At 74.1% G+C, this 56,760-nt stretch carries 51 protein-coding genes; 18 read left to right on the plus strand and 33 right to left on the minus strand.

Going from position 1 to position 56,760, the window contains the following annotated elements:
* Positions 1–512: 512 nt before the first annotated feature.
* The 11 genes from tyrS to argC all read right to left on the minus strand — a co-directional run bounded on the left by tyrS (position 513) and on the right by argC (position 12,192).
* On the minus strand, positions 513–1,784 hold the full coding sequence (gene tyrS / locus ACFQH9_RS24130) for a tyrosine--tRNA ligase (protein ID WP_379569233.1): 1,272 nt from the start codon (positions 1,782–1,784) through the stop codon (positions 513–515).
* Between the two features lie 82 nt (positions 1,785–1,866).
* Entirely contained in the window at positions 1,867–2,895 is a 1,029-nt protein-coding gene (locus tag ACFQH9_RS24135; RefSeq protein ID WP_379569235.1) for an iron-siderophore ABC transporter substrate-binding protein, read from the minus strand.
* Between the two features lie 10 nt (positions 2,896–2,905).
* Positions 2,906–3,577: a DNA-3-methyladenine glycosylase gene (locus ACFQH9_RS24140; protein WP_379569237.1), complete on the minus strand. Its 672-nt coding sequence runs from the start codon at positions 3,575–3,577 to the stop codon at positions 2,906–2,908.
* Complete coding sequence (argH, locus tag ACFQH9_RS24145) at positions 3,578–4,996, minus strand: argininosuccinate lyase (protein ID WP_379569239.1); 1,419 nt, start codon at positions 4,994–4,996, stop codon at positions 3,578–3,580.
* Positions 4,996–6,429, minus strand: a complete 1,434-nt coding sequence (gene argG / locus ACFQH9_RS24150; RefSeq protein WP_379569241.1) for an argininosuccinate synthase — start codon at positions 6,427–6,429, stop codon at positions 4,996–4,998. Before argG ends, argH begins: the two co-directional genes overlap by 1 nt.
* A gap of 19 nt (positions 6,430–6,448) precedes the next feature.
* The gene (locus ACFQH9_RS24155; RefSeq protein ID WP_379569243.1) at positions 6,449–6,943 is read right to left on the minus strand and encodes an arginine repressor; all 495 of its coding nucleotides are present in this window, start codon (positions 6,941–6,943) and stop codon (positions 6,449–6,451) included.
* A gap of 25 nt (positions 6,944–6,968) precedes the next feature.
* Positions 6,969–7,955 carry an ornithine carbamoyltransferase gene (gene argF / locus ACFQH9_RS24160; protein WP_379569245.1) on the minus strand — a complete coding sequence of 329 codons (987 nt, stop codon included), beginning with the start codon at positions 7,953–7,955 and terminating at the stop codon, positions 6,969–6,971.
* Positions 7,955–9,133 (minus strand): acetylornithine transaminase, encoded by a 1,179-nt coding sequence (locus ACFQH9_RS24165; RefSeq protein WP_379569247.1) that lies wholly within the window; start codon positions 9,131–9,133, stop codon positions 7,955–7,957. The genes argF and ACFQH9_RS24165 overlap by 1 nt, the downstream gene beginning before the upstream one ends.
* A complete protein-coding gene (gene argB, locus ACFQH9_RS24170; protein WP_379569249.1) occupies positions 9,130–10,017 on the minus strand; it encodes an acetylglutamate kinase in 888 nt (295 codons plus the stop codon). Before argB ends, ACFQH9_RS24165 begins: the two co-directional genes overlap by 4 nt.
* Complete coding sequence (gene argJ / locus ACFQH9_RS24175; protein WP_379569251.1) at positions 10,001–11,176, minus strand: bifunctional glutamate N-acetyltransferase/amino-acid acetyltransferase ArgJ; 1,176 nt, start codon at positions 11,174–11,176, stop codon at positions 10,001–10,003. Before argJ ends, argB begins: the two co-directional genes overlap by 17 nt.
* Positions 11,173–12,192, minus strand: coding sequence for an N-acetyl-gamma-glutamyl-phosphate reductase (gene argC, locus ACFQH9_RS24180; RefSeq protein ID WP_379569254.1), 1,020 nt, complete (start codon positions 12,190–12,192; stop codon positions 11,173–11,175). Before argC ends, argJ begins: the two co-directional genes overlap by 4 nt.
* A 91-nt stretch (positions 12,193–12,283) precedes the next feature.
* Here argC and ACFQH9_RS24185 point away from each other — a divergent pair, with 91 nt between their 5' ends.
* Complete coding sequence (locus tag ACFQH9_RS24185) at positions 12,284–12,961, plus strand: DNA alkylation repair protein (RefSeq protein WP_379569256.1); 678 nt, start codon at positions 12,284–12,286, stop codon at positions 12,959–12,961.
* A 94-nt stretch (positions 12,962–13,055) separates the two neighbouring features.
* Here ACFQH9_RS24185 and ACFQH9_RS24190 read toward each other — a convergent pair whose 3' ends face one another.
* Positions 13,056–14,102: an MBL fold metallo-hydrolase gene (locus ACFQH9_RS24190; RefSeq protein ID WP_379569258.1), complete on the minus strand. Its 1,047-nt coding sequence runs from the start codon at positions 14,100–14,102 to the stop codon at positions 13,056–13,058.
* A gap of 85 nt (positions 14,103–14,187) precedes the next feature.
* On the opposite strand from ACFQH9_RS24190, the gene ACFQH9_RS24195 reads away from it, so the two are divergent.
* The 3 genes from ACFQH9_RS24195 to ACFQH9_RS24205 all read left to right on the plus strand — a co-directional run bounded on the left by ACFQH9_RS24195 (position 14,188) and on the right by ACFQH9_RS24205 (position 18,567).
* The gene (locus ACFQH9_RS24195) at positions 14,188–16,305 is read left to right on the plus strand and encodes a bifunctional lysylphosphatidylglycerol flippase/synthetase MprF (protein ID WP_379569260.1); all 2,118 of its coding nucleotides are present in this window, start codon (positions 14,188–14,190) and stop codon (positions 16,303–16,305) included.
* Between the two features lie 275 nt (positions 16,306–16,580).
* Positions 16,581–17,876: a PucR family transcriptional regulator gene (locus ACFQH9_RS24200; protein WP_379569262.1), complete on the plus strand. Its 1,296-nt coding sequence runs from the start codon at positions 16,581–16,583 to the stop codon at positions 17,874–17,876.
* Positions 17,877–17,916: 40 nt separating this feature from the next.
* Complete coding sequence (locus ACFQH9_RS24205; RefSeq protein ID WP_379569264.1) at positions 17,917–18,567, plus strand: TMEM175 family protein; 651 nt, start codon at positions 17,917–17,919, stop codon at positions 18,565–18,567.
* 24 nt (positions 18,568–18,591) lie between these two features.
* Here the strand turns inward: ACFQH9_RS24205 and pheT are convergent, their stop codons facing one another.
* The 7 genes from pheT to ACFQH9_RS24240 form a co-directional block, all read right to left on the minus strand.
* Complete coding sequence (gene pheT / locus ACFQH9_RS24210) at positions 18,592–21,084, minus strand: phenylalanine--tRNA ligase subunit beta (RefSeq protein ID WP_379569266.1); 2,493 nt, start codon at positions 21,082–21,084, stop codon at positions 18,592–18,594.
* A gap of 10 nt (positions 21,085–21,094) precedes the next feature.
* Positions 21,095–22,123 carry a phenylalanine--tRNA ligase subunit alpha gene (gene pheS / locus ACFQH9_RS24215; RefSeq protein ID WP_379569268.1) on the minus strand — a complete coding sequence of 343 codons (1,029 nt, stop codon included), beginning with the start codon at positions 22,121–22,123 and terminating at the stop codon, positions 21,095–21,097.
* Positions 22,124–22,132: 9 nt separating this feature from the next.
* Entirely contained in the window at positions 22,133–22,951 is an 819-nt protein-coding gene (locus ACFQH9_RS24220; protein WP_379569270.1) for a TrmH family RNA methyltransferase, read from the minus strand.
* A gap of 8 nt (positions 22,952–22,959) precedes the next feature.
* Positions 22,960–23,346 (minus strand): 50S ribosomal protein L20, encoded by a 387-nt coding sequence (gene rplT / locus ACFQH9_RS24225; RefSeq protein WP_379569272.1) that lies wholly within the window; start codon positions 23,344–23,346, stop codon positions 22,960–22,962.
* 73 nt (positions 23,347–23,419) lie between these two features.
* Positions 23,420–23,614 (minus strand): 50S ribosomal protein L35, encoded by a 195-nt coding sequence (gene rpmI, locus ACFQH9_RS24230; RefSeq protein ID WP_232872832.1) that lies wholly within the window; start codon positions 23,612–23,614, stop codon positions 23,420–23,422.
* Positions 23,615–23,706: 92 nt separating this feature from the next.
* Positions 23,707–24,297 carry a translation initiation factor IF-3 gene (infC, locus tag ACFQH9_RS24235; RefSeq protein WP_379569275.1) on the minus strand — a complete coding sequence of 197 codons (591 nt, stop codon included), beginning with the start codon at positions 24,295–24,297 and terminating at the stop codon, positions 23,707–23,709.
* A 276-nt stretch (positions 24,298–24,573) separates the two neighbouring features.
* Positions 24,574–24,912, minus strand: a complete 339-nt coding sequence (locus ACFQH9_RS24240) for a DUF3817 domain-containing protein (protein ID WP_379569277.1) — start codon at positions 24,910–24,912, stop codon at positions 24,574–24,576.
* 155 nt (positions 24,913–25,067) lie between these two features.
* On the opposite strand from ACFQH9_RS24240, the gene ACFQH9_RS24245 reads away from it, so the two are divergent.
* Together ACFQH9_RS24245 and ACFQH9_RS24250 are read left to right on the plus strand one after the other, a co-directional pair.
* Positions 25,068–25,667 carry a TIGR03086 family metal-binding protein gene (locus ACFQH9_RS24245; protein ID WP_379569279.1) on the plus strand — a complete coding sequence of 200 codons (600 nt, stop codon included), beginning with the start codon at positions 25,068–25,070 and terminating at the stop codon, positions 25,665–25,667.
* Positions 25,668–25,695: 28 nt separating this feature from the next.
* Positions 25,696–26,889 carry a trans-sulfuration enzyme family protein gene (locus tag ACFQH9_RS24250; RefSeq protein ID WP_379569281.1) on the plus strand — a complete coding sequence of 398 codons (1,194 nt, stop codon included), beginning with the start codon at positions 25,696–25,698 and terminating at the stop codon, positions 26,887–26,889.
* Between the two features lie 117 nt (positions 26,890–27,006).
* On the opposite strand, the gene ACFQH9_RS24255 is transcribed toward ACFQH9_RS24250, so the two are convergent.
* Positions 27,007–29,175: a transglycosylase domain-containing protein gene (locus tag ACFQH9_RS24255; protein WP_379569283.1), complete on the minus strand. Its 2,169-nt coding sequence runs from the start codon at positions 29,173–29,175 to the stop codon at positions 27,007–27,009.
* A 193-nt stretch (positions 29,176–29,368) separates the two neighbouring features.
* Here ACFQH9_RS24255 and tatA point away from each other — a divergent pair, with 193 nt between their 5' ends.
* From tatA to ACFQH9_RS24270, 3 genes are all read left to right on the plus strand, one after another.
* Positions 29,369–29,626 carry a Sec-independent protein translocase subunit TatA gene (gene tatA, locus ACFQH9_RS24260; RefSeq protein WP_379569285.1) on the plus strand — a complete coding sequence of 86 codons (258 nt, stop codon included), beginning with the start codon at positions 29,369–29,371 and terminating at the stop codon, positions 29,624–29,626.
* A gap of 61 nt (positions 29,627–29,687) precedes the next feature.
* Positions 29,688–30,596 (plus strand): TIGR03854 family LLM class F420-dependent oxidoreductase, encoded by a 909-nt coding sequence (locus ACFQH9_RS24265; protein WP_379569287.1) that lies wholly within the window; start codon positions 29,688–29,690, stop codon positions 30,594–30,596.
* A 31-nt stretch (positions 30,597–30,627) separates the two neighbouring features.
* The gene (locus ACFQH9_RS24270) at positions 30,628–31,119 is read left to right on the plus strand and encodes a DUF309 domain-containing protein (RefSeq protein WP_379569289.1); all 492 of its coding nucleotides are present in this window, start codon (positions 30,628–30,630) and stop codon (positions 31,117–31,119) included.
* Here ACFQH9_RS24270 and ACFQH9_RS24275 read toward each other — a convergent pair whose 3' ends face one another.
* Entirely contained in the window at positions 31,120–32,232 is a 1,113-nt protein-coding gene (locus ACFQH9_RS24275) for a dipeptidase (protein ID WP_379569291.1), read from the minus strand.
* Between the two features lie 47 nt (positions 32,233–32,279).
* Between ACFQH9_RS24275 and ACFQH9_RS24280 the strand changes: the two genes are divergently transcribed.
* A complete protein-coding gene (locus ACFQH9_RS24280; RefSeq protein WP_379569293.1) occupies positions 32,280–33,206 on the plus strand; it encodes an NAD(+)/NADH kinase in 927 nt (308 codons plus the stop codon).
* Between the two features lie 4 nt (positions 33,207–33,210).
* On the opposite strand, the gene ACFQH9_RS24285 is transcribed toward ACFQH9_RS24280, so the two are convergent.
* Both ACFQH9_RS24285 and ACFQH9_RS24290 read right to left on the minus strand, forming a co-directional pair.
* On the minus strand, positions 33,211–34,326 hold the full coding sequence (locus ACFQH9_RS24285; protein ID WP_379569295.1) for an NDMA-dependent alcohol dehydrogenase: 1,116 nt from the start codon (positions 34,324–34,326) through the stop codon (positions 33,211–33,213).
* Between the two features lie 191 nt (positions 34,327–34,517).
* Positions 34,518–35,258, minus strand: a complete 741-nt coding sequence (locus ACFQH9_RS24290; RefSeq protein WP_379569297.1) for an SDR family NAD(P)-dependent oxidoreductase — start codon at positions 35,256–35,258, stop codon at positions 34,518–34,520.
* Between the two features lie 144 nt (positions 35,259–35,402).
* On the opposite strand from ACFQH9_RS24290, the gene ACFQH9_RS24295 reads away from it, so the two are divergent.
* Complete coding sequence (locus ACFQH9_RS24295) at positions 35,403–36,254, plus strand: shikimate dehydrogenase (RefSeq protein ID WP_379569299.1); 852 nt, start codon at positions 35,403–35,405, stop codon at positions 36,252–36,254.
* Positions 36,255–36,268: 14 nt separating this feature from the next.
* Here ACFQH9_RS24295 and ACFQH9_RS24300 read toward each other — a convergent pair whose 3' ends face one another.
* Positions 36,269–37,549 (minus strand): MFS transporter, encoded by a 1,281-nt coding sequence (locus tag ACFQH9_RS24300; protein WP_379569301.1) that lies wholly within the window; start codon positions 37,547–37,549, stop codon positions 36,269–36,271.
* Complete coding sequence (locus tag ACFQH9_RS24305) at positions 37,546–38,976, minus strand: MBL fold metallo-hydrolase (protein WP_379569305.1); 1,431 nt, start codon at positions 38,974–38,976, stop codon at positions 37,546–37,548. The genes ACFQH9_RS24300 and ACFQH9_RS24305 overlap by 4 nt, the downstream gene beginning before the upstream one ends.
* 118 nt (positions 38,977–39,094) lie before the next feature.
* On the opposite strand from ACFQH9_RS24305, the gene ACFQH9_RS24310 reads away from it, so the two are divergent.
* From ACFQH9_RS24310 to ACFQH9_RS24325, 4 genes are all read left to right on the plus strand, one after another.
* Positions 39,095–39,769, plus strand: a complete 675-nt coding sequence (locus ACFQH9_RS24310; RefSeq protein WP_379569307.1) for an ArsR/SmtB family transcription factor — start codon at positions 39,095–39,097, stop codon at positions 39,767–39,769.
* A complete protein-coding gene (locus tag ACFQH9_RS24315) occupies positions 39,766–41,100 on the plus strand; it encodes an MFS transporter (protein WP_379569309.1) in 1,335 nt (444 codons plus the stop codon). Before ACFQH9_RS24310 ends, ACFQH9_RS24315 begins: the two co-directional genes overlap by 4 nt.
* A gap of 158 nt (positions 41,101–41,258) precedes the next feature.
* The gene (locus ACFQH9_RS24320; protein ID WP_379569311.1) at positions 41,259–41,501 is read left to right on the plus strand and encodes a DUF3253 domain-containing protein; all 243 of its coding nucleotides are present in this window, start codon (positions 41,259–41,261) and stop codon (positions 41,499–41,501) included.
* On the plus strand, positions 41,502–42,299 hold the full coding sequence (locus tag ACFQH9_RS24325; RefSeq protein WP_379569313.1) for a methyltransferase domain-containing protein: 798 nt from the start codon (positions 41,502–41,504) through the stop codon (positions 42,297–42,299).
* A 1-nt stretch (position 42,300) separates the two neighbouring features.
* On the opposite strand, the gene ACFQH9_RS24330 is transcribed toward ACFQH9_RS24325, so the two are convergent.
* The 7 genes from ACFQH9_RS24330 to ACFQH9_RS24360 form a co-directional block, all read right to left on the minus strand.
* Positions 42,301–44,097 (minus strand): helix-turn-helix domain-containing protein, encoded by a 1,797-nt coding sequence (locus tag ACFQH9_RS24330; RefSeq protein WP_379569315.1) that lies wholly within the window; start codon positions 44,095–44,097, stop codon positions 42,301–42,303.
* A gap of 117 nt (positions 44,098–44,214) precedes the next feature.
* Positions 44,215–45,246: an ABC transporter ATP-binding protein gene (locus tag ACFQH9_RS24335; protein WP_379569317.1), complete on the minus strand. Its 1,032-nt coding sequence runs from the start codon at positions 45,244–45,246 to the stop codon at positions 44,215–44,217.
* Positions 45,246–47,111, minus strand: coding sequence for a dipeptide/oligopeptide/nickel ABC transporter permease/ATP-binding protein (locus tag ACFQH9_RS24340; protein ID WP_379569319.1), 1,866 nt, complete (start codon positions 47,109–47,111; stop codon positions 45,246–45,248). The genes ACFQH9_RS24335 and ACFQH9_RS24340 overlap by 1 nt, the downstream gene beginning before the upstream one ends.
* Before the next feature lie 116 nt (positions 47,112–47,227).
* Positions 47,228–48,175, minus strand: a complete 948-nt coding sequence (locus tag ACFQH9_RS24345; RefSeq protein WP_379569321.1) for an ABC transporter permease — start codon at positions 48,173–48,175, stop codon at positions 47,228–47,230.
* A gap of 14 nt (positions 48,176–48,189) precedes the next feature.
* Positions 48,190–49,725 (minus strand): ABC transporter substrate-binding protein, encoded by a 1,536-nt coding sequence (locus tag ACFQH9_RS24350; RefSeq protein ID WP_379569323.1) that lies wholly within the window; start codon positions 49,723–49,725, stop codon positions 48,190–48,192.
* A gap of 3 nt (positions 49,726–49,728) precedes the next feature.
* Positions 49,729–50,958, minus strand: a complete 1,230-nt coding sequence (locus tag ACFQH9_RS24355; RefSeq protein ID WP_379569325.1) for a CaiB/BaiF CoA transferase family protein — start codon at positions 50,956–50,958, stop codon at positions 49,729–49,731.
* Between the two features lie 6 nt (positions 50,959–50,964).
* The gene (locus ACFQH9_RS24360) at positions 50,965–52,272 is read right to left on the minus strand and encodes a CaiB/BaiF CoA transferase family protein (RefSeq protein ID WP_379569327.1); all 1,308 of its coding nucleotides are present in this window, start codon (positions 52,270–52,272) and stop codon (positions 50,965–50,967) included.
* Positions 52,273–52,577: 305 nt separating this feature from the next.
* On the opposite strand from ACFQH9_RS24360, the gene ACFQH9_RS24365 reads away from it, so the two are divergent.
* The 3 genes from ACFQH9_RS24365 (at position 52,578) to ACFQH9_RS24375 (ending at position 55,835) form a co-directional block, all read left to right on the plus strand.
* Positions 52,578–53,768 (plus strand): thiolase family protein, encoded by a 1,191-nt coding sequence (locus ACFQH9_RS24365; protein WP_379569329.1) that lies wholly within the window; start codon positions 52,578–52,580, stop codon positions 53,766–53,768.
* Between the two features lie 14 nt (positions 53,769–53,782).
* Complete coding sequence (locus tag ACFQH9_RS24370) at positions 53,783–54,181, plus strand: Zn-ribbon domain-containing OB-fold protein (RefSeq protein ID WP_379569331.1); 399 nt, start codon at positions 53,783–53,785, stop codon at positions 54,179–54,181.
* A gap of 67 nt (positions 54,182–54,248) precedes the next feature.
* Complete coding sequence (locus ACFQH9_RS24375) at positions 54,249–55,835, plus strand: NAD(P)-binding domain-containing protein (RefSeq protein WP_379569333.1); 1,587 nt, start codon at positions 54,249–54,251, stop codon at positions 55,833–55,835.
* Here ACFQH9_RS24375 and ACFQH9_RS24380 read toward each other — a convergent pair.
* Positions 55,802–56,377 (minus strand): class I SAM-dependent methyltransferase, encoded by a 576-nt coding sequence (locus ACFQH9_RS24380; RefSeq protein WP_379569335.1) that lies wholly within the window; start codon positions 56,375–56,377, stop codon positions 55,802–55,804. The two genes, ACFQH9_RS24375 and ACFQH9_RS24380, sit on opposite strands and share 34 nt — an antisense overlap.
* Positions 56,378–56,760: the final 383 nt, after the last annotated feature.

The raw sequence follows: 56,760 nt of genomic DNA on the forward strand, positions 1-56,760 counted from the left end.
ACACCCGCACACCATCACGCGACCGCATTCGCGATCTCGATCCGGGGCTTCCATCTCGGATTGTCACCCTACCAGAGCGATCCGCTCGGAGGCAACTCCCCTATCTTACGCATGCCCCCCGGCCAGGTCAAGCACCGGAGTCCCGCGCCGGTCCGTCCGTGCCCCGAGAGGCTCGGTCGAACCGATTGTCGTCGCCCGCCTGCGGTCTGACTCTGGGCCGGAGAACCCGTCCCGGTCTGTCGTGCTGACCGCCGTGGCGACGAGAGAGAAAGTTACACACCCGCTCCGGGGCTCCGAAAACCGGGGGGGCACTTTCGCCGTTCGCGCAGGTCAGGGGCGGCAGCGCAGTGATCGTCCCGCGACAGCCCCTCGACCCCGCCCGCGCGACCGCCCCCGCGGTCGACCCGTCCCGGTCCCGGGCACCCGGAGGCGAACGGGCCCGGCACGCCCCTCGTGGGGGTGCGTACCGGGCCCGAATCCCGTGCGCGTGATCTCGGCGACCTCGCGCGGAGTCAGCGCGCCACGCGCACGCCGGCGAGGTTCCGCTTGCCGCGCCGGAGCACCAGCCAGCCGCCCGCGAGCAGGTCGTCCGACGACGGGGTCCACTCCTCGTCGTCGATCTTCGCGTTGTTCACGTACGCCCCGCCCTCCTTCACGGCGCGGCGCGCGGCCCCCTTGCTCTCGACCAGCCCGGTCGCCACCAGGAGGTCGACGATCGTGCTGCCGGCCCCGAGCGACGTGTCCGTGGTCGGCACCTCCGCCATCGCCGCGCTCAGCGTTCCGGCCTCCAGCTCGCCGAGCTCGCCCCGCCCGAAGAGCGCCGACGAGGCGGCGATCACCTGCGCGGTCGCCTGCGGCCCGTGCACCAGGGTGGTCAGCTCCTCGGCGAGCCGGCGTTGGGCGAGCCGCAGGTGCGGGCGCTCGGCCGTCTCCTTCTCCAGCTGCTCGATCTCCTCCCGCGGCAGGAAGGTGAACAGACGCAGGTACCGGCCGGCGTCGGCGTCGGCGACGTTGACGAAGTACTGGTACCAGGCGTACGGCGAGGTCAGGTCCGGATCGAGCCAGATGCTGCCGCCACCGGTGGACTTGCCGAACTTGCGTCCCTCGGAGTCGGTCACCAGCGGGGTGGTCAACGCGTGTGCGGTCCCGCCGTCCACCCGCCGGATGAAGTCCGCGCCGCCGACGATGTTGCCCCACTGGTCCGACCCGCCGATCTGCAACCGGCAGCCGTAGCGCCGGTACAGCTCGAGGTAGTCCTGGGACTGCAGCAGCAGGTAGCTGAACTCGGTGTAGGACAGCCCGTCCCCGGCGAGGCGGCGCTTGACCGTCTCGCGCGCCAGCATCACGTTGACCGAGAAGTGCTTGCCGACGTCCCGCAGGAAGGTCAGCACGCTCTGGTTCCCGGTCCAGTCCAGGTTGTTCGCGACGAGCGCTCCGGTGGCCGAGTCGTCGAAGGTCACGAACCGCTCGAGCTGCCCGCGGATCCGCGTGGCCCACTCGGTGACCGTCTCGACGCTGTGCAGCGACCGCTCGCCGACGTCACGCGGATCGCCGATCTGCCCGGTCGCCCCGCCGGCCAGCACGATCGGCCGGGCCCCGGCCTCCTGGAAGCGGCGCAGGGTGAGCAGCGGGATCAGGTGCCCGGCGTGCAGGCTGGCGGCCGTCGGGTCGAACCCGCAATAGAGGGTGAGCGGCTCGGGTCCCTCGAGGTCCTTGCGCAGGGCGTCGAGATCGGTGCTCTGCGCGATCAGGCCGCGCCACTCCAGCTCGTCGAGGATGCTCACGAACCCAATCCTCCCCGATACGCGGACGGCCCGTCCCCCGGGTCGCGGGGACGGACCGGTGGTCGGGCGGCTCAGCGGGGCGTCATGCGAGCTCGGCGTTCATGTCCGCCGGCAGGCTGTCGAGCAGCGCCGGCAGGCTGAGCACGCTGGAGAACGACAGCGCCGCGGACTGCTCCGGCGTCGGGGTGAAGGCGTGGCCCTCCCGCACCGGCGTCAGGCTCGAGTATCCGGGCAGGTTCTGGAACGCCTGCGTCTCGGCGTCGCTCGCCGTGATGAGCACGAGCGAGTCGACCGAGTTCAGCTTCGAGATCTCCTCGGTCGAGATCGTGGCGTAGAAGTTCGACCCGGCCAGCTGGTCGAAGTCCTGTGGGACGGTCATGCCCAGCGCCTCGAAGAACCGCGCCCGCAGGTCCTGCGAACCCCACACGAAGAACGACGCGTTGTCCGCCGTGCTCGGCCGCACACCGGCCACCGTCCTGCCCTGCAGCGCCGGGCTCGCGGCCTTGACCTGGGCGAACCGGGCCTCCAGGTCCGAGATCAGCTTCTCGGCCTCGGCGCTCCTGCCGAGCGCCTGGCCGGTGAGACGGGTGGCGTCCTGCCACGGGGTGCCGTAGTCGACGAACCCGGCCGGCTGTGCGATCGTCGGCGCGATCTCGGAGTAGGTGTCGTACTGCTCCTGGGTGAGGCCCGCGGAGATGCCGACGATCAGGTCGGGGCGCAGGGCGGCGAGCGCCTCGGTGCTCACCTCGCCGACCGGCAGGACCTGCGGCCGCCGGCCCTGCAGCTCGTCCTGCGCCCACTCCCACGTGGCGGAGGGCTTGTTGCCGGTGAACTCGCGGATCGCGACCGGGACCACGCCGAGCGCCAGGATCGCGTCCTGGTCGGTGTAGCCCAGCGACACGACGCGCTGCGGGGCGGCCGGCACCGTCGTGGTCCCGTACTTGTGCGTGACGGTCGCCGGGAAGACATCCGAGGTGCCGGAGGGAGCGGTGCTCCCCGGTCCGGACCGGTCACCACCGCCCGAACCACCGCAGCCCGCGAGGACGAGGGCGCCCGCGAGCAGCAGGCCGACGAGCGTGAGGAGTCGGCCCGGCCGACGATCGACGATCATGGCAGGAAGGTTAGGCTCGCCTTTCCTGCCTGTCCATCTCGGTGCGGTCTCGTGACGTCACGGAACGGACGCGGCCCGGCCGGTACGGGCTCACCTCGGGCGCCCCGTCGACCCAGAAGCGCCAGGGCGTGTCGTGCGCGGCGGCGACGCCCACCCGCGGACCGGTGCGGATCCGCTCGGCCGGCACGGGCTCCCCCGCCACGACCCGCACCGGCGAGTCCGGCGAGGTGACGTCGACGCCGTTGTGCTCCCGGCCGAGCCCGAGCAGCGAGGCCAGGCGCGCGGGCCCGCGAGCCAGGTCGGCGTCGCGCCGGGCCGTCGGCCGCCGGACCCGGGCGATCCCCGGGTCCGACACCACCCGGCCGGCCCGCAGCAGCACCGCGCCGGCCTCGCCCTCCTGCAGACAGGTCACGTTGGCGCAGAAGTGCATGCCGTAGACGAAGTAGACGTACAGGTGCCCCGCGGGGCCGAACATCACGGCGTTGCGCGGGGTCCGGCCCCGGTAGCTGTGCGACGCCGGGTCGTCCGCCCCGCGGTAGGCCTCCACCTCGACGAGCTCGACGGCGACCAGGCCCTCGGGCGTGTCCGCCTCGACGGTGCAGCCCAGGAGCCGGGCCGCCGCGGGGAGCACGTCCGTGGCGAGCTCCTCGCGGGCGATCAACGGCCGGGTCGGCGCCGCCACTCAGCCGCTCACCCGGGCCCGCGCCGCGGCGGAGGCGAGGCGCAGGCCGTCGAGCTGCTCCTCCACCCGCGGACCGGCGGTGCCGCCGCGGGCGTCCCGGGAGGCGATGGAGCCCTCGACCGTGAGCACCTCCCGCACCGCCGGGGTAAGGGCGGGGTGCACGCCGGCCAACTCGGCATCGGTGAGGTCCTCGAGCCCGACGCCGCGTGCCTCGGCCGCGCGGACGCACCCGCCGGCGGCCTCGTGCGCCACCCGGAACGGCACGCCCTGCCGCACGAGCCACTCCGCGACGTCCGTGGCCAGGGTGAAGCCCGCGGGCGCGAGCTCGGCGAGCCGGTCGGTGTGGAAGACCAGCGTCTCGACCATGCCCGCCACGGCCGGGAGCAGCAGCTCGAGCTGCTCGACGGAGTCGAACAGCGGCTCCTTGTCCTCCTGCAGGTCCCGGTTGTACGCCAGCGGCAGGCCCTTGAGCGTGACCAGCAGGCCGGCCAGGTTGCCGATCAGCCGCCCCGCCTTGCCGCGCGCCAGCTCGGCGACGTCGGGGTTCTTCTTCTGGGGCATGATCGAGCTGCCGGTGGAGAAGGCGTCGTCGAGCGTGACGTAGGAGAACTCCGCCGTGGCCCAGAGGATGACCTCCTCGGACAGCCGCGACAGGTCGACCGCGACCATGGCCAGCACGAACGCGGCCTCCGCCGCGAAGTCCCGCGCGGCGGTGCCGTCGATCGAGTTCTCCGCCGACGAGTCGAAGCCCAGCTCGGCGGCCACGGCCTCGGGATCCAGCCCGAGCGAGGAGCCGGCGAGCGCTCCCGAGCCGTACGGCGAGACCGCGGCCCGCCGGTCCCAGTCCCGCAGCCGGTCGACGTCCCGGACCAGGGCCTGGGCGTGCGCGGCGAGCTGGTGCGACAGCAGCACCGGCTGGGCGTGCTGCAGGTGGGTGCGGCCGGGCATCGGCGCGTCCGGGTAGGCGGTGGCCTGCGTGACGAGCGCGTCGACCACGTCGAGCACACCCGACGCGATCCGGCGCGCGGCGTCCCGCAGCCACATCCGGAACAGGGTGGCGACCTGGTCGTTGCGGGACCGCCCGGCCCGGAGCTTGCCGCCCAGGTCCGCCCCGGCCCGCTCGATCAGGCCGCGCTCCAGCGCGGAGTGCACGTCCTCGTCGCCGGGGGCGGGGACGAACGCCCCCGACTCGACCTCCGACTCCAGCTTGGCCAGCGCGTCGAGCATCCCGGCCAGCTCGTCGTCGGACAGCAGGCCGGCCCGGTGCAGCACCCGGGCGTGCGCCTTGGACCCGCGGATGTCGTACGGCGCGAGCCGCCAGTCGAAGTGCGTGGACTTGCTCAGCGCGGCCAGCGCGTCCGCCGGACCGCCGCTGAACCGGCCACCCCACAGCGCCGAACCCGATCCGGAGCCCGCCATCAGTCGTTGCCCGCTTCCAGGGCGGCGGCGTCGAGGGACTTCTCCGACTCGCGCTCCTCGGCCCGGTCGGCCGCCGCGATCCGGTCGAAGCCGCCCGACGGCAGCTCGCCGAACAGCGTGCCGTGCTCGACGAGCACGGTGCCCTGCTCGGCCGGCTGCCCGGCGTAGGCCTCCAGCTTGGCGCGGGAGTCGGCGATGTCGAGGTTGCGCATGGTGAGCTGGCCGATCCGGTCCGTGGGCCCGAAGGCGGCGTTCTCGACGCGCTCCATGGAGAGCCGGTCCGGGTGGTAGGAGAAGCCGACCCCCTCGGTGTTCAGGATCGTGTAGTCGTCCCCGCGGCGCAGGCGGAGCGTGACGGTGCCGGTGACCAGCGACGCGATCCAGCGCTGGATCGACTCGCGGATCATCAGCGCCTGCGGGTCCAGCCAGCGGCCCTCGTAGAGCAGCCGCCCGAGCTTGCGGCCCTCCGAGTGGTAGTTGGCCAGGGTGTCCTCGTTGTGGATCGCGTTGAGCAGCCGCTCGTACGCGGCGAAGAGCAGCGCCATCCCGGGCGCCTCGTAGATGCCGCGCGACTTGGCCTCGATGATCCGGTTCTCGATCTGGTCGGACATGCCCAGGCCGTGGCGCCCGCCGATCGCGTTGGCCTCCAGGACCAGCGCGACCTGGTCCGCGAACCGCCTGCCGTTGATCGCCACCGGGTACCCGCCCTCGAAGGTGACCGCGACGTCCTCGGTCTCGATCGCGACCGAGGGGTCCCAGAACTTCACCCCCATGATCGGCTCGATGGTCTCCAGGGACACGTCGAGGTGCTCCAGCGTCTTGGCCTCGTGGGTCGCGCCCCAGATGTTGGCGTCCGTGGAGTAGGCCTTCTCGGCCGCGTCCCGGTAGGGCAGCCCGTGGGCGGTGAGCCACCGGCTCATCTCGTCCCGCCCGCCCAGCTCCTGGACGAAGTCGGCGTCGAGCCACGGCTTGTAGATGCGCAGCTCGGGATTGGCCATCAGGCCGTAGCGGTAGAACCGCTCGATGTCGTTGCCCTTGAAGGTCGAGCCGTCGCCCCAGATGTTCACGCCGTCGGCCTGCATCGCGCGCACCAGCAGCGTCCCGGTGACCGCGCGGCCCAGCGGCGTGGTGTTGAAGTACGTCCGGCCGCCGGACCGGATGTGGAAGGCGCCGCACGCCAGCGCCGCCAGGCCCTCCTCCACCAGCTGCGGCTTGATGTCGACCGCGCGGGCGATCTCGGCGCCGTACTGCTTCGCCCGGGCGGGGACGCCGGAGATGTCGGCCTCGTCGTACTGCCCGAGGTCGGCGGTGTAGGTGCACGGGATCCCGCCCTTGTCGCGCATCCAGGCGACCGCCACGGAGGTGTCGAGGCCACCGGAGAAGGCGATGCCGATGCGCTCGCCCTTGGGGAGGGAGGTCAGGACCTTGCTCACTTCGATGGTGCTCCTTGGTCTACAGGTCGAGCAGTCGCGCGACGACCTCGGCCCCGGTGAGCGGCTCGCGGGCCACCACCAGGACGGTGTCGTCGCCCGCGATCGTGCCGACGACGTCGTTCAGGGCGGCGCGGTCGAGCGCGCTCGCCAGATAGTGGGCCGCACCGGGCGGGGTGCGCAGGACGGCGAGGTTGCCGCTCGCGTCCGCGGACACCAGCAGCTCCCCCAGCAACCGGGACACCCGGCCGGTGCCGCCCTCGATCCCGCGCACCGGGCTGCCGTCCTCCGGGATCACGTACACCGGCGGCCCGCCGTCCGCGCCGCGCAGCTTGACCGCGCCGAGGTCGTCGAGGTCCCGGGACAGCGTGGCCTGGGTGGTCTCGATGCCCTCGGCCTCGAGCAGGCCGAGCAGCTCGCCCTGGCTGCGCACCGCGCGCCGGGTGATGAGCTCGACGATCCGGGCCTGGCGGGCGACCCGGCTCGCGGCCTGGTTGCGGGGGCGGGCCGAGGTCACGGGCGGGCCCCTCCGGTGCGCGGGCTCATCGCGGGTCGCTCCCGGACCGGACCGGGTCCATCAGCCAGGCGAGCAGGGCCTTCTGGGCGTGCAGCCGGTTCTCGGCCTCGTCCCACACCGCGCTGGCGGGCCCGTCGAGCACCTCGTCGGTGATCTCGTCGCCGCGGTGCGCGGGCAGACAGTGCAGGACGATCGCCCGCTCGCCCGCGTGCGCGAGCAGCTCGGCGTTGAGCTGGTACGGCCGGAACGGCGCCGCGCGGTCGCGCCCGTCGGCCTCCTGCCCCATGGACACCCAGGTGTCGGTGACGACGACGTCCGCCCCCTCCACGGCCGCCCGCGCGTCGGACAGGACCTCGGCCGATCCGCCGGTGGCCGAACCGTGGGCCTTGGCGTCCCGCAACACGTCCGGGTCCGGGGTGAAGCCCGCCGGCGCCCCGATCCGCACGTGCATCCCCGCCAGCGTGCCGCCCAGCAGCAGCGACTGCGCCATGTTGTTGGCGCCGTCGCCGAGGTAGGTCAGCGTGAGCCCGGCGGTGCGGCCGAACCGCTCCCGGACGGTCAGCAGGTCGGCGAGCACCTGGCAGGGGTGGAACTCGTCCGTGAGCGCGTTGACCACCGGCACGGACGACGCCCCCGCCATCGCCTCGAGCCGCGTCTGCCCGGCGGTCCGCCACACCACGGCGTCGACGAACCGGGAGAGCACCCGCGAGGTGTCCTCGATCGTCTCGCCCCGGCCGAGCTGGCTGCTGGCCGCGTCGAGGATCACCGGCTGCCCGCCGAGCTGGGTGATGCCCACCTCGAACGACACCCGGGTCCGGGTCGACGACTTGTCGAACAGCACCGCCACCGGACGCGGCCCCACCAGCGGCAGGTGCGCGAACCGGTCCGCCTTCATCTCCGCGGCCAGGGCCAGCACCTCGGCCTGCTCCTCGGGCGACAGGTCGTCGTCCCGCAGGAAGTGCCGCGGCCTGCCCTTCCCGACGCCGCGCGCCGGCCCCCCGACGACGCTCATCAGACCGTCCCGCCGGACTCGTCGAGGATGCCGGGCAGGTCCTCGAGGAAGCCCTGCGCCTGCGCCTCGGTGAGGATCAGCGGCGGCGCGAGGCGCACCCGGGTCGGCACCGCGTTGTTGACCAGGTACCCCCGCTCGCGGGCCTTCGCCGCCACGCCGGCGGACACGGGCTGGTTCAGGCCGATGCCGATGTGCAGGCCGGCGCCGGAGACGTCCGAGACCACCGGGTGCGCGAGCCCCTCGAGCCCGGCCACGATCTCCTTGCCGAGCCGGTCGACGTGCTCGAGCAGCCCGTCGTTGTCGATCGTGCTGAGCACGGCCAGCGCCGCGGCGCAGCTCACCGGGTTGCCGCCGAAGGTGGTGCCGTGCTGGCCGGGTTCGAGCAGGCCCGCGGCGGCGCCGATGCCGATGCAGGCGCCGATCGGCAGGCCGCCGCCGAGGCCCTTGGCCAGGGTGACGACGTCCGGCACCACGCCGGTGGCCTGGTGGGCGAACCAGGCGCCGGTGCGCCCGATGCCGGTCTGGATCTCGTCGAGCACCAGGAGGGCGCCCTTGCGCGAGGTGATCTCCCGCGCCGCCGCGAGGTAGCCCTCGGGTGGCACGATCACGCCGGCCTCGCCCAGGATCGGCTCGAGGAACACGGCCGCGGTCTGCTCGGTGACCGCCGCCTCGAGCGCCTCCACGTCGCCGTACGGGATGTGCTCGACGCCCGGGGGCATCGGCTCGAAGGGATCGCGCTTGGCCGGCTGCCCGGTGAGGGCGAGCGCCCCCATCGTCCGGCCGTGGAACGCGTCCTGGCACGCCACGATCTTCGGCCGGCCGGTGCGCCGCGCGATCTTGAACGCCGCCTCGTTGGCCTCGGCGCCCGAGTTGCAGAACAGCACCCGCGCGCTCTCCTGTCCGAGCAGCTCCAGGAGCTTCTCGGCGAGCTGCAGCGGCGGCTCGGTGATGTAGAGGTTCGAGGTGTGGCCCAGCGTGGCGATCTGCCGGGTCACCGCCTCGACGACGGCGGGGTGCGCGTGGCCGAGGGAGTTCACCGCGATCCCGCCGAGCAGGTCGAGGTAGCGGTTGCCCTCGGCGTCCCACACCACCGCGCCCTCGCCGCGCACCAGGGTGAGCGGCGGCGTGCCGTAGTTGTTCATGAGCGCGTGCTGCCAGCGCTCGGCGTAGCCGGTCATCCGGGCACCACCATGGTTCCGACTCCCTCGCTGGTGAAGACCTCGAGCAGGACCGAGTGCGGCACCCGCCCGTCGATCACGTGAGCCTGGGGGACCCCGCCCCGCACCGCCCGCAGGCAGGCCTCCATCTTCGGCGCCATCCCGCTCTCCAGCTCCGGGAGCATCGGCTCCAGCTCGGCGGCGGTGAGCGCGGAGATGATCGAGTCGGGGTCCGGGTAGTTCGCGTACAGGCCCTCGACGTCCGTGAGCACCACGAGCTTCGCGGCGTCGAGGGCGGGCGGGGNGCTGTCGGCGTTGATGTTGTAGACCTGTCCCTCCGGCCCGGGGGCCACGCCCGCGACGACGGGGATCCGGCCGGCCTTCACGATGTCCAGCACCGCGTCCGGGTTGACCTCCACCACGTCGCCCACCAGGCCGATGTCCACGGACTCGCCCCCGACGAGCGCCGTGCGCTTCTCGGCGGTGAACAGCCCGGCGTCCTCCCCGGAGAGCCCGACGGCATACGGCCCGTGCTGGTTGACCAGCCCGACGAGCTCGCGGCCCACCTGGCCGACCAGCACCATCCGCACGACGTCGATCGTCTCGGGCGTGGTCACCCGCAGCCCGCCGCGGAACTCGCCCGGCAGCCCCAGCCGCTTCAGCATCGCGCTGATCTGCGGACCGCCGCCGTGCACGACGACCGGGTGGATGCCGGCGAGCCGCAGGAACACCATGTCCTGCGCGAAGGCCTGCTTGAGCTCCTCGTCGATCATGGCGTTGCCGCCGTACTTGACCACGACCACCTGCCCGTGGAACCGCTGCAGCCACGGCAGGGCCTCGGCCAGCACGCCGGCCTTCTCCCCGGCCCGCTTCAGCCGGGCGGGTGTCTCAGGAGGAGTAGGCACTGTTCTCCTCCACGTAGGCGTGCGACAGGTCGGTGGTGAGGATCTCCGCCTCGCCCGACCCGAGGCCCAGCTCCACCTCGACGAGGACGTCCTCGCCGGAGAGGTCGGCCAGCGACCGGTCCTCCGCGGCGACGCCGCCCCGGCAGAGGGTGACGCCGTTGATCGTGACGTCGAGCCGCTCGGGGTCCAGGTCGGCGTCGGCGTACCCCGCCGCCGCGGCGACCCGCCCCCAGTTCGGGTCCGACCCGAACAGCGCGGTCTTGACCAGCGAGTCCCGGGCGACGGTCCGGGCGACCACCACGGCGTCGTCCTCGCTCGCGGCGCCGGTCACCCGCACGGTGACGCGCTTGGTGACGCCCTCCGCGTCCGCCTGCATCTGCCGGGCGAGGTCCTTGGCGACCTCGGTCAGCGCCGCGGCGAGCTCCTCCTCGCCGGGGGTGATCCCGGAGGCGCCGGAGGCCAGCACGACCACCGTGTCGTTGGTCGACATCGAGCCGTCGACGTCCAGCCGGTCGAAGCTCACCCGGACCGCGGCGTGCAGCGCCCGGTCCAGGACCTCCGGCTCGACGGCCGCGTCCGTGGTCAGCACCGACAGCATGGTGGCCATCGAGGGCGCGATCATGCCGGCGCCCTTGGTGAGCCCGCCGACGCTCCAGCCCTCGCGGGCGGCGACGGCCTGCTTGGCCACGGTGTCGGTGGTCATGATCGCGGTCGCCGCGGCGAGCCCGGCCGCCGGCGTGGCGTCCAGCGCCGCGGCGGCCTTCTCGACGCCGGCCAGCACCGTCTCCCGCGGGAGCTGCGCCCCGATCAGGCCGGTCGAGCAGACCGCGACCTCGATCGCGCCGCACTGCAGCACCTCGGCCGCCTTCTCCGCGGTGGCGTGCGCCGTCCGGAAGCCCTCCGGGCCCGTGCAGGCGTTGGCCCCGCCGGAGTTGAGCACGACGGCCTTCAGCCTCCCGGTGGTCAGGACCTGCTGGGACCAGAGCACCGGGGCGGCCTTGACCTTGTTGCGGGTGAAGACGGCCGCGGCCGTCTGCCCGGGCCCGTCGTTGACGACGAGCGCCAGGTCCGGTCTGCCGCTCGCCTTGATGCCGGCGATGACCCCGGCGGCCCGGAAGCCCCGGGGGGCGGTGACGCCCTGGCCGGACGGTGCGCTCACGGCGCCACCCCCGTGGTCGGCAGGCCGGTGGTCTCGGGCAGGCCCAGGGCGATGTTCATGCACTGGATCGCCCCGCCCGCGGTGCCCTTGGCCAGGTTGTCGATCGCCGCGACCACCACGAGCCGCGCGGCGTCGACGTCGACCGCCACCTGCAGGTGCACGGTGTTCGACCCGAGCGTCGCCTTGGTCGTGGGCCACTGCCCCTCGGGCAGCAGGTGCACGAAGGGCTCGGCCGCATAGGCCTTGTCGTAGACCTCGCGCGCCTCGGCGCCCGCGCCGGTCAGCGGCGCGGTACAGGTCGCGAGGATGCCCCTGGGGAGGGGCGCGAGGACGGGGGTGAAGCTCACGGAGACGGGCCTACCGGACACCCCCGACAGGTTCTGCGCGATCTCCGGGGTGTGCCGGTGCGCGCCCCCCACCCCGTAGGCGGACAGCGACCCCATCACCTCCGCGCCGAGCAGGTGCGGCTTGAGCGACTTCCCCGCGCCGGACGTCCCGGTGACGGCGGTGATCACGACCTCCGGGCCCACGAGCCCGGCCGCGAGGGCGGGCGCGAGGGCGAGCGAGGAGACCGTCGGGAAGCAGCCCGGCACGGCGACCCGGGTGGTGCTGCGCAGCGCCTCCCGGCCGCCGGGCAGCTCGGGCAGCCCGTACGGCCAGTGGCCGGCGTGCTCGCCGCCGTACCACCGGTCCCACGCGTCGGCGTCCCGCAGCCGGTGGTCCGCGCCGCAGTCGATCACCAGCGTCGACCCGCCGAGCTGCGCCGCGATCTCCGCGGACCTGCCGTGCGGCAGCGCGAGGAAGACCACGTCGTGCCCGCCGAGCACCTCCGCCGTACTCTCCTCGAGCACGCGGTCGGCCAGCAGCGGCAGGTGCGGCTGGAACTCGCCCAGTCGTCGTCCCGCGTTGCCGCCCGCCGTCAGCGCACCGATCTCGACCTCGGGGTGCTGCAGGAGGAGACGCAACAGCTCTCCCCCGGCGTACCCGCTGGCTCCCGCCACCGCGATCCGTACCACGCGCAAGATTATGCATGGTCGTGAAATCTCATGCAAAGGCGTTCCCGCTCACCCTCCCCGAAGGGGTGGCGTCCGGGCTTAGGCTGACCTCATGAGCACCCTGGCCGACGCGCTGCGCGCCGGGCTCGCCGCGGCCGCCGACCCGGAGGCCGCCCCCGTCATGCAGGCGTACATGAAGTCGGACATGCCGTTCCGCGGGGTCCCGCAGCCGGTCCGTGCGCGGATCCTGCGGGAGTGCGTCCAGGCCGCCCCGCCGCCGACGCCCGGGGCCCTCGCGGCGGTCGCCGACGCGCTGTGGGACGGCGCGGAGTTCCGCGAGGAGCGCTACCTGGCCACCGCCCTGGCCGGCTACCGCGCGTACGCTGCCTGGCCCGACGCGGACTGGCTCCCCCGCTACCGGCACTGGGTGGTCACCGGTGCCTGGTGGGACCACGTGGACGAGATCGCCTCCCGCCTGGTCGGGCCGCTGCTGCGCCGCGACCCCGTGCGCGTCACGCCGGTGATGCGGCGCTGGGCCACCGACCCCGACCCGTGGCTGCGCCGCACGGCGATCGTCTGCCAGCTGCAGTCCAAGGGCGACACGGACGTCGACCTGCTCGCCGAGGCCATCGAGGCCAGCCTCAAGGACGAGGGTTTCTTCCTGCGCAAGGGGATCGGGTGGGCGCTGCGCCAGCACGCGCGCACCGACCCGCTGTGGGTGCGGGAGTTCGTCGACAGCCATCCCGACCTCTCGCCGCTGTCCCGCAAGGAGGCCCTCAAGCACCTCTAGCCCCCACGAGTCGGCACTTCCCCGGCACCGAACCCCACATCCCGGGACCTCCCGGGATCGCACCTCCGGTCGCAGGAGACTGCCGACTCGCGGATCAGAGGACGTAGGTGCTGCCCGCGCTCGGGGCGATCCAGGCCTCGGGCAGCGCGGCGGCCAGGGCGTGCTGGGCACGCCAGCCCGTGCAGTGCCCCGGGACCAGGGCCGCGGGCGCCAGCTCGCGCAGGGCGGCGACCGTCGGCGGGATGACCGGCTCGAAGTACGGGCCGTTGAGGTGCAGGCCCCCGAGCAGCGCGTACAGCTCGGGCACCCCGGTCAGCCGCCGCGCGTGCCGGACGATGTTGACCGCCCCGGCGTGCCCGCAGCCGGTCAGCACCACCAGGCCCTTGTCCTTCACGTGCACGACGAGCGCCTGGTCGTCGACCACGGCGGCGTCGTGCTCCCAGGCCGACCCGGTCCACGCCTGGTGCGCGGGCGGCATGCCCCGCTCGAACTCGGTGGTCCGGTCCACCTCACCGGTGATCAGCACCGCGCCGTCGAGGAGCACGGACGGGACCCGGCGCTCGACGAGCTCGAACCCCTCCCCCGCGAGTGCCCGCGGGCTCAACGTCGGCAGCTCGCGCGCCTCGCCCCCGGGCGGCGCGAGCCGGCGCCGGGTCCACGCGGCCGGGTGCAGCACCATCGGCAGCGCCCGGGTGCCCTTGCGGCCGGCCAGCCCGGCCAGGCCGCCGGCGTGGTCCGGGTGTCCGTGGCTGAGCACGATCCCCTGGATCCCGGTGAGGTCCGCGCCGACCCGCCCGGCGTTGACCACCAGCGCGTCGGGCGAGAGGCCGGCGTCGAACAGCACCGACGTGGTCGCAGTGCCGCGCCGCACGGTGACGAGGGCGGCGAACCCGTGCTCGGCCCGCAGCCCCACGTCCGCGGCGCCCCCCAGGAACTGCGCCGCGGTGGCCCGGCCCGCCCCGAGCCCGACCCGTGAGACCCGCTCGTCGCCGACGAGCAGGGCGTCGAAGACGTTCTCCACCAGTGTGGTGATCCGGATCTCGTCGACCGGCTCGAGCCGGATCGGGTCGACCGCGGGGCCCTCGGCGGGGCGCGGGAGGCCCTGCGCGACCTCGGCCGGGCTCGCGTGTCCCTCGCACATGGGCGCACCGTAACGCCGCCCCCGATCCGCCGAACAGCCACGAGACGACCGGCGGTCGCGGCACGCCCGCCACGGGGAGGCGACGATGTCCGACAGCACGACGGCCCGCCCGGCCCGGGCCCTCCCGGCCCTCGCCCCGCTGCGCTCCCGCGTGCTGACGCTGGTCCGCCGCACCCCGTTCACCAGCGCCGTCGTGCTCGCGATGATCGTCGCGGGGTTCGCCACCGGCGCGTTCTGGCGGGCCGCCGCGGACCAGCCGTGGTACCCGTGGATCGCCTACGGCGTGCCGTCGCTGGAGGGCGGCCGCTGGTGGACGCTGTTCTCCGGGCCGTTCCTCGCCGTCGTCCCGCCCTTCTACCTGGTCATGACCGGCAGCTTCGCGCTCTTCGTCGGCTGGGCCGAGTGGCGGCTGGGCACCGGTCTCGCCGCGCTCACCGCGGTCGTCGGGCAACTGGTGGGCATCCTCTCGGCGCTCGGCTTCCTGCTCCTCGTGCGCGGCATCGGCTGGCCCTGGGCCGACACGACGAGCCGGCTGCTCGACGTCGGGTTCTCGGCCGGCGCCCTCGCCGCGCTCGCCGTGACCAGCGCGACCCTGCGCCCGCCGTGGCGGCTTCGGCTACGGCTCGCGCTGGCCCTCTACGTGCTCGCCTCCGCGGTCTACCTCGGCTCGCTCGCCGACCTGGAGCACCTCGTCGCGGTGCTGATCGCGCTGGTCGCGGGACCGCGGCTGGTGCGGGGCCGGGCGGTGCCGGCGACCCGCCCGAGCCGCCGGGAGTGGCGGCTGCTCGCGGTGTTCCTGCTCGTGCTGATGGCCGCGGGCTCGGTGCTGAGCTTCCTGCTGCCGGGCGACGGCCCCCTCGGCCCGACCGGCGACCCGGAGACGAGCTGGATCGACCTCGCGGTCACGCTCGTCGTGGTCGTGCTGCTGGTCAACGGCCTGCGCAAGGGCCGACGCGTCGCGTGGCGGTGGGCCGTCGGGCTGGCCGCGCTCAACGTGTTCCTGGGCCTGCTGGTCGCGGCGGTGTTCGTCGTGGCGGCGCTGGTGGAGGGCGGCGTGGCCGTCCTCGACCAGCCGGGCATCTTCGTGGCCGACCGGCTCGCGTGGGCGGTGCTGCTGGTCCTGCTCCTGGTCGGGCGGCGGGCCTGGCGGGTCCCGTCCCGCCGGGCCCGGCGGGCGGTCGGCGGGGTCACGGACCGGGAGACGGCGGTCGGGCTGCTCGAGCGGCACGGCGGCGGCACCGTCTCGTGGATGGCCACCTGGCCGGACAACGAGTGGTTCGTGACCGCCGACGGCGAGGCGTGCGTGGCCTTCCAACGGCACGCCGGGGTGGCCCTGGGCCTGGGCGACCCGATCGGGCCGGAGCCCCTGGCCGCCCTGGAGGAGTTCGCGGTGCGCAGCGAGACGGCCGGGCTCATCCCCTGCCTGTTCTCCGCGTCCGACCCCGTCGCCCGCGCGGCCCGGGAGGCCGGCTGGTTCAGCGCGCAGGTCGCCGAGGACACGCTCGTCGACCTGCCGCGGCTGGAGTTCCGCGGCAAGGCCTGGCAGGACGTGCGGTCCGCGCTGAACAAGGCGGGCAAGCAGGGGATCACGCACCGGCTGGTCCGGCTGGCCGACGAGCGCCACGGCGTCGTCGACCAGGTCCGGGAGCTCTCGGAGCAGTGGGTCGGCGGCAAGGGGCTGCCGGAGATGGGGTTCACCCTGGGCGGGGTCGACGAGGCGCTCGACCCGCACGTCCGGGTGGGGTTGGCGGTCGACGCCGACGGCCTGGTGCACGGCGTGACCTCGTGGCTCCCGGTGTACGCGCCCGGGGGCACGGTCCGGGGCTGGACGCTGGACGTCATGCGGCGGCGGGAGGGCGGGTTCCGGCCCGTCGTCGAGTTCCTCATCGCCTCCGCCTGCCTGGCGTTCCGCGAGGAGGGGGCGGAGGTCGTGTCGCTGTCGGGGGCGCCGCTGGCCCGGACCGACGCCTCCGGGGACACCGCGGTGCTCGACCGGCTGCTCGACACCCTCGGGGCGCGGCTGGAGCCGCTGTACGGCTTCCGCTCGCTGCACGCCTTCAAGGCCAAGTTCCAGCCCCGCTACGAGCCCATGCACCTGGTGTTCCGCGACGAGGCGGACCTCCCGCGGCTCGGTGTGGCGCTGACCCGCGCCTACCTGCCCGACACCTCGACCCGCGAGCTCCTCCGGCTCGCCCGCGCGTAGGCGACGGCGCGGCGCGGGAACGCCGCGAGCCCCGCGGGACCGTGCCCTGTCCCGCGGGGCCACCGGCGAAGGGCCCCCCTTCCCCCCGGCCGCGACGACGGCCCCCGGTCGACCCCGGAACCGTCGTGACCATCCGACACCACCGAGGTGCGGTTATTCTTCGCCTCGCACGCCAACGTCCCGCGACCCTCTTGTCGCCCCGGCGCAACGCCGACCCGGAGGTGGGCCCGATCCCCGCTGACCCCGCCGCGCGCCCGCTCGCCGGGCGGACGTGGATGGACGCGCTCGAACCCGGCGGGGCCGTGGTCGAGGTGCGCTGCGCCCCGGAGAGCTTCGAGCAGACCGTCGCCACCGTGGGCCTGCAGGCCGCGCGGTGGGGCCTGGAGGCCGCCCAGCGCGGGGCCGAGTCGGCGATCGGGGGCGGCCCGCGCACCGCCGAGACCGTCCGCCAGCTGCTCAGCGCCTGCCAGGGCTGCTTCCTCGCCGTGCTGCGCGGGCTGCGCGACGAGGTCCCGGCCGCGGACCTCCCCGTCCCGGAGGAGCTCCTGGCGTCGGTCCGGGGCGCGGTCCGCGGCGGGGTGCCCCTGCCGCGGCTGCTGCGGATGATGTGGACCGCGCACTTCACCGCGCTCGACGCCCTCGTGGCCGCCACCGAGCGTGTCGCGCCGCCCGCGGAGGCCGCCGCCGAGGCCCGCGGGCTCACCACCGAGTCGTTCGCCTACGTCGAGGCGTTCAGCGACGCCGTCGAGCGCCGCTACGCCGTGGAGCTCGCCGACTGGACGGGATCGGCGGCGGCCGAGCGGATGCGGGTCGTCGAGGAGATCCTGGCGGACGGGTCGGTCGACCGGGGCGCGGCGGAGGCGGCGCTCGGGTACGCGCTGGGCGGCTGGCACGTCGCCGTCCTGCTCACCGCGGACCGGACGGCGGTCCGGCTCGACGCCGAGGTCGGCCGGCTCGCCGACGTCCTCGACGCCGACGCCACCGTGAGTCTGCACCGCTCCCCGACGCTGCTCTGGGGCTGGCTGCACCGGCCCGGCCGGCCCGACGCGGAGCCCGCCGAGCGGATCCGCTCCGCCGGGCCGCTCGCCGTCGGGGTACGGGTGGCGGTGGGGCCCGCCGCCGACGGCCCCGCCGGGTTCCGCTGGAGCCACGTCGCCGCGCAGGAGGCCGCCCGGCTGGCCGGGCTGGGGCACGGGGGCGTCGTCGGGCACGCCGACGTCGCCGTGGCGGGCCTGCTCACCGCGAACGCGGAGCACGCCGGCCGGTTCGCGCTGGACACGCTGGGTCCCCGGCTGTGCACGGCGTCGCCGAAGGCGCGGCGGTTGCGCGAGACGCTCGCCGCCTACCTGGAGGCGGGCCGCAGCCGGGCCGCGGCCGCGGACCGGTTGCACGTCTCGCCGGGGACCGTCGCCTACCGCGTCAAGCAGGCCGAGGACCTGCTCGGCGAGAGCGTCGAGGGCTCGGGGCGGACGCTCATGGTCGCCCTGGAGATCATGCGGGCCTTCGACGCCGTCGGGCGGGATCCGGCCACGACCACCGGCGGCGGCCCGCTGGGCGGCGAGGGGCTCTAGGGTCCTGTGCGCGCCGACGGGAGATCGCTACAGTCCCCGCATGGCCGAGGCGCCCGCCCACGAGACCGAGGACGAGTTCGGCCCGACCGAGCGCGGGGCGGCCGAACGCCTCACCTTCTTCTCCGACGCCGTCGTGGCCATCGCGATCACCCTGCTCGCGATCGACCTGCAGGTGCCCCAGGGTGACACGGCCGCCGAGCTCGCGGCCGGGTTCACCGCCAACCGCGGCGAGTACCTGGCCTTCCTCATCAGCTTCGCCGTGATCGCCCGGCACTGGATCACCCACCACGGGGTGTTCCGCTACGTCGCGCGGGCCACGCTCCCGCTGATCTGGCTGAACATGCTGTGGCTGCTGCTCATCGTGCTCACGCCGTTCTTCACGCGGTTCATCGCCGAGGACCACGTCGACTTCGCCCGCTTCTCCGTGTACGCCCTCGCCGAGACGGTGCAGATCGGCACGTTCGCCGTCATCGTCGCGATCCTCGGGCGCACCCGGGCGTTCGTGCCCGGCACGCCCTGGCGGCTCGTGCGTTACGGCTGGGTGCCGTCCGCGGTCACCGGGTTCGCGTTCCTGGTGTCCATCCCGCTGTTCCCGCTCCTCGACATCTGGGCGTTCGCGGTCTGGGTGGCGGTGCCGTTCGTCGGCGACCGGATCACGAACGCGCTGGGCGTCACCGGCCGGGACGACTGAGCCGGCCCGGCCGGCCTCGCGCCCTCAGCGCAGGACGGCCCCGACGCGCTCGGCCGCGAGGGCGACGGCCGCGTCCCGGGCCGCGTTGGCCTCCTCGTTCGTCAGCGTCCGGTCCGGCGCGCGGAACCGGAGCGCGTAGGCGAGCGAGCGGTTGCCCTCGCCGACCTGCGCACCGGTGTAGACGTCGAACAGCCGGACCTCCTCCAGCAGTTCGCCCCCGCCCTCGGTCAGCGCCGCGGCCACCTCGGCGGCCGGGACCGCCTCGTCCGCGACCAGGGCGACGTCGACCGACACCGGCGGGTACGGCGAGACCTGCGGCGCCGGGCGCTCGTCCCGCAGCGGGATCGCGTCGAGGTCCAGCTCCATCGCGCAGGTGCGTGGGGGCAGCCCCAGCGCCTCGACGACCTTCGGGTGCAGCTCGCCGGCGTGCCCGACGACCCACTCCCCCACCCGCAGCGCGGCGCACCGGCCGGGGTGCCAGGGCGCGAGCCCGGCCTTGGTCACCCGCAGCTCCACCCCCGAGGCCGCCCCGACGAGCCGGCCCGCCTCGACGGCGTCCTGCCAGCCGGCCGCGCGCCCGGACCCCCACCAGCCGCGGGGCTCGCGGTGCCCGGTGAGCACGACGCCGACGTGCACGGGCTGCGCGGGCAGCGCGGCCTCGATCATCGCGATCTCGGCGTCCGTGGGCCGCCGGTCGACGCCCGGGTCGGGCATCGGCACCGGGTTGCGGTGCGGCAGCACGACCTGCCCGATCGTGTACAGCGCGAGGTCGTCGAACCCGCGGGCCTTGTTGCGCACCAGGGTCTCGAGCAGGCCCGGCAGGAGCGTGGTCGCGAGCCGGTCGCGGTCGGCGTCGAGCGGGTTGGCGACGGCGACGGTCCGCCGCCGGACGTCGTCCTCGGGCAGCCCCAGCGCGTCCCACGTGGCGTCGCCGACGAACGGGAAGGGCTCGACCTCGACGTGCCCCGTCTCGGCCAGCGCCCGGGACACGGCCCGCTTGCGCAGCTGGGCGGGGGTGAGCCCGCGCCCGGCCGGCGCCGGGGGCAGCGTCGACGGGATGGTGTCGTAGCCCTCGAGCCGCAGGACCTCCTCGACCAGCGCGGCCGGCAGGTCCAGGTCGGGCCGCCAGGACGGCGGCGTGGCGACGACCACGGTGACCGAGCCGGTCCGGTCGTCCGCGTCGGTCTCCAGCTCGACCGCGCAGCCCACCTGGGTGAGCCGCGCGACGGTGGCCCCGCGCTCGTAGGTCACGCCGGCGGTGCGGTCCGGCAGGTTCAACGGCATCCGCACCGGCGGCAGCACCGGCGCGGCGCCGACGTCCGTGCGGCCCGGCTCGATCCGCCCGCCGCCGTGCTCCACCAGCAGGTTCGCGACCCGCTCGGCCGCGATCGGCGGGAGCTGCGGGTCGACGGACCGCTCGAAGCGCTTCGCCGCCTCGCTGGGCAGCTTGTGCCGGCGGGCGGCGCGGGCGATCACCGTGGGCGCGAAGTGCGCGGCCTCGATCACCACGTCGACCGAGCCGGTCTTGTCCAGCGGGATCTCGGTGGACGCCCCGCCCATCACACCGGCGAGCCCGATGGCGCCCGAGTCGTCCGCGATGACCAGGTCGTCCGGGTCGAGGGTGCGCTCGACGTCGTCGAGGGTGCGCAGCTTCTCCCCCGGCTCGGCGCGGCGCACGACGATCCCGCCCTGCAGCCGGGTCGCGTCGTAGGCGTGGATCGGCTGGCCGAGGTCGAGCATCACGAAGTTGGTGACGTCGACGGTCAGCGAGATCGGCCGCATCCCGGCGGCGAGCAGCCGCCGCTGCATCCACCACGGGGTGGGCGCGCTGGCGTCGACCCCGGTGACCCGGCGGGTGACGAACCGCGGGCAGCCCGCCTCGTCGGCGATGCGGACCGGCCAGGCCGGGCCCTCCGCCTCGGGGACCTGCACCCGTCGGGCCGGGTCGGTGTAGTCCTCCCCGAGCGAGGCCGCCAGCTCGCGCGCGATCCCGCGCACGGCGAAGCAGTAGCCCCGGTCCGGGGTGATGGCCAGCTCGACGACCGGGTCGTCGACCCCGAGCAGCGGCAGCGCGTCGGCCCCCGGCTCGGCGGTGCCGGGCGGCAGCACGAGGATGCCGGAGTGGTCGGCGCCGAGGCCCAGCTCCTTGGCCGAGCAGATCATCCCGTCCGAGACCCGGCCGTAGGTCGTGCGCGACGAGATGGGGAACGGGCCGGGCAGGACCGCGCCGGGCTCGGCCACCACGACGAGGTCGCCGACGACGAAGTTCCGTGCGCCGCAGACGATCCCGCGGACCGCCTGCCCGAGGTCGACCCGGCAGGAGCGGATCGGCTTCTTGAACTCGGTGAGCTCCTCGATCTCCAGCACGCGGCCGACGGTCAGCGGGCCGGTCAGCTCCGGCGTCCCGTGGATCTCCTCGAGCTCCAGGCCGACGCGCACGAAGGCCTCGCCGACCGCCTCCGCGTCGGCGGGGACCTCGGCGACGTGGTCGCGCAGCCAGGACAGGGGGACTCGCACCGAATACTCCTCAGATACCGAACGCGCGGCTGAAGCGGACGTCGCCCTCGACCATGTCCCGCATGTCGGGCAGGCCGTTGCGGAACTGCAGGGTGCGCTCCAGGCCCATGCCGAAGGCGAAGCCGGAGTAGACCTCCGGGTCGACGCCGCAGGCGCGCAGCACGTTGGGGTTGACCATGCCGCAGCCGCCCCACTCGACCCAGCCGGCGCCGCCCTTCTTCTCCGGGAACCAGACGTCGACCTCGGCCGACGGCTCCGTGAACGGGAAGAAGGAGGGCCGCAGCCGGGTGGTGGACTCCTCGCCGAACATGGCGCGGGCGAACGCGTCGAGCGTGCCCTTCAGGTGCGCCATCGTGATGCCCTCGTCCACCGCCAGGCCCTCGACCTGGTGGAAGACCGGGGTGTGGGTGGCGTCGAGCTCGTCCGTGCGGAAGGTCCGGCCGGGGCAGACGACGTACACCGGCAGCTCGCGCTGCAGCAGGGCCCGGACCTGCACCGGCGAGGTGTGGGTGCGCAGGACCATGTCCTGCCCCTCGCCGAGGTAGAAGGTGTCCTGCATGGTGCGCGCCGGGTGGTCCTTGCCGAAGTTCAGCGCGTCGAAGTTCAGCCAGGAGGACTCGACCTCGGGGCCCTCGGCGACCTCGTAGCCCATCGCGACGAACACGTCCGCGATCCGCTCGGCGATCTGGGTGATCGGGTGCCGGGCGCCGCGGGGGTGCCGGTCCCAGGGCAGGGTGACGTCGACGGACTCCTCGGCCAGCACCCGCGCGTCCCGCTCGGCGAGGAGCACCTCGCGGCGGGCGTCGAACGCGGCCTGGACCTCCTGGCGGGCGGCGTTGACGCGCTTGCCGGCCTCGGCCCGCTCGGGGCCGGGCAGGCTGCCGAGGGAGCGGCGGGCCAGCAGCACGGGGGCCTTGTCGCCGAGGTGCGCGGGCTTGGCCGCGGCCAGCGCGTCGAGGTCACCGGCGGCGTCGAACGCCTCGACCGCGGCCTTGACGGCGGCGCTCAGCGACGCGGCGTCGAGCAGGTTCTCGGTCATCGGCTTCCCTCATGCACGGTCGGTGATCCTAGAACGCCGGTGCGCGGCGCTCGCGTACAGGCAGACCGCCGCGGCGGCGGCCAGGTTGAGGCTCTCGGCGCGGCCGTAGAGCGGGACCCGGACCCGATGGTCGGCGGCCTCCAGCACGGTCTCCGGCACGCCGTGTGCCTCGCCACCGAATATCCATGCCACCCGGCCGCCGAGGACCTCCGCGGCCTCCGGGGAGTGCAGGTCCAGCTCGCCGTGCCCGTCGGCCGCGAGCAGGGTGAGCCCGGCGGCCCGGCAGGACCCGAGCACCCGCGGGGTGTCCCGGTCCCGGGCGACCGGGAGGTGGAAGACGCTGCCGGTGGAGGCGCGCACGGCCTTGCCGTTGTGCGGGTCCACGCTGTCCCCGGCCAGCAGCACGGCGTCGGCCCCCGCGGCGTCCGCGGCGCGCAGGACGGTGCCGGCGTTGCCGGGCTCGGAGACGCCGGCGAGGACGGCCACGAGCTGCGGGGAGCCGGCCAGCGCCTCGGCGACGGGGACGTCGATCAGGTCGCAGACGGCCACCAGGCCCTGCGGGGTGACCGTGTCGGAGAGGATCTCGGCGACCCGGTCGCTCACGGTCGTGACCGGGATGCCCTGGCCCTCGGCGATGCCGACGATGTCGGCGTTGCGCTCGACGGCGAGCGGGGTCGCGAAGAGCTCGTGCACCCGGACCTCTCCGGTGACGGCCTCGCGGACGGCCTGGGCGCCCTCGACGAGGAAGCGCCCGGCCTTCTCACGGCCCGCGCGCCGCAGCAGCTTGCGGGCTGCCACGACGCGCGGGGAGCGTTCCGTTCCGAGCATGTGCTCGGTCAGGCGGCGCTCTCGTTCTGCGGCGCCTGGGCCGGGACGTTGGCCTTGGCGACCTCGACCAGGGCGGCGAACGCGGTCGGGTCGCTGATCGCGAGCTCCGACAGGTTCTTGCGGTCCACCTCGACGCCCGCGGCCTTGAGCCCCTGGACGAAGCGGTTGTAGGTCATGCCGTTGGCGCGGGCCGCGGCGTTGATGCGGGTGATCCACAGCTGCCGGAAGTCGCCCTTCTTGGCGCGACGGTCCCGGTAGGCGTAGGTCATCGAGTGGAGCTGCTGCTCCTTGGCCTTGCGGTACAGCCGGGACCGCTGACCGCGGTAGCCGCTCGACGCCTCGAGGATCGTCCGGCGCTTCTTCTGGGCGTTCACCGCGCGCTTCACGCGTGCCATGGGTCTGTCCTGTCTCTCGGGTGGCCGGCCCCGGAGCTGGGCGGGCCGGTTCAGCGGGTGGGTGCGGTGAGGCTCAGCGGCCGAGCAGCTTCTTGACGCGCTTGACGTCGGCCTTGTTCACCGGGACGACGCCGGAGAGGTCCCGGGTCTCCTTGCTCGACTTGACCTCGAGCCGGTGGCGCAGGCCGGCCTGCTGGCGCAGGAGCTTGCCGCTGCCGGTCACCTTGACCCGCTTGGCCGTTCCCTTGTGCGTCTTGTTCTTGGGCATGGCTGATCCGTTCGGTGTCGCGGTGCGCCCGGGGACGCACCGTGGGGGACCTCCCGGCCGGGGCCGGGAGGTTCGTGCCGCTTGCTGCAGACTCAGGCCTGGGGCTCGGCCTCGGCCGGGGCCTGCTGGGCCGCCGGGCGCTTGACCGGCTTCTTGGTCGGAGCGAGCACCATCGTCATGTTGCGGCCGTCCTGCTTCGGGGCGGCCTCGACGGTCCCGAGCTCCTGCACGTCCTCGGCGAGCCGCTGCAGCAGCCGGTAGCCCAGCTCGGGCCGGCTCTGCTCACGACCGCGGAACATGATGGTGACCTTGACCTTGTTGCCACCCTCGAGGAAGCGCACGACGTTGCGCTTCTTGGTCTCGTAGTCGTGGGTGTCGATCTTCGGCCGGAGCTTCTGCTCCTTGATCACCGTGAGCTGCTGGTTCCGCCGGGACTCCCGGGCCTTCTGCGCGCTCTCGTACTTGAACTTGCCGTAGTCCATGAGCTTGCAGACGGGCGGGCGGGCCTGGGCCGCGACCTCGACGAGGTCGAGCTCGGCCTCCTGCGCCAGCCGCAGGGCGTCCTCGATACGCACGATGCCGACCTGCTCGCCGTTCGGGCCGACGAGCCGGACCTCGGGAACGCGGATGCGGTCGTTGATGCGTGTCTCTGTGCTGATGGGGTCTCCTCGTTGTGCCGTCATGTCCTGCGACGACAAGCAAAGACCCGTCGATCAGAGCGGCCCGCGCCGAGGCGGACCGCCGACCGGGACCCGGACACCTGTCGAGCGGTGAACGGGTGGGAGCGGGGCTCCACTTGATCGCCCTGACGCGCGGTAGAACGCGCGACGGGGTGGTCGCATTCCGCAGGGTACACGGGCCCTCTGTCCCCCGTCAGCGAGGGGGCGGGGCAGGGCACGTGATCGTCGCGTCCGGAACGAAGTCCGCGCTGTGCGCGGATTCCGTTCCACTCCCGACGATCAGGAGACCCGGAGCCTGCCCTGCCGGGCGGCGCGGCGCTCGAACCAGACGGTCATGAGCGGCGGGACGCTGGAGACCAGCGCCAGGACCAGGGTGCCGGCGTTCCAGCGCAGGCGGCGCGCGGCGAGGAGCGTCACGAGCAGGTAGAGCACGAACAGGGCGCCGTGGATCGGGCCGAAGATCTTCACGCCGATCTCGTCCTGCACCATCACGTACTTGAAGAACATGCCGATCAGCAGGCCCACCCAGGAGCAGGCCTCGGCGATCGCGACCGCGCGGAAGAGCCGGCCGATACCGGTGACGGCGGGGGTGGCGGCGGCCTCGGTGCTGGTGCTCATCGCACTCCAAGTCTGGTTCGTCCGGATCGGCGGGTCGTCTCCATGGTGCCCGACCGACGAGCGCGAACTTCTACCGGGTGTCGAATTCCACTCGCCGCCGATGAGTTCCGCGCACCGCCCCGGTCGTAGGGGTACGAGCCGACCGAGGAGGACCCGTGACCACCGCGACCGCCCGCACCGTCCCGACCCTCGACCTTGAGCCCGCCGCCCGCCGGCTGGCCGCGCTGCTCCCGGGTATCCGCGCCGAGCAGCTGACCGACCCGACGCCCTGCCCGGACTTCACCGTGGCCGCCCTGCTCGACCACCTGGTGGGGCTGGCGAAGGCCTTCACCGACGCGGCGCACAAGACCCCCACCGGCGGCGCGCCCGTCCCGTCGGCCGCGCACCTCGACCCCGACTGGCGCACCGAGCTGCCGGACCGGCTGGCCGCGCTGGTCGCCGCGTGGCGCGAGCCGGCGGCGTGGGAGGGCGAGACCGAGGCCGGCGGCGTCGTGCTGCCCGCCCACGTGCACGGCGTCGTCGCGCTCGACGAGATCGTCGTTCACGGCTGGGACCTGGCCCGCGCCACCCGTCAACGCTTCTCGGTGGACGCTGCGAGCGCGGCGGCGTGCCTGGAGTTCTGTTCGTCGTTCGCCCAGGGCGAGGCGGTCGACGGCCTGTTCGGGCCCGCGGTGCCGGTCGGCGAGGGTGCTCCGGTCTTCCACCGCGTCCTCGGCCACGCCGGTCGCGACCCCCACTGGTCCCCGAACCGGTAGCCGCGGGCGCGGCGGTCAGAATGCCGCCGTGGAACGGCTCCCTCTGCAGACCCTCAGCGTCCATGCCGGCAACGACGTGGATCCCGGCACCGGCGCGATCCGCCGCCCGGTCGTCATGGCCAACTCCTACGCGCTGCCGGACGACCCCTCCACGCTGAGCTGGTCGGAGTTCGGCACACCCCTCTACACCCGCAACGGCGGCGCCAACCAGGGTTGGCTCGAGGACAAGCTCGCCCTGCTCGAGACGGCCGGCGAGCGCGGTGACGTCGACGCGGTCGCTCTGGCCAGCGGGGTCGCGGCCGTGCACGCGGTCCTCTTCACGTTCCTGCGCAGCGGGGACCACGTCGTCTCCTCGGACGTCACGTACGTGGCCGTGTACCGGCTGCTGACCGAGCTGCTGCCGGAGAAGTACGGGATCACGGCCACCCTCGTCGACTCCTCGGACCCCGAGGCGGTGCGCGCCGCGATCCGGCCCGAGACGCGGCTGGTGCACGTCGAGACCCCGGCCAACCCGACCACCCGGATCACGGACGTCGCGGCCGTCGCGCGGATCGCGCACGAGGCGGGCGCCCTGCTCAGCGTCGACGCGACCTTCGCCACGCCGGTCCTGCAGCGCCCGCTCGCGCTCGGTGCCGATCTCGTCGTGCACTCGCTGACCAAGTACCTCAACGGCCACGGCGACGCGATGGGCGGCGCGGTGATCGGCGACCGCGCCCTCACGGACCGGATCCGGGCCGACGCGATGGTCAACGTCGGCGGCGCGATCAGCCCGTTCAACGCCTGGCTGATCATGCGCGGGTCGGTGACCCTCCCGCTGCGGATGCGCCAGCACTGCGCGAGCGCGCAGGCGGTCGCGGAGTTCCTGCAGGCGGATCCGCGCGTGGCCTACGTCGCCTATCCGGGGCTGCCGGACCACCCACAGCACGCGCTCGCGGCGCGCACGATGAGCGGCTTCGGCGGGATGCTCGCCTTCGCGGTCCGCGGCGACGCGGACGTCCAGAACCGGTTCGTCGCGAACCTGGAGGTGATCACCTCCGCGGTGTCCCTCGGGCACGACGAGTCGCTGATCGTGCACGTCTCGGGCGACGACGAGCGCGCCGGCGCCTACCCCGAGGAGTTCCGCCGGTGGGGCCACCTGCGCTTCTCGGTCGGGCTCGAGGACGCGCGGGACCTGATCGCGGACCTGGACCGGGCGCTGACGGAGACCCTCGGCCCCCGCTGAGTCCCCGCGAGTCGGCGGTCCGAGGACACCGAGTTGCACCTTCCGGGAGGTCCCGAGAAGTGCAACTCGGTCGACCGGAACTGCCGACTCGCGGTGCCGGAGCTCGCGACCCGCGGGTCAGCCGTTGCCGCCCGGGTCGTGGTGATCGGGGTTGTGGCCGGTGTCGTCGGGGGCGGTCTCGCCCTGGCCCTGGTCGGGCTCCGGGGCGGCGACCTGCACGGACGGGATGGTGCCGGTGAGGTAGCGGGGGTCGGTGGGCGGGAGCGGCACCACCGGCTGACCGGCGAGGATGTCGCCGAAGGCACGGTAGAAGGTGCGGGCGGGGGCCTTGCCGCCGTAGATGTTGCCGCCCGAGCAGCTCCGCGGCGGGGTGCCGTCGCAGATCGGCCTGGGCGAGCTGGAGTCGTCGAACACGATGGCGGCCCCGGCGAGCTGGGGCGTCGCGCCGACGAAGGCCGCGGACTTGTACTCCTGCGTGGTTCCGGTCTTGGCCGCGATCGGCCGGTTCCAGCCCGTCTGCCCGGCGGCGGCGGCCGAGGTGCCCCCCGTGGCGTCGTCCTTGGACAGGCCGGTCATCAGCGTGTCGGCGATCGCGGGGTCGAGCGCCTGCCGGCAGGCGGCCTGGGTGACCGACACCGGGGCGCCCGTCCGGTCGGTGACCGACTGCAGCGGCGAGGGCGGGCACCAGGTGCCGTGGCTCGCCAGGGTGGCCTGCACGTTGGCCAGCTCCAGCGCGCTGGTCGGCGTGACGCCCAGCGTGAACGACGCCTGGTTCTGCTGCTTCATCACGTCCGCGATCGAGGCGGTGCCCGGCTTCCCGCTGTAGGGCGTCTCGGCCAGCGAGGTCAGCCCGAGCCGGACCGCCATGTCGACCACCGGCGCGATCCCGGTGCTCTCCTCCAGCTTCACGAACGCCGTGTTCGGCGACTCCGCCAGCGCGTCCTGCAGGGTCAGGGCCGTGCGGTAGCTGCCCGCGTTGCCCACCGGGATCGGCCGCCCCGCCCCGTTCCGGTAGATCGGCGACGTGTACCCGCTGGGCGGCACCGGGATCACCGTGTCGATCCCGACCAGGTGCTGCTCCATCGCCGTCGCCGCCGTGAAGATCTTGTAGACGGACCCGGCCCCCATGTTCTCCGGCTCGTACGGCAGCCCGTAGCTGGACTCGCCCTTCCTGTTGCCGAAGGTGCGGTTGGCCGCCAGGGCGACGACCTGGTGCGCGTCCGCACCGGGCCGGACCACGGCCACGACGTCCGCGACGTGCGGTTGGGTCGGCGGCACCTGCCCGTCGATCGCCGCCTTGGTCTTGGCCAGCGCGTCCGGGTCCAGGCTGGTCCTGATCGTGTAGCCGCCGCCTGCGAGCCGGTCCGTCGCGAAGCCGGACCGGTCGAGGTACGCGAGCACGTAGTCGCAGAAGTAGCCCGCGTCGCCCGCGCCGATGCAGCCCTCGGCCGGGATCGACGGGTCCGGCACCACGCCCAGCGGCGCGGCGGCGGCCTGCGCGGCCTGCTCCTGGCTGATCGCCCCCTGCTGGCGCAGCGCCTCGATGACGACGTTGCGCCGGCCGGTGGCGCCGTCCGGGTGGGCGACGGGGTCGTACTCGGCCGGGCTCTGCACCATGCCGGCCAGCAGCGCGGCCTGCGGCACCGTGAGCGCCGCGGCGTCGACCCCGAAGTACGCCTGCGCCGCGGCCTGCACCCCGTACGCCCCGTGTCCGAAGTAGACGAGGTTCAGGTAGCGCGTGAGGATCTCGTCCTTGGACAGCTCGTGGTCGAGGCTGACCGCGAGCTCGGCCTCCTTGAGCTTGCGCGCGTAGCTGGGCGCGACCGCGGCCTGCCGCTCGGCGTCCGTCCGCGCGGCGACGTAGAGGTCGTAGTTCTTCACGTACTGCTCGGTGAGCGTCGACGCGCCCTGCGTCGCACCGCCGTGGGAGTTGTTGACGAGCGCGCGGGCCGCGCCGATCGGGTCGAACCCGCCGTGCTCGTAGAAGCGCCGGTCCTCGATCGCGACGATCGCCGCCTTCATCGCGGGGGAGATCGCGTCGCTCTCGACCGGCACGCGGTACTGGTCGTACAGCGACGCCACGGTCCTGCCCGTCGCGTCCTGGACCCTGGTCACCGCGGGGAGCACGCCCGCCTCCAGATCCGCGTTCGTGCCCACCGCGGAATCGCTCACCGCGTCCGCCAGCAGTCCGATTCCGCCGGCGAACGGGAACAGCATTCCGGCGACCAGGACACCGGCCACGACGACCAGCACCGCCAGCCGTCGCACACCCCACGCGAGACCCACGGGTGCACTTCTACCAGCACGGACCGTCGGCCGCCGGTGAGCCCAACGGCGTCGTGAAACACCTCTTCGGGACGATCATCCGCAATTCGGACGCAATTCCGAGGGCTCCGCTGAATTTCGTGCACCCGCTGTGGAGTGCGATTCCAGGCAGGCGCACACTGCACGCGTCGCGCGACGACGGAGGGACGGAACGATGGGTGAGCTGAGCCTCTGGCACTGGCTGATCGTGGTCGCGGTGTTCGTGCTGCTGTTCGGGGCGCGCAAGCTGCCCGACGCCGCCCGGAGCCTGGGCCGGTCCGCGCGCATCCTCAAGGCGGAGCTGCGGGCCGAGGACGCCGGATCCGCGACGCCCGAGCCGGCCGAGCCGACCCCGGCCGACTCGACCCCCGCACCGGACGCGCCTGCACCGCAACCCCCTCCGGCCGAACCCTCCCGCCCGGGTCCGGCCTGAGGGTGTCCCGTCCCACCGGCCGATCGACAACCGGGCGGACGGGCACCTAGCGTCGTCTCCCGTGAAGGTCAGGATCGGGATCGGGTCGTTGCCCGTCGGGAACGGCACGGGTGAGGTCGGCGGGTTCGCGGAGCTGGTCGACGAGCTGGAGGCCCGCGGGATCGACTCGCTGTGGCTGCCCGACCTGGTCGGCACCGACTCGGTCGACGCGCTGACCGGCATGGCGTTCGCCGTCGGCCGGACGCGCTCGCTCAAGGTCGGCACCGGTGTGCTCGTGCTGCCGGGTCGCAACCCCGCGCTGGTCGCGGCCCAGCTGGCCTCGCTGGCGGCGTTGGCGCCCAAGCGGATCCTGCCCGCGTTCGGCGTCCGCCCGGCCCGCCCGCGGGAGCGGCAGCTCTACCCGGTGCCCGACGGGAAGCGGGCGGCGGTGTTCGAGGAGGCGCTCGTCGTCGTCCGCCGGCTGCTGGCCGAGGAACGGGTCACGCATCACGGCGAGTACTTCCACCTCGACGACGCGACGATCGGGCCACGCCCGCCCGGCCGGCTCGACCTGTGGCTCGGCGGCCGCGCCCCCGTCGGCCTGGACCGCATCGGCCGGCTCGCCGACGGCTGGCTGGGCAGCTTCGTCACCCCGGCCGAGGCCGCCGGGTGCCGGGAGACGATCGAGCGGTCGGCCGCGGCCGCGGGCCGGGAGATCGAGGAGGACCACTACGGCACCAACCTCGCCGTGGTGCCGCCCGAGGCCACGACCGCGCAGGTCGACGCGGCCCTCGCGGCGTCGCTGGACCGGCGCCCGGACGTGGACCCGCAGAAGGTCGTGGCGCACGGGTGGGCCGAGGCGCGCGACCGGATCCGCGAGTACGTCGACGCGGGGCTGACGAAGTTCGTGGTGCGCCCGGCCACGCCCGTCGCGTCGTGGCGGGGCTTCCTCGACGGGTTCGACCAGGAGCTGCGCCCGCTCGAGACGTGAGCGCGCGGGGGCGGTGTGGCAGGGTTTCGGCGTGAGGGTTCGACGGGTCCGTGATCGAGACGAGGCGGGCCGCGCCCGCAACGCGCGCCCCCGCGACGCCGCCGGGCGGCCCCTCCCCTACGGCACCCCCGGCGTGCCGCAGGTGCCCGACGACCTCGACCTGACCCCCGAGGAGACCGTCACCGAGGCCCAGCGGCTGCTGGACGAGGGGCTGCCGTTCCAGGCGCACGAGGTCCTGGAGGCGGCGTGGAAGTCCTCGGACCCGGACACGCGCGACCTGTGGCGGGCGCTCGCCCAGTACGGCGCCGGGCTCACGCACGCCCAGCGCGGCAACGCCCGCGGCGCCGTCTCGCTGCTGGAACGGGCGTCGGACGGCATCGCCCGCTGGGTCGGCGACCCACCTGCGGGCCTGAACCTGCGTGGCCTGCAGGACCACGGCTTCGCGCTCGCCGGGCGGATCGAGCGGGCGGGCAGCACGGACGGGGTCACCCCCGAGGACCTGCGCCCCTCCCTGCGCGGCTGATCACCCGCCCGACGACCCGGCGACCTCGTCGACCGCGCGGAGCACCCGCAGCACGTTGCGGCCCGCCAGCCTCCCGCAGTCGGCCGCGCTCCAGCCGCGGGCGAGCAGGGCGTCGAACAGCCGCGGGTAGGCGCTCACGTCCTCCAGGCCGGCGGGCAGCTCGGCCACGCCGTCGTAGTCGCCGCCGATCCCGATGTGGTCGATCCCGGCGACCTCGCGCACGTGCTCGAGGTGGGCCACGACGTCGTCGAGCGTCGCCCCGGGCGGCGGCGGACCGTCCCAGCTCGCGGCGAAGGCCTCGCGCGCCCGCAGGTCCCGATGGTCCTGCCCGGCCGCGGCCATCGCGTCGGCGAGCCGGGCGTCCCACTCGGCCACCGCGCGCGAGACGAACCGCGGGACGAAGGTCACCATGCAGACGCCACCGTTGGCGCGCAACGACTCCAGGACGTCGTCGGGCACGTTGCGCGGGTGGTCGGTGACCGCGCGGGCCGACGAGTGCGTGAACAGCACCGGCGCGGTGGTGGTCCCGAGGGCCGCGCGCATGGTGGTGGCGGCGACGTGCGAGAGGTCGACGATCATGCCGATCCGGTTCATCTCCGCGACGACCGCCCGGCCGAAGTCGGTGAGCCCGCCGTGCACCGGCTCGTCCGTCGCCGAGTCCGCCCATTCGGTGTTCAGGTTGTGCGTCAACGTCATGTACCGGACCCCGGAGCGGCGCAACGCGCGCAGGACCTGCAGCGACCCGCCGATGCTGTGCCCGCCCTCGGCCCCGAGCAGGGAGGCGACGTAGCCGTCCGCGACGGCGGCCTCCACCTCGTCGGCCGTGGTGACCACCCGCAGGTCCGCCGGATAGGTGTCGGCCAGCCGGTGGACCCGCTCCACCTGCTCGACGACCGCGCGCACGGCCGCGTCGCCGGTGAACGAGCAGGGCACGTAGACCGACCAGAACTGGCCGCCCACCTTCCCGGCGCGCAGCCGCGCGAGGTCGGTGTGCAACCGCGGCTCGCCCCCGGCCAGGTCGGGCTCGGGGTCGCCGAGGGTGCGCAGGGCCCACGGCAGGTCGTTGTGGCCGTCGATCAGCGGGGTGCCGGAGAGCAGGTCGGTGGCGTGCACAGCCGAGCAGTGTGCACCCGTGATCACGGACCGGCAGACTGGACCACGTGGACGGCTCCCCCGGCGTGGCCCGCGTGGCCCTGGTCCTGCATCCCCGCAACGACGTCACGGAGGTCGCCGAACGCGTCGTCGAGCTCGCCTCGGTGCGGGGCGTCGAGGTGCTCGTGCGTGCCCCCGACGCGCGGCGCGTGTCGGGGGCGGTCCCGGTCGGCACGGGCGAGCTCGCCGCCGAGGCCGACGGGGTGATCAGCCTGGGCGGGGACGGCACGATGCTCGGCGCGCTGCGCCTGGTCGCCGACCGCCCCGTCCCGGTGCTCGGCGTGCACCTGGGCAACCTGGGCTTCCTCGTCGAGGTGCACCCCTCCGAGCTGGATCGCGCGCTGGCCCGGCTGCTCGCCGGGGACTTCGTGGAGGAGCCGCACAGCGCGCTGCGGATCACCGCGGGCGAGCGGCGGGCGGTGGCGTTCAACGACCTCGCGCTGGCCCGGCACCCCGGGCGCGGGACCGTCGACGCCTCGCTGGCCGTGAGCGGCCTGCGGTACGGCTACTACCGGTGCGACGCCCTGGTCGTCGCGACCCCGGCCGGCTCCTCGGCGTACAGCTACGCGGCGGGCGGCCCGCTGGTGTCGCCCTCCGTGGGCGGGATCGTGGTCACCCCGTCGGCGCCGATGTCGGGGATCTCGCGGCCGCTGGTGCTGTCCGAGGCGGACACGCTGCGGCTGGAGCTCAACCCGCGGTGCGGGGCGCTCGCCCTGGAGGCCGACGGGATCGGGCAGGGCGAGGTGGGGCCCGGCGACCGGGTGGAGATCACCGTGCAGACCGCGGCCGGGCGCGTGGTCCGGCTGGATCCGGACGTGCACGCCCGGCGCAGCCGGGTCAAGCTGAGCCTGCTGGACCTCCCGCTCCTCCCCGAGCAGCTGCGCGAGCTGCTGCCCGGGGAGGTGCGCGAACGGCTGGAGGCCCGCGGCGGGTGAGGCGTCAGTAGACGATCACGCCGCGGATGTTCTTGCCGTCGTGCATGTCCTGGTAGCCCTGCTGGACCTCGTCGAGCGAGTAGGTCTTGGTGATCAGCTCGTCGAGCTTGAGGTGCCCCTGCTGGTACATCTCCAGCTGGCGCAGGATGCCGAAGCTCGGCGCCGAGGCACCGAACAGCGAGCCCTGCAGGCGCTTCTGGAACAGCGTGAGCTCGGAGATCGCAATCGGGACGCCGACCTCCTGCAGGTCGCCCAGGCCGGTGACGACCGCGGTGCCGGCCTTGCGGATCGCGGCGAAGGCCTGCGCGACGTGCTCCGGCTTGGTCACGCCGACGGTCACGATCGCCGAGTCGGCGCCCTGCCCGTTGGTGAACTGCTTGGCGAGCTCGCTGGCCTCGTCCATCGAGTCGACCGCGTGCGTGGCGCCGAGCTCCTGGGCCTTCTCGCGCTTGAAGGCCACCGGGTCCACCGCGATGATGTTCGACGCGCCGGCGTGCTTCGCGCCCTGCACGGCGTTGATCCCGATGCCGCCGATGCCCATGACGATCACCGTGTCACCGGGCTTGACCTCGGCGGAGTTGACCGCCGAGCCCCAGCCGGTGCCGACCCCGCAGCCCACCAGGCAGGCCTTGTCGAGCGGGATGTCCTCGGGGACCTTCACCGCCGACTCGACCGCCACCGTGGTGGTCTCGCAGAAGGTCGAGATGCCGCACATCTGGCCGACGGGCTGGCCGTCGAGGTGGAGCCGGAAGCTCTCGGGGTCGTCCCAGCGCGAGCCCTGCAGCAGGGTCGAGCCCAGGTCGCACAGGTTCTGCTGGCCGCTCGCGCACCAGCGGCAGCGGCCGCAGCCGGGCAGGAACGAGAAGACGACGTGGTCGCCCTCCTTGAAGCCCCGGGTGCCCGGACCGACCTTGGTCACGATGCCGGCGCCCTCGTGGCCGCCGGCGAACGGGTAGACGCCGACCGGGATGTCGCCGGTGGCGATGTGGTCGTCGGAGTGGCACATGCCGGACGCGACCATCTGGACCTGGATCTCGCCGCTCTGCGGGTCGTCGACCTCGAGGTCCACGACCTCGTACTTGCCCGGCGCCTGCCGGATGACTGCTCCGCGGGTCTGCACTTCGTGTTCCTCCTGGGACACCGTCGTCACATGGGGAGATGCGCACAAGACCCTATGACCGGCCTCCGCAAAGGGGAAGGGGCAGGGCGCCTCGCGTCACCGTTCTGTCGACTGTCCGCGGGTTGCGCGCCGGGCTTCCGCGTGTCGCGCCCCGGCTCCTGCGGGTGGCGCTCGGCTCGTGCGGGTCGCGCTCAACGGGGCATGCGGCGCCAGAGGGCGCGGGGGGCGTGCCGGAGCAGCGCGAAGATCGGCTGCAGCACCCGCGGCACCCACACCTCGTCCCGCCCGCCGCGCAGCGCGGCGACCGTGGCCTCGGCGACCTGGTCCGGGGTGCTCGAGAAGGGCGCCGGCCGCATGCCCTCGGTCATCCGCCCGATCACGAAGCCCGGCCGCACCAGCACCAGGCGGACCCCCGAGCCGTGCAGCGCGTCGGCGAGGCCGGAGGCGAACCCGTCGAGCCCCGCCTTGGCGCTGCCGTAGACGTAGTTCGCGCGGCGCACCCGCACCCCCGCGACCGAGGAGAACACGACGATCGTGCCGCTCCCCCGCGCCCGCATGACCTGCGCGAGCTCGGTGAGGACCTGGACATGGGCGACGTAGTCGGTGTGCACGATCTGCACCGCGTGCGCCGCGTCCGCCTCCGCCCGCGCCTGGTCGCCGAGCAGCCCGAAGGCGACGACGGCGAGGTCGATGCCGCCGTGCCGCGCGACGACGTCGTCGAGCAGGGGGCGGTGGGAGGCGAGGTCGTCGGCGTCGAACTCGACCCGCTCGACCTCCGCCCCCTGCGCGCGGACGGTCTTCTCCTCGGCGTCGAGATCGCCGCTGCGGCGCGCGGCGAGGACCACGGTCGACGCCTCGCGCCCCGCCAGCCGCCGCGCCACCGCGACCCCGATCTCGCTCCGCCCACTCAGCACCAGCAGCGTCCCGGCCATGGGCGGGAGTCTCGCAGGGTCGGGCCGCGCGCCGGGTGACCGATCGCGCGCGCATCGAGCAGGCCGCGGCGCGGTTCGTCGCCGACGAGCACGTCACGCTGGAGGCGTTCCGGCGCTGACGGGGCGCTGGACCATACTGGGCCGGTGACCGGCGAACGACGGGCCGCGGTGCTCGGCTCCCCCATCCGCCACTCGCTGTCCCCGGTGCTGCACCGCGCCGCCTATCGGGCGCTCGGTCTCGCCGGCTGGTCCTACCTCGCGCACGAGGTCGACGAGGCGGGTCTCCCGGCGTTCGTCGACGGGCTCGACGGGACGTGGGCCGGTCTGTCGCTCACCATGCCGCTCAAGCGGGTCGCGCTGGAGGTCGCGGACCACGTCTCCCCGCTCGCCGCGGCCACCGGCGCGGCGAACACGCTGGTGCTGGGCCCGGACGGTCGGCTGGCGGACAACACCGACGTCGCCGGGATCGTCCGCGCCCTGCAGGCGGCGGGCGTCGGCGCCGTCGAGCGGGCCGTCGTGCTGGGCGCGGGCGGGACCGCCCAGGCCGCGCTCGCGGCGCTGCGGGAACTGGGCACGAAGGACCCGGTCGTCCTCGTCCGCAACGCCGGCCGCACCACCGAACTGGCCGCGGCCGCCGAGCGGCTCGAGGTGCATCCCGAGGTCCGGGCCCTGCTCACCGGCACGGCGGGCGACCTCGCGGCCGCGACGAGCCTGCTGACCGGGGCGGACGTCGTCGTCTCCACCCTGCCCGCGGGTGCCGCCGACGAGTTCGGCGGCGTGCGCTGGAACCCGCGCACCGTGGTGCTCGACGTGATCTACGCGCCCTGGCCGACCGCCCTCGGCGCGGGTGCGGCCGCGGCGGGCTGCCGGGTCGCGAGCGGGCTGGACATGCTGCTGCACCAGGCGGTGGCGCAGGTCGAGCTGATGACCGGCCGCCCCGGCCCGGTCGGGGCGATGCGGACCGCCCTCGACGAGGCCGTCCTCGCCCGCTCGTGACCCGGGCCCGGGGCTCACGCGCGGCGCGGCTCCGACGGGCGACCGCGGCCGCGCATCGCGACCTGGCTCCACACCGCGGAGGCGGCGGTGAGCGCGGCGGCGACGAGGACGGCGGCCTCGAGGGAGGCGAGGGCGGCGGTGAGGCCGCCGACGAGCGCCCCGACCGCGTAGCCGAGATCACGCCAGAAGCGGTAGCCGCCGAGGGCGGCGGCGCGGGCGACGGGATGGACGCCGTCGCTGACCGCGGCCAGCAGCGCGGGGTAGACGAGCGCGGTGCCGACGCCGAGCAGGAACGACCCGACGATCCCGGCCAGGAAGGCCTGGGACAGGCCGAGCACGATGATCAGCAGCCCGACCGCCTGGATCGCCATGCCGGCGACGACCGGGACCTTGCGGCCGATCCGGTCGGCGAGGTGACCGGTGCCCAGCATGCCGACGGCCCACATGAACGGGTAGAGCGCCTTGATCATCCCGACCCCCTCCACCGACACCCCGGCCCGGACGAGCAGGACGGGGAGCAGGACCCAGGTCAGGCCGTCGTTGAGGTTGTTGACCAGGCCGGCCTGGCTGATCGAGGTCAGGTTCCGGTCGCGCCAGGTGAGCTCGGCGAACACGGTGCGGAACCCCGGCGGCCCGGGATCGTCGTCGCGTCGTCGCGCCCGGTGCTGCTCGGCCTCGAGCTTCGCGTGCGCGCTGGTGTCACGGACCAGGACGAGGGTCAGGAGGAGCCCGGCGACGGCGTAGCCGACGCCGAGGAGCTCCGGCGCCGGTTGCAGTCCGTGCGCGGTGGCGAGATACCCCGTGGCCAGCGCGGTGACGGCGACGCCGAGGTAGCCGGCGGTCTCGTTGATCCCGAGGGCCAGCCCCCGGCGGGCGGGCCCGACGAGGTCGATCTTCATGTTGACCGTCATGGACCAGGTGAGGCCCTGGTTCACGCCGAGCAGCACGTTCGCGGCGATCACCCACCACCAGTCGGGTGCGAAGGCGAGCAGCAGCGGCACCGGCAGACCGACGAGCCACCCGGCGACCAGCACCTTCTTCCGGGTGCAGCGGCCGACGACCGCGCCGCCGACCAGGTTCGTCACGGCCTTGGTGAGCCCGAACGCCATCACGAACAGGGCGATGGTGAGGTCGCCCAGCCCGAAGACCTGCGCGCCGACGAGCGGGGTGACCGTGCGCTCGAGCCCGACCATCCCGCCGACCAGCACGTTGACCAGGGCCAGCAGGGTGAACTGGCCGAGGTTCTCGCGCAGCCCCAGCCGGACCGGCGGCGAGGTGGCCCTCGTGGGGCTCACCGGCGCGCCTCCCCTCCGCGCGAGGCAGCGGGGTTCCCCGGTGCTTCGTCGGGGCCGGTGACCAGTGGCCGTCCGGTGCTGTCGGCCCAGTCCCCGGGCCCGCCGACCACGACGGCGAGGTCGTGGTGTCCGGCGCGCTCGAGCAGGCCGGCGGCGGTGGCCGCGCGCTCGCCGTGCCCGCACATCACCGCGACGGGCCCGGGGGCGAGCCCGGCGGCACGGTCGGCGAGGGCGCCCAGCTCGACGTGCCGGGCGGCCGGCAGGTGCCCGGAGGTGTACTCGGCGGACTGCCGGACGTCGAGGACGACGGCCTCCCCCGCGAGCTGAGCGGGACGCAGGACCCGCGTCGCGGTCGTCGCGTACCCCGCGGCGGCCCACGCGTCGAGGCCGCCGGCGAGCTCGCCCACGATCCGGTCCACGCCGACGGCGAGGGCGGGCCAGACGATGTCGGCGGGGTCCTGGTCCGGGTCGCGCACGACGACGACCGGTCCGTCGGCCGGGGCGACCCAGCCGAGCCAGGTGGCGAACTGGGGCCGCAGGGCGATCGAGAGGGCGCCGGGGACGTGGGCCGCGGCGTACTCCGGGACCGGGCGGACGTCCACGAGCGTCGCGCCGTCGGCGCACAGCCGCCGCACCTCGGCCGCCGGCAGGGCGGCGAGGGCACCGGCGGAGGCCGTGTCGAGCACGGGCGGGCCCTGCCGGTTGATCTCGCCCAGCCGCCGGAAGTAGGCGGGGTAGCTGCCCAGCGAGCCGAGCAGGGTGTCGACGAACCGCTGCTCCTCGCCGACGGCGAGCAGGGGGTTCGTGGCCAGCTCACGGGCGACCGTGGAGGTGCGCTGCGCCCCGGGCGGGGCGGAGCAGAACGACCCGGCGCCGTGCGTGGGCCACACGGCCGTGGGCCCGGGCAGGGCGGCGAGCCGGCGCAGCGACGCGAACTGGGCGCGGGCCAGCTCGTCGGTGCGGTCCGGCCCGAGCAGGTCGGGCCGCGCCGCCGAGCCGACGATCAGGGATCCGCCGGTGAACACCCCGACCGGGGCGGCACCGTCGGAGAGCAGGAAGGACAGGTGCTCGTCGGTGTGCCCCGGGGTGGCCAGCGCGGTCAGCCGCAGCCCGCCGAGGTCGACCTCCTCGCCGTCGCGCAGCCCGCGGTGCGGGAACCGGCGACCGCCGGCGGCCGACGCGAGCACGGTCGCCCGCGCGTCGCGGGCGAGCTGCACCGCGCCGGAGAGGAAGTCGGCGTGCAGGTGGGTGTCGGCGGCGAACCGGATCCGCAGCCGCTCGGCGCGGGCCCGGGCGTGCACCGCCCGCAGGTCCCGCGGCGCGTCGACCACCAGCGCCGACCCGTCGCCGAGGTCGACGAGGTAGCTGGAGTTGCCCAGCCCTTCGTCGACCACCGCGTGCACGCGGACCTGCGTGGGCGTGACCATCGCTCCTCCGCCCCCTCCCGATGGGCCGGCTCGTGCCTCCGCGTCGCCGGGCCGGGCGCGTTCGACCCGCCGACGGTGAGGCGATGCTACGGTAATCCATGGATTTATGGAGGACCTGATGACGACGGCGGCGGAATCGGCCAAGGGCGCGCTGTTCGCGCAGCTCGCCCGGATCGGCAAGGCGCTCGGCAACGGCAAGCGGCTGGAGCTGCTGGACCTGCTCGCGCAGGGCCCGCGCAGCGTCGCCGAGCTCGCCGCCACGGCCCGGCTGGGCCTGACCACGGCGTCGGCGCACCTGCAGGCGCTCAAGCGGGCCGGTCTGGTGACGGCGACCCGCCACGGCACGACGATCGAGTACGCGCTGGCCGGTGAGGACGTCGCCGCGCTGTGGCTGCGACTGCGCGAGGTGGCCGACGCCCGCCTCGCGGACGTCGGACCGGCCACACGGAGCTACCTCGGCCCCGACGACACCGAGGAGATCACCCGCGAGGAACTGCTGCGCCGGGTCGCCGAGGGTCGTGCGGTGGTCCTCGACGTGCGGCCCGGGTCGGAGTTCGCCGCCGGCCACATCCCGGGCGCGATGTCGATCCCGATCGACGAGCTCGCCGACCGGCTCGGCGAGATCCCCGCCGACCAGGAGATCGTCGCCTACTGCCGCGGCGCCCTGTGCGTGTTCTCCCACGACGCGGTCCGGCTGCTCGCCGCGCACGGCCGACGCGCGGTGCGGCTGGCCGAGGGCTTCCTGGAGTGGCGACTGGCCGGGCAGCCCGTCGCCGGCGAGGCCGCGCGATGAGCGGCTCGCGGGCTCACGAGCCCGCACCGGAGCCGACCCGGGAAGCCGGCCGGGCACCCGCTCCCGAGGAGGCCGAGCCGCCGGAGCAGCGGCGCATCCTCCGCGTGCTCGTCCTGGCCCAGGTCCTCAGCGGAGCCGGCCTCGCCGCCGGGATCACCGTCGGGGCCCTCCTGGCCGAGGACATGCTCGGCGCCACCGGCCTCGCCGGCCTGCCCGCCGCGCTGTTCACGATCGGCTCGGCCGCGACCGCCGCCGGCGTCGGCCGGCTCTCGCAGCGGTTCGGCCGCCGACCCGGTCTGACCACCGGGTACGCGATCGGCGCCGCCGGTAGTGCCGGGGTCGTGCTCGCGGCCGTCACGGGCAGCGTGCCGCTGCTGTTCGCGGCGCTGTTCGTCTACGGTGCCGGCACCGCGACCAACCTGCAGGCCCGGTACGCCGGCGCGGACCTGGCCGCCCCGGCCCGTCGCGGCCGCGCGGTCAGCACCGTCCTCGTCGCCACCACCCTCGGCGGTGTGCTCGGGCCGACGCTGGTCTCTCCCTCGGGGTGGTTCGCCGCGGCGTGGGGCATCCCGCCGCTCGCCGGGCCGTTCCTGCTCTCCGGTGCCGCCTACCTCCTCGCCGCGCTCGTCCTCGGCATCCTGCTGCGCCCCGACCCCCTCCGCGTGGCCCGCGACCGCGCCGCCGCGGCCCCGGTTCCCGCGCTGACCGACCCGACCGCCGAGACCCCGGCCCCGACGGCGGCCCGGACGCGGCGCCCCGGCCCGGGCGTCGCCCTGGGCGCCTCGGTCATGGTGCTCACCCAGCTCGTGATGGCCGCGGTCATGACGATGACCCCGGTGCACATGGCCGCCCACGGCCACGGGGTCGGCGCGGCCGGGGCCGTGATCGCCGTGCACGTCGCCGCGATGTACCTGCCCTCACCGGCCAGCGGCTGGCTCGTCGACCGGTACGGGCGCCTCGTCGTCGCGGCGCTCGCCGGGATCACGCTGCTCGCCGCCGGGCTGCTCGCCGCCACCGCACCCGGGGACTCGGTCGTCGTCCTCGCCGTCGCGCTCGCGCTGCTGGGCCTGGGGTGGAACCTCGGCCTGGTGAGCGGGACCGCGATCATCACCGACGCCGTGCCCCTCGACCGGCGGGCCACCACCCAGGGCACCGTCGACGTCGGCGTCGCCGCGGCCGGAGCCGGCGGCGGGCTGGCCTCCGGCGCCGTCGTCGCCGCGACCGGCTTCCCGGCCCTCGCCCTGGCCGGGGGAATCGTCGCCCTGGCGATCGTGCCGATCGTCGCCGTGGGCTCGCGCACCCGCCGCCGCGCGATCGCGGAGACCGCCTGAGCGTCGGGGACCCACAACGCGCCCCACGCCGGCTTCGCGGCGCCGTAGGGATCCACAACGCGCCCCGCGCCGACTCCTGGGCGCACCATGGGTCCACAACGCGCCCCACACCGACTCCTGGGCGCACTATGGATCGACGACGCACAGGAGGTGGGCCGGTGAACGTCGAGCGGGACCTGGAGAGGGCGATCGAGGACCTGCTCGCCGCCCGCTCCGGCACGATCTGCCCCTCCGACGCCGCCCGCCGCGTCTCCCCGACGGACTGGCGCGACCTGATGGAACCCGCCCGCGCCGCCGCCCGCCGCCTGGTGGCGGCCGGAAAGGTCGAGATCACGCAGGGCGGGGAGGTCGTCGACCCGGACACCGCCCGCGGCCCCGTCCGGATCCGTAGGGTCCGCTGAGTGAGCGACACCTACACGCACGGCCACCACGACTCGGTCCTGCGCTCGCACCGCAACCGGACCGTCGGGAACTCCGCCGCGTACCTCGCGCCGCTGCTCCGCCCCGGCCTCGACGTGCTCGACGTCGGTTGCGGGCCCGGCACCATCACCCACGACCTGGCCGCGCGGGTCGCGCCGGGGCGGGTCCGCGGGATCGACGTCGTCGAGGAGCCGTTGGCCGAGGCCCGCGCCCTCGGCGACGGGGTCGAGTACGGCGTCGACTTCGCCGTCGACGACGTCTACGGCCTCGCCGACCCGGACGGCTCCTACGACGTCGTCCACGCCCACCAGGTCCTGCAGCACCTCTCCGACCCGGTCGCCGCGCTGCGCGAGATGCGCCGGGTCGCCCGGCCCGGCGGGGTCGTCGCCGCCCGGGACGCGGACTACGCGGCCTTCACCTGGTTCCCGCACGACGAGCGCCTCGACGCCTGGCTCACCCTCTACCGCGCCGTCGCGCACGGCAACCACGCCGAGCCCGACGCCGGCCGCCGCCTCCTCTCCTGGGCCCGCGCCGCCGGGTTCACCGAGATCACCCCGTCCGCCTCGGTCTGGTGCTACGCCACCCCGGAGACCCGCGCGTGGTGGGGCGGGCTGTGGGCGGACCGGATCGTGTCCTCCTCGATCGCGACCCAGGCGGTGGACCGCGGCCTCGCCACCCGCGCCGACCTCGAGGACATGTCCGCGGCCTGGCGGGCCTGGGCCGCCAGCGACGACGGGTGGTTCCTCGTCCCCCACGGCGAGATCCTCGCCCGGCCCTGACTCAGTTCGGGCCGGCGCGCAACAGCGCGTCGAGCTGGAGGGCGAACTGCAGCTGGGCCAGGGTCTCGGCGGCGCGGACCTCGAACCCGAGGATCTCCTCCGCCCGACGCAGCCTGTAGGCCAGCGAGTTCACGTGGATCACCAGTTCACGGGCGGTGTCCTTCACGCGCATCCCGTGCCGTAGGAAGCACTCGACGGTGGGCACCAGATCGCTGCGGTGTTCGGCGTCGTAGGCGAGCAACGGGCCGAGGATCTCGTCCCGCACCCCGGACAGCCGGTCCGGCGACGCGGACGCCAGCACTATGCGGTAGATACCGAAGCGACGGCCGTCGACGACGATCGGTCTCCCGCCCTCATAGCGGTCGCGTCCGGCCAGCGCGGCCACCCGGCTCCCGAAGTCCAGCTGCTCGTCGAGCTCCGCCGGGTGGGCGCACGTCCCGGCGACGACCACCCGCACACCGTCCGCGGCGCAGCGCGCAGCGGCCGCGGCCAGCGCCTCCGCAGTGGCGGCGGGCCCGCCCTCGAAGCCCTCGACGCCGTCGCCCTCCGGCACCAGGACGGCGATCCGGCCGCGGTGCGCCGCCACCAGCGCCCCGGTGACCAGGCCGTCCATGCGGTCCCGGAGCGCGGGCACCAGCACCGCCTGTTCGTCCGGCTCGCGACGTCCGGTGCTTCCGACGACCAGTACGTGGAAACGGCCCCGCAGTCGGTAGCCGAGGCGTTGCGCGCGGTCCAGCACCTCGTCGACGGGGTCGCCGGGACGCAGGGCGACGAGCTCGCCGAGCAGGGCGGAGTCCGCACGCTGCCTGCTCTGCAGCTGGACCCGCTCGCCCAGCATGTGGACGGCCACCGCGACGGCGCCGTGGCCCAGGGCCTGCCGGACGAGCATGGGGTCCAGCTGCGGCGAGACCGCCGCCCACACCCGCCCGACCTCCGTCCCCTCCACCGCGACCGGTGCGTGCCGCACCCCGGCCGGCGGCGCCGCGCCCGTCCCGGCAGCCGACACCGTCCGCGCCAGTTCGCGGATCTCCCGGGGTCGGTCGAGGTGGTCACCCACCGCCAGCACCCGCCCGGACAGGTCCGCGATCACGACGGTGCCGTCGAGGAGCCGGGCGAGTGCATCGACCACTCCGGAGAGGCCACCGCGCGCGAGGACCACTCCCATCAGCGTGTCGTGGATCTCCGCAGCACGCTCGCGGTAACGGAGCAGCGCCTGCTGCTCGGCGAACCGGGCGTCGCGCTCCTGTCGGAGGGTGGCAGCACGGACCGCCGACGCGGCGAACCCGGCCAACGCACTCATCACCGTGGTCTCGAGCGGTGAGAACTCGTGCACCCGGCGCAGGTACACGGTGAGCACCCCGACGCAGCCCTCGCCCGAACGCAGCGGGAAACAACCGTACGACCGGACGCCCTCACGCCGGAAGACCGGATGGAAGTAGTGCAACCGCGGCTCGCGCTCGACGTCGGACACCCACGACGGCGCCCCCGTCCGGTAGGCCTCGCGGACCGGCGTCCAGGGGCGGGTTCCCGCCCGCGGTGGCGGGATCCATACATTGCGGACGTAGTCGGGACTCAGCGCATGCGAACCGGCCGCCCGCATGATCCCCCGATCGTCCATCGTCAGGACCATGGCGTGGTCGTAGCCCAGCATGGTGACAGCGGTGGCCGCGACATGATCGAGGAAGTCGCCGAGCTTGGTGAAGCGGTCGACCTCGGATCCGAGCTCGTCGAGAGTGTGCAGCCAGGACGCGAGGGTCTCGTAGACCTCCGCGACCGGCACCCGCTCGGTGGAGCTCACCTCCGGACCCGCGCGACGGAACCGGCGAGCCGGACCGGAGGGAGTCCGAAGCGCCATCGCACCGCCCTCCGCGCCCGCGGGACACGCCCCGCCGCCACCGTCATCCTCGACGCGGGCTCACGGTTCCCGCTGTCGCCCGACCGGGGCGCCCTGCAGGACCGGGCCCGTGGTGTGCAGATGACAGTACGTGGTGACCCCGTCATCCGTCACGAACGCGACAGGCGGCTCCGTGGCGCAGACGTCCATTGCGTACCGGCACCGGGTCCGGAACCGGCAGCCCGCCGGGGGGGCGGTGGGTGACGGCAGGTCGCCCCGCAGCACGACGCGTTCCCGGGCTCGCTGGCGAAGCGGGTTCGGGTCGGGCACCGCGGCGAGCAGCGCCTCGGTGTACGGGTGCCGCGGGGCGGTGTAGACCGACTCGGCCGGCCCCTCCTCCACGATCGTGCCCAGGTACATCACCGCGATCCGGTCGCTGACGTGCCGGACCACGGACAGGTCGTGCGCGATGAACAGGTAGGTCACGCCGAGGTCACGCTGGAGGTCCTGCAGCAGGTTGACGACCTGCGCCTGGGTCGACACGTCCAGGGCCGAGACCGGTTCGTCGAGTACGAGGAGGTCGGCCCCGACCGCCAGCGCCCGGGCGATCGCCGCGCGCTGGAGCTGCCCGCCCGACAGCTGGGACGGGTAGCGGTCGAGGTGCTCAGCCGCCAGGCCGACCCGCGCGAAGAGCTCCTCGAGGCGGAAGCGGGCGGCCGCCGTGGTCGTCCCCTCGTGCGTCCGCATCGGCTCGGCGACGCTGTCGGCCAGCGGCGAGGTCGGATCGAACGACGAGTAGGGGTCCTGAAACACCATCTGCATTCGGCGCCGGAGCGTGCGCAGGTCGGCCTCTGGCAACCCGACGAGGTCATGGCCGTCGAACGCGATCCGCCCGGAGGTGGGCTCGACGAGGCGCAGCACGAGCCTGCCGACGGTGCTCTTCCCGGAACCCGACTCCCCAACCAGCCCGAGCGTCGTGCCCGGCGCCAGGGCGAGGTCGACGCCGTCGACGGCCCGGACCTCGCCGACGGTGCGGCGGAGCAGGCCGCGGCGGATCGGGAACCGTTTGGTCAGGTCCGTCGCGGTCAGCAGTGGTGGCGCGGTCACCGTCATCAACGGGCCCCTTCCAGGTCGAGGTCGGTGTGCCGCCGGCAGCGCACACGATCGCCGCCGCCCAGATCCGTCAGCGGGACGGGAGCCTCCGCGCACAGCGCCCGAGCGTGGATACACCGGGTCCGGAAGCGGCAGCCCGACGGCAGCCGGTCCAGGGCGGGCACGGTGCCCGGGATGACCGTCAACCGTTCGTTCCGCCTGCCGACCTGTGGCATTGCGCCGAGCAGACCCGCCGTGTAGGGGTGCCGCGGCCGCGCGAACACCTCGGTCACGAGGCCCTCCTCGACCACCTCGCCCGCGTACATCACCACGACCCGGTCGCAGAGATCGCTGACCACACCGAGATCGTGGGTGACCAGGACGACTGCGAAGTCGAGCTCGCGTTGCAGGTCCCGGAGGACGTCGAGGATCTGCGCCTGGATGGTCACGTCGAGCGCCGTGGTCGGCTCGTCCGCGAGCAGCACCCGCGGCCTGCACGCCAACGCCATCGCGATCATGACACGCTGCCGCATGCCGCCGGACATTTGGTGCGGGTAGTCGTCGAGCCGCTCGGCGGCTGCGGGGATGCCGACACGCTCGAGCATCTCCCGGGCCCGCTCACGGGCGGTCGCCCGGTCGACCTCGCTGTGCAGCCGGACCGACTCGGCGACCTGGCTGCCGATGGTGCGGGCCGGATCCAGACTGGTCATAGGGTCCTGAAAGATCATCGAGATGTCGCCGCCGCGGACCGCGCGAATCTCCTCGAACGACATGCCGAGCAGATCGCGGCCGCGCCGCTGGACACGGCCCGCTGTGAGCCGGGCGGCGGGCGGGAGCAGCCGCAGGACCGACAGCAGCGTCACCGACTTGCCGGATCCGCTCTCTCCGACCACACCGACGACCGAGCCCGCCGGGACGTCGAGGTCGACGCCCTCCACGACCGGATGCCCCTTGCCCTGGGCGAACCGCACGGCGAGATCCCGGACGCGCAGAGCGGTGCCCTCCGCTGCTGGCTCAGTCACCACTTCTGCACGATCGACCACCGTCAGCCCGCGCTTCTCCCCGCGCTGCATACGAGGTTCCTTGATCCCGCCCAACACCCGGCGGAGGCCGTCTGCGAGCACCGTGAACGACAGCACGGTCAGGGTGATCGCCAGGCCGGGGATGACGAGCTGCCACGGCTCGGTGAACAACGCGTGGTCGTAGGCGCGGCGCAGCATGTTGCCCCAACTCGCCTCGGGCGGCCGCGCCCCGAGCCCGAGGTAGCTCAGCCCTGCCTCGGCCAGCAGCGCGGTCCCGAGGTAGAAGGAGACCGACACGATCAGCGGCGACCGCAGGTTGGGCAGCACCCGGTGCCGTAGGATCGTCAGGCGCGGGGTCCCGATGGTCCGCGACGCCTCAACGTAGGTCTCCTCCCGGATCGCCAGCGTCTGGCCACGGATCAGCCGGGCGAGCCCGGGGGTGAACACCACGGCCAACGCCAGAATGATCTTGTCGAGGCCCGCGCCGAGGATGCCCGCGACGGCCAGGGCCAGCACCAGCGGCGGGAAGCTCAGTCCGGCGTCCGTGATGCGCATGAGGACGTTGTCGACCCAGCCCCCGCTGTAGCCGGCGACCAGACCGATGAATAGCGCCAGGACGAGTGCGATGCCCACGGTGGCGAAACTCGCCGCGATCGACAGCCGGGCCGCGTACATCAGCCTGCTGAGGATGTCGCGGCCGAGGTCGTCGGTGCCGAGCAGATGGCCGGGGCCCGAGGGCGACAGCGGCGGGGCGACGTTGAGCAGCGTCGGATCGTGCGGCGCGATCCACGGGGCGAACAGCGCGACCAGCACGACGAGGGCGAGGAACCCGGCTGCCGCCGCCGAGGCCGGACGGCTCAGCAACCGGCGCACCACCGCGCCACCGGGTCGGGCGACCCGCCTCGGTACGGGGCGCGCCGGGGCGGGCCCGACGGGGGACGCAGTGGCCGGGCGTCCGGAGGTCTGGGACGGGCTCGCCATCAGGCCACCCGCACCTTCGGGTTGAGTACGGCGTAGCTGATGTCCACTAGCAGGCTCATGCCGACCTGGAACAGGACGAAGATCATGGTCACCCCCTGGATCACCGGGAGGTCGCCGCCGACGATGCCGTCGAGCAGGTACGAGCCGAGGCCCGGAATGGAGAAGATCTGTTCGATGATCACGGTGCCGCCGAGCAGGTAGCCGACGTGCACGGCGAAGACCGTGATCGCGGGGCCCGCCGCGTTTCGCAGTGCGTGGCCGCCGATCACCCGCCGCGGCGACGCGCCCTTGGCCCAGAGCGTGCGGATGTAGTTGCTGCCCAACTCGCCGATCAGCGCGGCCCGCAGCTGCCGGCTCAGCTCGGCGGACAGGAAGAATCCCAGCGCCACCGCCGCGAGCAGGATGGACTGGAGCCAACCCAGCGGCGAGTCCGTGAAGGGCACGTAGCCGGCGGGCGGTAGCCAGCCCAGGCCAACCGCGAACACCACGATCAGGATGGCGGCGAACCAGAAGTTCGGGACCCCCACGCCGAGCGTCGAGGTGATCCGGTTGATCCGGTCCGCGACCCCGCCGGGCCGGGTGCCCGCGAGGGTGCCGAGCGGCACGGCGATCACCAGCGCGACGACGACGGCCGCGGCGACCAAACCGACGGTGACCGGCAGTCGCTGCCCGATGGATTCCATCACGGGCACCCCGCTGAACAGGGAGGTCCCGAAGTCCAGCCGGACTGCGTCGCCGAGCCAGTACAGGTACTGCAGGACGAAGGGCTGGTCGAGGTGCAACCGCTGGCGGATTGCCTCGACCGCTTGTGGGGTCGCATTCGGGCCGCCGGCAAGGGTGACGGCCGGATCCCCCGGCAGCAGCGAGGTCAGCATGAACACGGCAAACGAGACGACGACCAGGATTGGGATCAGCGACAGCAATCGCCTGCCGACGAGTGTGAGCATGAGTTCCGTCCCTCCTACGGGCGCGGGCCCAGCGAGGCGTTGCGCAGATCCGGCCCTTCAAGGTCGCCGCGCACCTCGGTGACCCCGCCGACCTCCGCCCGCATCCCGACCGCAATCGGCTCCTGGGCGAGGAAGAGCATCGGCTTGTCGGCGACCTCGACGGACTGGAGCGCGGTGTTGGCCGCGATCTCGGCCTCCCTGTCGGTCGCCCCCAGGGTGGCGGCGTAGGCCGCGTCAAATGCGGCACTGCTGTACCCGAGGCCCAGCCGAGCCTTACTGACGAGGAAGCTGTCAGGCACCGAGTAGTTCACGGTCGACGCCATGATCGAGTCCGGCTTGGCGAGGGCGTCGTTGATGTAGTTCGGTGAGACGTTGATCTCGACCTCGACCCCGATCTGGTCCAGTTGCGCCTGCAACACCTCGGCCGCGGCCACCATGACCGGCTGGTTCTGCACGAGCATCCCGATGCGGAAACCGTCCGGGTAGCCAGCCGCGGCGAGCATCTCCCTGGCCCGCACGGGGTCGTAGCGGGGCGAGCCCTCCAACTCCGTCGAGTGATAGGGCGAGCCCGGGTAGTACATCGTCTGCGTCGGCTGCCCGGCCCCGGCGTAGGCGACGTCGTTGACCATGGATCGGTCGAAGGCCCAGGACAGCGCCTCCCGCACCCCCGGCACCGAGAACGGCGGGCGGTCCAGCCGCATCTGGAAATAGAGGACCTCGTTGCCCGGCTTCACCAGCGTTCCGAGGCCCTCGCGGGACTCCACGACGGGGATGTCCGACAGGCTGACCGGGGCGAGGTCGATCCGCCCGGCGGCAAGCGCCGAGATCATCGGTGCGCCCCGCCCGTTCTGCACGAAGTCCACGCCGTCGAGGTGCTGGGCGGCCGGGTCCCAGTACCCGTCCCAGCGCCGGACCGAGAGCAACGCACCCCGGTCCAGCCGCTCGAACCGGTAGGGACCCGCGCCGACGGGCGCGGCGTTGAGCCCCGCCCCCAAATCCCGCACCGCGGTCGGGGACGCGATCTGCCCGAAGGCCGACGAGCGGGTGAAGGTCACGTTGAACGCATAGGCGGTGACCGGCGCCTTGTAGTGCAGGCGCAGGGCCAGCGGCGAGACCACCTCCATCGAGGCGAACGCCCGGAAGTCCGGCGGCTTCGACAGCGTCGGCTCGGCCAGGGCGCGCTCCCAGTTGAACCGGAGCGCCTCGGCGTCGAGCGGGGTCCCGTCCTGGAACCGCACGCCCTCCCGCACGGTCAGCACCGCGGTGAGCGGGTCGGGTGCCTCCCACTTCGTGAGCAGCCCGGGCCGCAGGGTGCCGTCGTCGTCCCGGTAGATCAGCCGGTCGAAGATCAGGTCCAGCCAGGAGTTCTGGTTGGGCGTCAGCGAGCGCGACGACTGCACGGGATCGAAGATCGGGCCACCGCCGGGAGTCAGGTCCGCGCCGTAGCGCAGGATGCGCCCGTCGCCCTGCCCCGCGGAGGCCGTACCGCAGCCAGCGAGAAGGAGTACGCACAGCGCGGCCAGCACGAGCCGGACCGGGGGCCGCCGCACGGCTCAGCCCCCCGCGACCGGGTCGGCCGCGCGCAGCGTGCCGAGGACCGTGGCAGTGTCCTCGCCTGCGTGCGGCGCCCGCACCCGGCCGGGCGGGGCGGTGAACACCGTCGGCATCCCGCGCCACGGCAGCCCGGGATGGGGCACGGGTGTGCCGTCCGGGCCCTCGACGGGAGTGAAGAACTCGCGCGCGTGCAGGTGGGGATCCGCGGCGACCGCGGCTACCGGCTGGATCCGTGCCCAGGGCAGGGCCCGACGCTGGGCCTCGTGGAACAGCTCCACACTGTCGCGCCCGGCGCAGAACCGCGCGATCGCGTCGACGATCTCCGCCATGTTGGCCACCCGGTCCGCCTCGGCGACGAACCGCTCCGCGTGCAGGTCGTGGGCGAACCCTGCGCCGTCGAACCAGTCCAGGATGGCGGCGAAGCGACGGTCGTTGAGGTATAGGGTCAGCGCGCAGAGGTAGCCGCCGTCGGCACACCGGAACTGCCACTCCGGGTTGTGCAACACCGCGGCAGCGTGCCGTCCGGTGTGCCGGAACACCTCCTGTCCGCCGAACTCCCACAACGACACTGGGATCTCCGTGGAGACGGCGATGCTGTCGTGCAGGGCCACGTCGAGTGTTCGCACTCGATGGGCGGGGCGGTCGCGCAGCGCGGCGACGGCGTACACCGCGGCGAGCACGCCGCCGAAGTGCCGGGGCTGGTGCCCGACCGGCGTGATCGGGGTACCCGGCTCGTCGCCGACGGCGTCGTACCCGGTCTGTCCGGTGACCCCGCCGAGGCTCATCGAGACCACGTCCGATGCGCGGTGGTCGCGCCACGGGCCGGTGCGGCCGAACGGGGTCACCAGGACGTGCACCAGCCCGGGGGCCAGGACCTCGAGGGTGTCGTCGTCGAGGCCGTGCGCGGCGGCGCCGTTCGGCCCGAGGCCGTCGAGCAGGACGTCCGCCGCGGCGACCAGCTCGTGCAGAGCCGCGCGGTCTGCGGGCCGGTCGAGATCGAGCACGACGGACCGCTTCGCCACGTTGTAGTGCAGGAACGGCAGGCTGTGCGCGCCGTCATCGACGCCGCCGACGAAGGGGCCCGCACTCCTGGCGGGTGCCCCGCCCGGAGGCTCGACCTTGACGACGTCGGCGCCGAGCGCGGCGAGCAGCATCCCGGTGTACTGGGCGTCACCGTCATCGAGTTCGACGACGCGGACGCCCGCGAGCGGAAGGGTCGGCACGGTCATGTCGGATCACACCGCCTGCGGGTAGTAGGAGGGGAGGGGCAGGCCGACGGGCCAGGTGACGCCCGACTCGCGCAGATCCGCGCAGCGGGCCGGGTCCGCGCCGAGCCACTCGGCGAGAACCGCGTCGGTGTCGGCTCCCAGTAGCGGCCAGCGGTCCGCCAACGCGAGCGGCTCGCCGTCAATGTGGACGGGCAGCGAGCCGAAGCGGTGCTCCCCCACCCACGCGTGGGTGCGGCGTTGGAAGACCTCCCGCGCCCGCAGCGACGGATCGTGCTCGAGGCGGTCCCGCCCGCTCTGCAGCGCCCCGGCCGGGACCCCTGCCGCCTGAAGCCGCGCCATCAGGTCGTACTTGGAGTGCAGGACGGTCCACGCGGTGAGGTGCGCGTCGAGGGTGTCCTGCTCCGCAATCCGCCCGCCGGCGGTGGCGTAGGCGGGGTCGCGGGCCCAGTCCGGGTCGCCCATGCAGTCCCGCAGCGCCGCCCACTGGGCGTCGTCGAGCACGGTGATCGCACAGAAGCCGTCCGTGCCGTCGTCGGCGGTGCGGTAGACGCCATAGGGCGCGCCCCGTTCGTACCGGTAGCCGTCGATGGCGCTACCCGGCCAGGCGCTGCGGTTGCCCGGGGGAAACGGCCCGGCGGTGGTGTCGGTGCCGTTGACCGCGGCGTCGAGCAGGAGCGGCGCCAGCATCGCGGCGCCCGTCTCAACCTGTGAGAGGTCGATCCGGGTGGCGGCCCGCTCGACGGGGGCCAGAGCGGCGGTCACCGCGTAGGCTGCCTGGTAACCGGTCATCACGTCGAGGAACGAGTAACCCCAGCCCGCGGGCGGGCGACCCGGCTCGCCCGACGCATAGGTGACGCCACTCGCGGCCTGCGCCGTCGGCCCGTAACTGACATAGCTGCCGTGCGGCCCGGAGTGCCCGAAGCCCGAGATGCTGAGGTAGACGATCCGGTCGTTGAGCTCGCACATCCGGTCGAAGGTGAGCCCCCACCCGGCCATCACCCGCGGCGAGTAGCTCTCGACGAGCACGTCGGCGGCCTCGACCAGCTCTTCCACCAGGGCCAGGCCTGCCGGCTGTCGGGGATCGACGGTCAGGCTGCGCTTGCCGATGTTCAGGTCGGCGAAGAAGCCACCGCTGTCGTAGACGCCCGGCACGACCGGTGAGAAGGAGAACACCCGCCCTGGGTCCGGCCGGGTCGGGTACTCCACCTTGACCACGTCCGCGCCGAGGGCGGCGAGGACCTTCGTCGCAGTCGGGCCCGCGACGTTCCAGGTGAAGTCGACGACACGTACCCCGGTCATCGGTGCGAATGCCATGAGTGATCCCCTCGTGCGTCGATCGGGTGGGCCGGGCTCGGGGCCCGGTACAGACGTGGCGCCGATCGCCACGTGAAGCCGGGCGAGCGACGGGGACGGCCGCGGGTTCGGTGGACCAACGCGGTCACGACGCCCCCGAGCATGACCCAGGTCACAATCGGTGTCGATTGGTGCACTCCACGAAACCGACGGGACGCCTTCGTGGTTCTGCACGGAATTCGGCGGATCCGCGGCAGATCCGTTGAACGCGAGCCCGGACCGGCCTACATCTGGACGGCCAGCGTCGTCGACCGCCGGGAGCCGCCGTGTCCCTGTCCGATCCCCGTCCCGCGCCGCACCGCAGGCCCGTCATCGCCGGGCTCGGCATCACCGACATGACCCGCCGGATCTACGGCCGGACGGCCGCCCAGTTTGCGGTTGACGCGGTCCGCGCGGCGCTCGACGACGCAGGCCTCGCCCTCTGCGACGTCGGTGGGCTGCTCACGAACGCCGGCATCACCCGTGGCATCGGACTTCCTCTGCAGAAGGACCTCGGGCTCCGCGACCTGCGGATGCTCTCCGAGATCCAGGCCTATGGCTCGTCGGCGGGCGCGATGGTGCAGTACGCCTCAATGGCGGTGGCCTCGGGCATGGTCGACGTCATCGTGTGCGTGTTCGCCGACGCTCCGCTGCAGCAGGGAGGCGGCACCGGCGACGCGTACGCCACGAGCCGGGCGACCCCGACGGGCTTCGCTGCGATGCCTTTCGCCGCGGGACTGCGCGGAGCCCCGTCGATGTACGCGCTGGCGGCGCGCCGGCACATGCAGGCCTACGGCACCACCAGCGAGCAGTTCGGCGCTGTCGCCGTCGCAGCGCGCGAGTGGGCGGCGCTCAACCCGCTGGCACAGATGCGTGAGCCGATCACGCTCGAGGACCACCAGGCGTCCCGATGGATTGCCGAGCCCCTCCACCTGCTCGATTGCTGTCTGGTAAGCAACGGCGCGATCGCCGTCGTCGTGACCTCGGCGGATCGGGCAGCCGCCCTACGCCAGCCCCCCGTGCACGTCCTGGGCTGGGCTCAGGCCCATCCGGGGTACGTGCGCGAGCGGGATAGCGACTTCGGCCTGGTGTCGGGCGCGACCCGGTCGGGTCCCGAAGCGTTGAAGATGGCGGGATTGACCCTCTCCGACATCGACGTCGCCGAGATCTACGACTGTTTCACCTACACCACGATCGTCTCGCTGGAGGACTACGGCTTCTGCGAGAAGGGCGAGGGCGGCCCCCTCGCCGAGTCCGGCGCGCTCGGCCCGTCGGGCTCTCTGCGGGTGAACACGGGCGGCGGCGAGCTGTCGAGTTACTACCTCTGGGGGATGACGCCCCTGTCGGAAGCCGTGATCCAGGCTCGCGGGCAGGGCGGCGACCGGCAGGCCGAGCGGCACGACGTCGTCCTGGTCAGCGGCAACGGCGGCTTCCTCGACTACCACAGCACCCTGATCCTCGGCACCGGGCCGAACTGAGAGCGGAGGACCCCATGCCCGTCGGCGTCATCCACCGGGACGCGGCCTCGGCCGCGTTCTTCGACGGCACCGCCCGCGGCGAGCTTCTGCTGCGCCGGTGCACCACCTGCGGACACCTGTCCGAGCCCGCCACGGCGACCTGTCCCGCCTGCACCGGCCGAGACCTCGAGTGGGCCCCGGCTGCCGGGACCGGGGTGCTGGTCTCCTGGACCGTCGTGCATGCCCGGTCGACGGAGGGGGCCGTCCGCACCCCGGTCGGGCTCGTGGAGCTCGATGAGGGGCCGTGGCTCGAGATGCAGGTCGTCGGGACCGACCCGGAGCGGCTCGTCCCGAGCACGAAGGTGCGGGTCGAGTTCGAGCGGCCCGAGGGCGGCGAGGCGCTGCCCGTCGCGCGACCGACCGAAATCGACTGAACGAACGCTTAGCAAGGCAACTGTTCGTGAGGCATAGTCGAGTGACCGCCGACACGAGGGAGTGCTGATGGTCGACAGCGACGTCGTCATCGTGGGGGCCGGGTTCGCCGGCCTGTACCAGCTGCACCGGGTGCGCGGCCTGGGCCTGCGCGCGCGGGTGTTCGAGGCCGGCAGCGGCGTGGGGGGCACCTGGTACTGGAACCGGTACCCCGGCGCCCGCTGCGACGTCGAGAGCCTCGAGTACTCCTACTCCTTCTCCCCCGAGCTGGAGCAGGAGTGGGAGTGGACCGAGCGCTACCCCGCCCAGCCGGAGATCCTGCGCTACGCCGAGCACGTCGCCGACCGCTTCGACCTGCGTCGCGACATCACCTTCGACACCCGGGTCACGCACGCCACCTGGCGCGAAGGCCACTGGGAGATCCGCACGGACGGCGGCGAGGAGGTCACCGCCACCTACGTCGTCTTCGCCACCGGCTGCCTGTCCGTACCGAAGGAGCCGGACCTGCCCGGGGTGGGGGACTTCGCCGGCCCCACCTACTTCACCTCGCGCTGGCCGCACGAGGGGGTCGACTTCACCGGGCGCCGGGTCGCGGTGATCGGCACGGGCTCCTCCGGCGTGCAGTCCATCCCCGTCATCGCCGCGCAGGCCGCGGAGCTGACCGTCTACCAGCGCACGGCCAACTACGTCGTGCCCGCGCGCAACGCACCCCTCGACACCGCGACCCAGGCGGCCCGCAAGGCGGACTACCCCCGCTACCGGAAACTGGCCCGGGAGTCGCTCGCCGGCCTGCTCGGCACCCCGTCCGAGGTCTCAGCGCTGTCCGTGACGCCCGAGGAGCGCGTCGCGGCGTTCGACACGGCCTGGGCGAAGGGCGGCCTGGGGTCCTTCCGGCAGTCCTTCGGGGACCTCGCGCTCACCCTGGAGGCGAACGACACGGTCGCCGAGTACATCCGCGGCAAGATCCGCGAGGTCGTCGAGGACCCCGAGACCGCCGACGCCCTCGGCCCGAAGGACCACCCCTTCGGCACCAAGCGCCCGTGCCTCGACACCGGCTACTTCGAGACCTACAACCTCCCGCACGTGCGGCTCGTCGACCTGCGGAAGACGCCGATCGTCGCCGTCGAGCCCACCGGGGTCCGCACCACCGACGAGCTGGTCGAGGTCGACGACCTGGTGCTCGCTACCGGGTTCGACGCGATGACCGGCGCGCTGCTCGCCGTCGACGTCCGCGGCCGCGACGGCGTGCGGCTGCGCGACGCGTGGGCCGAGGGCCCGAGCACCTACCTGGGCCTGGGCGTCGCCGGCTTCCCGAACCTGTTCACGATCACGGGTCCGGGCAGCCCGTCGGTGCTGTCGAACATGCTGGTGTCGATCGAGCAGCACGTCGACTGGATCACCGACTGCCTCGCCGCGCTCGACGGCCGCACGATCGAGGCCGACGAGCAGGCGCAGGAACGGTGGACCGCGCACGTCGCCGAGGCAGGCGCGCAGACCCTGATGCACCACGCGAACTCGTGGTACCTGGGGGCGAACGTGCCCGGCAAGCCGCGGGTCCTGCTGCCGTACGTCGGTGGCGTCGGGCCCTACCGGCGGATCTGCGACGACGTCGCCGCCAGGGGCTACGCGGGCTTCCGGCTCACCGAGACCGCGTAACCGCCGCCGGTGTAGGGCTCGCGGTCCCAGGTCGCGAAGCGGTCCTCGACCGCGAGCCCGGCGGCGGTGCACCAGGCGTCGTACTCGTCGAGGCCCGGCCAGCCGACCTGCAGGGTGAACCCGGCGATCAGCCGGCCGCCCGGGGCGAGGTGCCGGGCGCTGCCGGCGACGACGCCGGCGCGCTCCCGCGCGTACGGGATGACGTTCCCGGCCAGCACGACGACGTCGAACCGCTCCTCGATCGCCAGGTCCTCCAGCCCGCACTGGATCCAGCGCAGCTCGGGCGCCCTGCTCCGGGCGGCGGCGATCATGTCCGGGTCGGGGTCGACGCCGACCACCGCGATGCCGCGGCGCGCCAGCTCGATCCCGACGCGCCCGGTGCCGCAGCCGCCGTCGAGCACCGAGGCCGGGGAGTAGGCGGCGACGAGATCGACCTCGCCGTGGACGTTCTTCCCGGCGGCGGCCAGGGCGTCCCAGCGCGCGTCGTACCGACCGACGTCGATCGTGTCCTTCCACTGGGACCAGTTCTCGGGGAGTGGCACGCCCTCACCCTAGGGCCCGGCCCACACCGGGGCGCGCGGCGAGGCGTCTGCGCAGCCACCGGCCGAGCCGCATCCCGCGGTAGTGCGGGTGCACGAGCAGGACCGTCTCCTCGTCGTGCGGGGAGCGCTGCTCGTCGTGCCCGGGCGCCCCCTCCAGCACCGCTCCGAGCGCGACGAGCGTGCCCGCCGCGTCGCGCACCACGAGGGCGGGGCCGCGGGGCGTGATCAGGAGGTGGCGCAGCTCGCGGTCGGTCCAGCCGGCGGGGTGGCCCTCTCCCGGCCCCAGCGCGGCCAGGCAGGCGCAGAGCAGGTCCTCGACCGCGCCCACCTCGTCGCCGGTGGCGGGCTCGGCGACCAGCTCGTCGCCCGAGAGCAGCACGATC

The sequence above is a fragment of the Pseudonocardia lutea genome (assembly GCF_042658055.1).
Taxonomy (GTDB): Bacteria; Actinomycetota; Actinomycetes; order Mycobacteriales; family Pseudonocardiaceae; genus Pseudonocardia; species Pseudonocardia lutea.

What these genes read in the sequence shown, in the direction of transcription:
- ACFQH9_RS24135 (WP_379569235.1), bottom strand. Translation starts at nt 2,895, where the DNA reads ATGATCGTCGATCGTCGGCCGGGCCGACTCCTCACGCTCGTCGGCCTG.
- argH (WP_379569239.1), bottom strand. Translation starts at nt 4,996, where the DNA reads ATGGCGGGCTCCGGATCGGGTTCGGCGCTGTGGGGTGGCCGGTTCAGC.
- argF (WP_379569245.1), bottom strand. Translation starts at nt 7,955, where the DNA reads ATGAGCGTCGTCGGGGGGCCGGCGCGCGGCGTCGGGAAGGGCAGGCCG.
- ACFQH9_RS24165 (WP_379569247.1), bottom strand. Translation starts at nt 9,133, where the DNA reads ATGACCGGCTACGCCGAGCGCTGGCAGCACGCGCTCATGAACAACTAC.
- ACFQH9_RS24185 (WP_379569256.1), top strand. Translation starts at nt 12,284, where the DNA reads ATGAGCACCCTGGCCGACGCGCTGCGCGCCGGGCTCGCCGCGGCCGCC.
- ACFQH9_RS24190 (WP_379569258.1), bottom strand. Translation starts at nt 14,102, where the DNA reads ATGTGCGAGGGACACGCGAGCCCGGCCGAGGTCGCGCAGGGCCTCCCG.
- ACFQH9_RS24195 (WP_379569260.1), top strand. Translation starts at nt 14,188, where the DNA reads ATGTCCGACAGCACGACGGCCCGCCCGGCCCGGGCCCTCCCGGCCCTC.
- ACFQH9_RS24200 (WP_379569262.1), top strand. Translation starts at nt 16,581, where the DNA reads ATGGACGCGCTCGAACCCGGCGGGGCCGTGGTCGAGGTGCGCTGCGCC.
- ACFQH9_RS24205 (WP_379569264.1), top strand. Translation starts at nt 17,917, where the DNA reads ATGGCCGAGGCGCCCGCCCACGAGACCGAGGACGAGTTCGGCCCGACC.
- pheS (WP_379569268.1), bottom strand. Translation starts at nt 22,123, where the DNA reads ATGACCGAGAACCTGCTCGACGCCGCGTCGCTGAGCGCCGCCGTCAAG.
- ACFQH9_RS24220 (WP_379569270.1), bottom strand. Translation starts at nt 22,951, where the DNA reads ATGCTCGGAACGGAACGCTCCCCGCGCGTCGTGGCAGCCCGCAAGCTG.
- rplT (WP_379569272.1), bottom strand. Translation starts at nt 23,346, where the DNA reads ATGGCACGCGTGAAGCGCGCGGTGAACGCCCAGAAGAAGCGCCGGACG.
- rpmI (WP_232872832.1), bottom strand. Translation starts at nt 23,614, where the DNA reads ATGCCCAAGAACAAGACGCACAAGGGAACGGCCAAGCGGGTCAAGGTG.
- infC (WP_379569275.1), bottom strand. Translation starts at nt 24,297, where the DNA reads ATGACGGCACAACGAGGAGACCCCATCAGCACAGAGACACGCATCAAC.
- ACFQH9_RS24240 (WP_379569277.1), bottom strand. Translation starts at nt 24,912, where the DNA reads ATGAGCACCAGCACCGAGGCCGCCGCCACCCCCGCCGTCACCGGTATC.
- tatA (WP_379569285.1), top strand. Translation starts at nt 29,369, where the DNA reads ATGGGTGAGCTGAGCCTCTGGCACTGGCTGATCGTGGTCGCGGTGTTC.
- ACFQH9_RS24290 (WP_379569297.1), bottom strand. Translation starts at nt 35,258, where the DNA reads ATGGCCGGGACGCTGCTGGTGCTGAGTGGGCGGAGCGAGATCGGGGTC.
- ACFQH9_RS24305 (WP_379569305.1), bottom strand. Translation starts at nt 38,976, where the DNA reads ATGGTCACGCCCACGCAGGTCCGCGTGCACGCGGTGGTCGACGAAGGG.
- ACFQH9_RS24310 (WP_379569307.1), top strand. Translation starts at nt 39,095, where the DNA reads ATGACGACGGCGGCGGAATCGGCCAAGGGCGCGCTGTTCGCGCAGCTC.
- ACFQH9_RS24315 (WP_379569309.1), top strand. Translation starts at nt 39,766, where the DNA reads ATGAGCGGCTCGCGGGCTCACGAGCCCGCACCGGAGCCGACCCGGGAA.
- ACFQH9_RS24335 (WP_379569317.1), bottom strand. Translation starts at nt 45,246, where the DNA reads ATGACGGTGACCGCGCCACCACTGCTGACCGCGACGGACCTGACCAAA.
- ACFQH9_RS24345 (WP_379569321.1), bottom strand. Translation starts at nt 48,175, where the DNA reads ATGCTCACACTCGTCGGCAGGCGATTGCTGTCGCTGATCCCAATCCTG.
- ACFQH9_RS24355 (WP_379569325.1), bottom strand. Translation starts at nt 50,958, where the DNA reads ATGACCGTGCCGACCCTTCCGCTCGCGGGCGTCCGCGTCGTCGAACTC.
- ACFQH9_RS24360 (WP_379569327.1), bottom strand. Translation starts at nt 52,272, where the DNA reads ATGGCATTCGCACCGATGACCGGGGTACGTGTCGTCGACTTCACCTGG.
- ACFQH9_RS24370 (WP_379569331.1), top strand. Translation starts at nt 53,783, where the DNA reads ATGCCCGTCGGCGTCATCCACCGGGACGCGGCCTCGGCCGCGTTCTTC.
- ACFQH9_RS24375 (WP_379569333.1), top strand. Translation starts at nt 54,249, where the DNA reads ATGGTCGACAGCGACGTCGTCATCGTGGGGGCCGGGTTCGCCGGCCTG.